The following is a 57,671-nucleotide window of genomic DNA, read 5'->3' as shown; positions in this document are numbered from 1 at the left end:
CCTTGTGTGGCAAATCTACTTGGTTTAGCAAAGTTGCTGCGATATCCATTTGTGATGCATAAGCCTCTATGTGCATTGCTGATTTGACGGCACCTCCGATAATAATCAGTGGTATCTTATACCTATTCACTGAGAAATCACTAAGATCATCAGGGTATCTTCTGGCATGGTCAGGTACAAGAATTACAATACTATTGTTCCACCATTCTGTTTGTTTGAATTGCTCAATGAAGCTACCCAAGCAGCTGTCAGCATAAGCTACTGAGTTGAGGTATGGATGAGATAATCGATGAAATGGGACATCGTAAGGCTCGTGGCTGCTCGATGTCTGCAAAATCTTCATGAAAGGTTCTTGCTGTTTTCCTCTTAAATCGGAAATCATACGGTTAAAGACAATATGGTCATGTGCTCCCCATTTGCTGAGTCGGTCTTTCAATGGAAAATCTTTATCAGAAATAATGTTACTAATACCCATTGAAATGAGGTATGAACGCATATTAGTGAAGTCAGCATCTCCACCATAATAATATTGTAGATTATATCCTGCTTCTTTTAATGATTTAGGAATAGAAGGAAGAGATTGGGTTTTGCGTGGATATTTCATGATGCTAGTCGTGGGCTGTGCCGGATATCCGCTTAAAATGGAAACGAGTCCACGATCTGTTCTGAAACTGTTTGCATAGAAATGAGTGAATAAGATGCCTTCAGAGCCAAATTTATCCATATTCACAGCAACATTGGGCAAACCTCCTAATGATTCCATGGTTTTAGACATAAAACTTTCGAGTACTACAAAAATGATATTGGGACGTTTTTTTGTGAAAAGTTCTGGGATACTATCTGTTATTGGTTTATCTGTCAACTGAGCGAATTCAGCATTAGCTTTCTTCTCGTCCATAAAGCGATACTGCTCTTTAAAGTTTGTTTCACGGCTGATAGATTCCATGAGGTTGAATAGAGGATTGATAGCAGCATGGTTTAGTAGCATTTTGTTGCTAAAATAGGCTGTGCTTATGTTCATTGTCGAAACGGTGAAGCCTCCGCGAATGGGGATAAAGAGTAGCCCGACCATGATAATCATTACTCCTGAAATAGCAAATCGATGTTTGGGCATTTGAGTATCTTTCTTTTTTTGTATTAAGGTTTTAGTCAGAAGAAAATATACCGCTAAGCAAAGTATGAGTAGGCTAATAGTGAGTAGTATGATAAGTCCAATGCTGGCACTGGCTAGAGCATCTTTAGGAGATGAAAAAAAGTAGAATAGAGGAGTCGAGTCGAGTCTGAATCCCCAGTAACTATATAACGCAAGATCACAGATGAAGACTATTGATAGGAGGAAAGCAACAATAGCATAATACATCTTAAGGATCACTGAAATAGGGTTGGTTGAAACCCAGAATGAAATGATTTGGATGATTGCCGGAATGACAGAGAGATAACCCGCCATTGATAGATCAAGAGGAAGCCCATGGTATATCACATTCAAATAATCACTAAGCTTTGAATCTTGAAATAAATTGTGATAATAGAGCATAAACAAAGGCTTCTGCAGAATAAAAATAGAGACAAAGAGCAAATAAGTTTTTGTAAATATCCAGAGTTGTTTTTTCATGTCTTCAGCGAATTGAGTTTCTTGCTAATTTTCTGCAAAGGTAGTATTCTTTGCCTAATATATCAGCTTTCCTATTGTGCTATTGAAAGCTTTTTGTAATTTTGTCATAGATTAAGTATCTTATGACAAAAGCGGAGATTCAACAAGTAAAGCTAAGGTTTGGTATTATAGGTAATACTGAGTCTTTAATGCGTGCGATAGATGTTGCCATTCAAGTGGCACCGACCGATTTGTCTGTGCTCATTACGGGCGAAAGTGGTGTGGGAAAAGAAAGTTTTCCGCAAATCATCCATCAATTTAGTCGAAGGAAACATGGACAATATATAGCTGTTAACTGTGGCGCTATACCTGAAGGCACAATCGATTCTGAATTGTTTGGGCATGAGAAAGGTGCATTTACCGGAGCTATTGGTGAACGGAAAGGATATTTCGGTGAAGCTGATGGAGGCACAATTTTTTTGGATGAAGTTGGAGAACTTCCTTTACCTACTCAAGCCCGATTGCTTCGAGTACTCGAAAGTGGGGAATTTTTAAAGGTAGGATCCTCTAAAGTTCAAAAGACGGATGTGCGGATTGTAGCTGCTACAAACGTAAATCTGACTAAGGCTATTTCAGAAGGACGCTTTCGCGAAGACCTTTATTATCGTCTGAATACGGTTCCTATTCAGATTCCGTCTTTACGTGAAAGGGGAGAAGATGTTATTCTACTGTTTCGTAAGTTTGCTTCAGATTTTGCTGAAAAATACCGGATGCCTTCTATTCAACTCACCGAAGACGCTCGCCATAGTCTTCTATCTTATCCTTGGCCGGGTAATGTTCGGCAGTTGAAGAATATCACAGAGCAGATATCAATTATAGAAACAAACCGCGAAATAACAGCAAGCATTTTGCAAACCTACCTGCCGTCTCAACAAGAACAGCGTTTACCAGCACTACTTGGAGTAAAGATTGGTAAAGGGTTTGATAGTGAGCGTGAGATTCTTTATCAAGTTCTGTTCGATATGCGTCAGGATGTGACTGAATTGAAAAGACTTGTTCATGAGATCATGTCTGAAAGAGGAGCAGGATCTAATGCTGTACCTGCGTCTAATACTGCATTTTACTCTCCTTCTGTAGTAACTCCGCCTCAGTCGGGCTCTACTATTAATATAGTGCACCCTTTGGGAAAGCAGCAGGATGATGATATACAAGACACGGAGGAATATATTGAAGAATCTTTGTCACTCGATGATTTGGAAAAAGAGTTGATACGAAAGGCACTTGACAAACATCATGGAAAGAGAAAGAATGCTGCTAAAGATTTGAATATTTCGGAGCGTACCCTTTATAGAAAAATAAAAGAATATGGATTGGATTAAAAAGATAACACGAATAACTTTACTTGTCTCTTTGCTGGTGTTGGTGAATTCGTGTAGTATTTCTTATAAGTTTAATGGGGCTTCCATTAACTATAATAAAGTAAAAACCATTTCTATTGCTGATTTTCCTATAAAAGCGGCTTATGTCTATGCGCCGTTGGCAACAAAGTTTAATGAAAAGTTGAAGGATGTTTACGTTCAGCAAACTCGTTTAAGATTGATACCTCGGAATGCTGATTTGGCAATAGAAGGTGAAATTACTGGCTATAATCAATATAACCAGGCTGTGAAGGCAGACGGTTACTCTTCAGAAGTTAAGCTTACCATAACGGTTAATGTGCGTTATGTGAATAACACTAATCATGAAGAGGATTTTGAGCAGCAGTTTACGGCTTTCCGCACATATGATTCAAAGCAGATGCTTACAGCTGTGCAAGACGAATTGATTGATCAGATGGTGAAAGATATTACAGACCAGGTGTTTAATGCAACTGTAGCTAACTGGTAACACAATGACATCAGCTAATTTACAAGAATGGATCCAGCATCCTGATGTACTGAATAAAGAGACTCTGTATGAACTGCGTACATTGTTGGCTCGTTATCCCTATTTTCAGTCTCTGCGACTTCTCTATCTTAAAAATCTATATTTACTCCATGACATCACTTTTGGTGCAGAGTTGCGAAAGGCTGCGCTTTATGTTGCTGATCGTCGGATTCTTTTCTATGTGATAGAAGGGGATAAATATGTTCTTCATAATTCTAAAAAGAAAAAGGATCTTCTTGATGAATTGGAGAATGAACCTGGCCTGGATCGTACGCTTACTCTTATTGATTCTTTTCTTTCTTCTATACCCGAAGAGACTCTCCAGCAACATACTGATTTTGATTATGCGACGGATTATACACTCTGTTTGCTCGAGGAAGAAGATGTATTGCAGCCTATTGAAGAACCAGAGATTGAAACGCCAAGATTGCGTAGGCATGAACTTATTGATGATTTTATAGAAATGAGTAATGTTAATACTTCATCTTTAAGGCTTGCCCCTTTAGATAAAGAGGAAAGCGAGATGGAATTACCAATGCTTGATGCTTCTCAAGATGAGGAAGATGACAGTTGTTTTACCGAGACATTAGCTAAAATATATATTAAACAGCATCGATATTCTAAAGCACTGGAAATAATTGAAAAGTTAAGCTTGAAATATCCAAAAAAAAATGCTTACTTTGCAGACCAGATTAGGTTCTTAGAAAAATTGATTATTAACGCTAAATCAAAATAACAAAATGTATTTATTATTAGTTATCTTAATGGTTATTGCTGCCATATTGATGTGCTTTATTGTACTGATACAGAATTCCAAGGGAGGAGGTTTGTCTTCAGGCTTCTCTTCATCCAATCAGATTATGGGTGTACGCAAAACCACTGATTTTCTGGAGAAAGCGACCTGGGGATTGGCTGCCTTTATAGTAATATTAAGTGTTGTATCCGCTTACGTCCTTCCTTCTACTACCAGCAGAGATGGAGATGTTATATTGGAGCAAGCTCAGAAAGAAGAAACTACGAACCCGTATAATTTGCCTGCTGGAACAGCTGCTCCTAAAGCAGAAGCAACAGCTCCGGCTACAACATTACCTTCAGATTCTGCATCTAATTAAAGAATCTAGTTTTTAGGCATGAGATAATGAAGCTTCGAAGATAAGAGTTTTGATTTTGTATCAAATTGCTTATCTTCGAAGCTTTTGTATTTATTATTTTGCTCTTTTGATTGTTATTCGAAGTTCTTTGTGTACTTTTGACGCTTTTAGAAGGAATTATCTAACTTGAATTAATGAATTTATAAAAATGACAGAACTTATTAAAACAAAACTAAGTGATTCAAAGGCGGCACGTTGGACAGCTTTGATTGTAGTTTCATTTACCATGATGTGTGGGTACTTTCTAACAGATTGTATGGCGCCACTTGAAGATATGCTTACGAAGGACTTGGGATGGACTTCTACTGAATACGGATTCTTCACAGGAGCATATGGCTATTTTAATGTGTTTCTGTTTATGCTTATCTTAGGTGGAATTATCCTGGATAAAAAGGGCATCCGCTTCACTGGTACTTTTTCTTGTTTGCTTATGGTAGCAGGTGCTGCTATTAAATGTTATGCTGTTTCCCCATTATTTTTAGCACAAGGGCACCTTTGGGGGTTTAGTTATCAAGTACTTTTAGCTTGTTTAGGATTTGCGACTTTCGGAGTTGGTGTTGAAACTGCAGGTATCACTGTTTCTAAGGTTATCGTGAAGTGGTTCAATGGACATGAGTTAGCTTTAGCAATGGGATTGCAAGTAGCTACAGCTCGTATTGGTACTGCTATGGCACTAAGCTTAAGTTTACCAATTGCTAGATATTTTCATAATAACGTTGCAATGCCGGTTCTTTTCGGATTGGTTTTACTTTGTATTGGAACTATTTCATTTCTGGTATACAATGTTATGGACCGTAAACTTGATGCTTCTATTGAGCCTACTCAGGGAGAGACAGAAGAAAGCTTCCGACTGGCAGACATCACAAATATCATAACCAATAAAGGCTTCTGGTTGATTGCAATTCTTTGCGTCCTATTCTACTCGGGCGTTTTTCCTTTCCTTAAGTTTGCTACTAAAATGATGATTTATAAATATGGAATTTCCGAAGGATTGGCTGGTACTATCCCTAGTCTACTTCCTTATGGTACTATCTTGTTGACACCCTTATTTGGTAGTATTTATGATCGTGTAGGGAAAGGTGCTTCTTTGATGGTTTTAGGATCTTTCATGTTAATAATAGTTCATCTATTATTTGCTATGCCGCTTCTTAATGTATGGTGGTTTGCTACGATTGTTATGATTGTACTTGGAGTTGCATTCTCATTAGTACCTTCAGCGATGTGGCCTTCGGTTCCTAAAATTATACCACAACATCAATTAGGTACAGCTTATGCTTTAATCTTCTATGTTCAGAACATCGGTCTATCTTTAGTGCCAATGCTTATTGGATGGGTGATTGACAAATATAGCAAGACTACTCTTCCGGATGGAACACTTACCTATAACTATACTATCCCGATGCTTGTTTTTACTTCTTTTGGCGTTTTGGCTTTGATCGTCTCTTTGATGTTAAAAGCTGAGGATAAGAAGAAAGGCTATGGGCTAGAAAAGGCTAATATTAAGAGCTAGTATCATCTGGCGAAATAAAAAGTCTTAATGTTTTGTTCCTGTATAAAATGGCAGGTAAAAAATAAAGGGAAGACGGTTATCTAATAAATAATCGTCTTCCTCTCATTTATGGCGCTACAGTATGATCGGCTTAATAAAGACTGAATTCTATTTTTCTTCTTCTCTATCAATTTTTACTAGTCCACCTGTAGTGGAGTTAAATAATACTTTAATGGTCGATTTCTTATCAAATAAGGCTGGAGCCAGATATTCGATTATACCGAACTGAGTTACCGAAATTTCCCCATCGAAAAGAAGCTTCTTATCTTTGCTAATCGTTATATGACCTTTGCCCGGAACATTGTAAGCCACGCCTTCAAGTTCTTTTTTCTTATCTTCCAAAGGAGGTATTGTCACAGTCTTCATGTCAGTAAGGTTAACGTAAACAGGTTCGCCGGCTAAATCATTGGCAGCTATTACTCCTAATCTTTTTGAGAATCGGAAAAGTACTTCATTCTTGAACTCTTTACTTGGTACTAAGCGCATTGTGAATGTTTTTTCTTCTCTTTCACTGCTTCCCGAAAACATTTCAGTCATGGCACGTTCCTGCTCATCAAGATTATTGAGCATTAGTTTCAACTGCTCCCCATCCTTCGGCGTGTTGTCAGCCTGTCCCCGCAATAGAGCATTTTTGCTTTCGCGGATATTGTATATCTCTTTTGCAACCAATTCGGCCATCTTAGCTGTCGAGTTCGCCATAAGTATCTCTTCGGTAAGGAAACTACGTGGATCAATTTTCTCGTTTTTCTTGGTTGGCACATCATTTGCAATGGGCGCCTTCTTTGCGATTATAGGCATATTGATCGATTGTACAATACCGTCATTCGTTAATTCCATCAAAGGAGCCACAGTCTTGTCCTTCATCTTAACGAAGTAAGTTCGTTCGCTATCCGGAATTCCGATGGATTGAGCTTTTACACTTACTGATTCCCAGTATTCTTCGGGATCAATAGATATATTTGTGAGATGAAGATAGCGGTCTGCATATTTTCCGAATTCTCCCGGAGTATATGTTACTTTAGTAGCTTTCACTTCTATTTCAACTTCGGTCTTGGGTAAGGCATAAGTTACCCCGAAGTCTTTTCCACGTGTGACTCCTACCGTTACTTTGGTTTGAGCATAGGTTGCAGAAGAGAAAAAAAGTAAGCTTAAAAATAGAATAGAATTTTTCATTTGTTCTTTTTCTTTTGCGGGTTTATGGCAAATATAATGAATGTATCTGATAATGTTATACTAATAGCCGAGGAAAATACTTAATGTTACTTGTGCTATTCACTAAGTATCTTCCATGCTTCAGGCAGAAATTCAATAATATCTCCTGCGGTAAGGCTAATCACACCATACCTTTTCTTTGCAAAATCGCCAGCAAGACCATGAGTGTAAGTGGCTATTTTGCTAGCATCTTCAGCGGGGTATCCTTGAGCCAGCAGTGCAAGGATAATACCTGTCAGCACATCTCCGCTTCCGGCGGTAGCCATCCCCGGATTTCCTGTGGGGTTGAAGTAACATCCTTTTTGCGGGGTTATTATGGTGGAGTATGCACCTTTCAATACAATGTGGACATTTATGGCCTGTGCTAGTTCGCAAGCTTTCATCAATCGCTCGTAAGAATCCTGGCATTTGCCAATCAGGCGTTCAAGTTCTTTGGGATGCGGTGTCAATACAGAACCTTTCGGTATAGAAGAAAGAGCATAACGATTTTCAGCTAGAATATTCAGCGCATCTGCATCGATCACCATAGGTGTTTGGCAACTCTCTATTTGCTGAAGCAGAGTTGCTTCTGTTTCTGCATGTCTACCAAGTCCGGGCCCGATGCCTACTGCTTGATACTCCTCAGTATCTGCTAATGTTCCGAAGTGTGTATCGTTGAAATCGATTTCTACTATGGCTTCCGGAACCGTTGTCTGTAATATATCTCTGTTTTGTGCCGGAACCTGTACTGTCAGCAGCCCAACTCCTGAACGTAAACAGGCGCGCGCTGCAAGAGTTGATGCTCCAGCCATGCCGTATGAACCGGCAATGAGCAATGCATGGCCAAAAATTCCTTTATGTGCAAACCTCTTTCTCGGTTTTATGAGAGTGCGGATATCTTCTAGTTCAAGTAATGAGTAGTCACTTTCGGTCTCTGCAATGGCTTCTTTACTGATTCCAATATCAAGCAAGCTCCATTCTCCCACCAGCTCTTCATTTTCAGAAAAGAGGAATGCCAGTTTCGGCAATTGCAGGCTAAAAGTGTAATCAGCTCTGATGATGTTTGCCCGGATGTTAAACGTATTTTCTTCGCCCATTAATCCGGAAGGCATATCAATCGCTACTACTGTGGCTGGTGAAGCATTGATGTATTTTACTACCGCTGCAAAACCACCATTAAGAGGTTTGTTTAACCCTGATCCGAAGAGTCCATCGATTACCAGATGTGCTTTCGTCAGCGAAGGTGGCGTGAACTGAGATGTTACTTCAGTGAAGCGAACCTCATCCATTACTTCTATCAATTCTTTGTTCGTTTGGCAGTCGGCTGATAACTTCTCTTGTGTGTTGAATAAGTATATTTCTACATTATAGCCTTTTTCTCCTAGCATACGTGCTACTGCCAGGGCATCTCCTCCATTATTTCCCGGGCCCGCAAATACGGTAATAGGTGTTTTCTCTGACCACTTATTTGAGATAGCTGTAGTCAATGCTCGAGCAGCACGTTCCATTAAATCGATGGAACTTATAGGTTCGTGCTCTATTGTGTAAGCATCTAGTTTTCTGATGCTACTGCCTTGGAAAATCTTCATTGTTCTTTGTTTTTATTCTTAGCTTGCAAAAATACTCATTAGAAGTAAAACCGTCAAGCACTTGTCATAAAACTCCCATAAAATAACTACTTTTGCCGTTATTCATAAATTAAAAACAGAGATTATCAAATCATGAGTACACTTAAAGGCCACCCTAAAGGGTTGTATCTGATCTTTGCCACAAGCACAGCCGAACGTTTCAGCTACTATGGTATGCGTGCCATATTTATTCTTTTCCTCACCCAAGCATTAATGTTTGATAAAGATCTGGCCACATCCGTATATGGAAGTTATACCGGCCTTGTTTATCTGACGCCACTTATTGGTGGATATATAGCTGATAAATATTGGGGCATCAGACTTTCTATACGTTGGGGAGCAGTGATGATGGCAATTGGGCAATTTTTGCTTTTTCTCAGTGCCTCGATGCTTGATAAAGAACAATTCTCTCATGGATTCATGTATAGCGGATTAGTGTTACTTATTTTAGGAAACGGTTGTTTCAAACCCACTGTCGCTTCACTTGTGGGACAACTTTATGAGCCGGGTGATAAACGAATTGATTCGGCATACACCATTTTCTATATGGGAGTAAATGTAGGCGCTTTCATCGCACCACTAGTCTGCGGATATTTTGGAGAGACGGGTAATCCAGAAGACTTTAAGTGGGGATTTCTGATTGCTGCTCTTGTCATCATACTAACAATCGTAATATTTGAAACACAGAAGAATAAGTATCTGATAGGGCCCAATGGAATGCAATTGGGAATCACTCCCGATGCAAAGAAAGAAACGCGGGAAGAGCTTGTAACCTCACCTGCGCCATTAACTAGTATTCATAAACTTCGCAATGCTTTTCTCTTGACTCTACTAACACTTGTGCTGGGTTCTTTATTCTATAAATGGATGGATGGAGACTGGGTCAGTGTTGGCATATTTACCGCTTGTATCGTATTCCCTGTTGCTATTTTGCTTGATGGATCATTAACCAAGATAGAGCGCGATCGCATCTTTGTGATTTATATCATCGCTTTTTTCGTGATCTTTTTCTGGGCAGCTTATGAGCAAGCTGGTGCTTCGCTGACTTTATTTGCAGCCGAACAAACAGATCGTGTTATTTTGGGTTGGGAGATGCCTGCTTCATGGATTCAATCTTTCAATCCTTTCTTCGTTGTTATATTGGCATATATTATGCCTACTTTCTGGGGATTCCTTAGTAAACGAAAAATGGAACCTTCTTCTCCTTCCAAACAAGCAATTGGATTACTCTTGCTCTCTTTAGGTTATTTGTTTATCTGCTTTGGCGTGAAGGATGTGCAGCCGGGAGTAAAAGTGAGCTTAATGTGGCTTACCGGACTCTATTTTATACATACGATGGGAGAGATTGCTCTTTCTCCTATCGGTCTTTCTATGGTAAATAAACTTACACCTGTACGCTTTGCCTCTTTGATGATGGGGCTTTGGTACCTTTCAACTGCTACAGCGAATAAGTTCGCCGGTTTGTTAGGCGGCTTTTATCCAGAGGCTGGAAAGACAAAAATCTTACTTGGTTTTCGTATTGAAACGATGTCTGATTTCTTTCTTATTTTTGTCATTATGTCAGGCATTGCTTCACTCATTCTCTTCTTGCTTTCGAAGAAATTGCAGAAGATGATGCATGGAGTGGAATAAAAATCGTACTTTTGCCCCATTATCATAAAATGTATTGGTGATGAATACCATTAAAATAAAAGATCGACTATTCTCCGTTTCCATCATGGAAAAGGATATTCTCAGAGAGGTGAAGCGTGTAGCAGACGAGATAAATAATGACCTAAAGGATCAAAATCCACTTTTTTTAAGTGTATTAAATGGGTCGTTTATGTTTACTGCCGACCTGATGAAACATATTACCATTCCATGTGAGATTTCCTTCGTTAAGTTAGCTTCTTACCAAGGTGTATCGTCTACCGGGGCTATTAAAGAAGTAATCGGCATCAACGAAGATATAGCAGGACGCACTATCGTTATCGTGGAAGATATTGTAGATACGGGACTTACGATGCAGCGTCTTATCGAAACATTGGGAACGCGCGGACCAAAAGAGATTCATATAGCTTCATTGCTTGTGAAACCTGATAAGCTAAAAGTGAAACTTGATATTAAATATGTAGCTATGAAGATACCCAACGATTTTATCGTTGGGTATGGACTCGATTATGATGGCTATGGACGCAACTACCCTGATATTTATACGGTAGTAGAATAATAGGATTAGAACTATTTTTGAATTATAATTTAAGTAAAAAAGATGCTGAATGTTATTATTTTTGGTGCTCCCGGATCAGGAAAGGGAACACAAAGCGAACGTATTGTTGCTAAATACGGAATCAACCACATCTCTACGGGAGATGTTCTTCGTGCAGAAATAAAGAATGGTACGGAGCTTGGCAAAACGGCTAAAGGTTATATCGATCAGGGACAACTCATTCCTGATACATTAATGATTGATATCTTGGCTAGTGTCTTCGATAGTTTCAAAGACAGTAAAGGGGTTATCTTTGATGGTTTTCCTCGTACAATCGCTCAGGCGGAGGCATTGAAAGAGATGCTTGCTACAAGAGGACAAGCTGTTTCTGTTATGCTCGATTTGGATGTAGCCGAAGATGAACTAATGGCTCGTCTTATTAAACGTGGACTAGAATCCGGACGTGCCGATGACAACGAAGAAACAATTAAAAAACGTTTATTTGTTTATCATTCACAAACTTCTCCATTGATTGACTGGTACAAGAAAGAAGGAGTATACCAACATATTACCGGATTGGGTACTATGGATGGAATCTTTGCTGATATTTGCAAAGCAATAGAAAAAGAATAATTTTTTAGTAGCCAAGTATTGAGTTGGATATTGGAAACTCCTAATTCTACTCATTACTTGGCTACTAATCTCTAATAACAAAAAGTATGGCTGAATCGAATTTTGTTGATTACGTAAAGATATATTGCCGCTCTGGAAAGGGAGGTAGAGGATCTACGCACATGAGGCGCGAGAAGTATGTTGCTAACGGTGGCCCTGATGGAGGCGACGGAGGAAGAGGAGGCCATATTATCCTGCGCGGTAATCGGAATTACTGGACACTGCTTCACCTGAAGTATGATCGTCATGCATTGGCCGGTCATGGCGGATCGGGTAGTAAGAACCGTAGTTTCGGTAAAGATGGCGAAGATAAAATAATTGAAGTTCCTTGCGGAACGGTTGTTTATAATGCGGAGACAGGTGATTATATCTGTGATGTAACAGAGCATGATCAAGAAGTAGTTTTGCTCAAAGGTGGCCGTGGTGGTCAGGGTAACTGGCATTTCCGCACAGCAACACGTCAAGCACCACGCTTTGCACAGCCGGGCGAACCAATGCAAGAGTTTACGATCATTATGGAACTCAAGTTGCTGGCTGATGTAGGATTGGTGGGATTCCCGAATGCAGGAAAGTCTACTTTACTCTCATCAATCTCTGCTGCCAAACCAAAGATAGCTGACTATCCGTTTACTACGTTGGAACCTAATTTAGGTATTGTGCCTTATCGTGATGGGAAATCGTTTGTAATGGCAGATATTCCAGGGATCATTGAAGGTGCGAGCGAAGGAAAAGGTTTGGGATTGCGCTTCTTGCGACATATAGAACGTAACTCTTTGTTGCTGTTTATGGTTCCCGCTGATAGCGATGATATTCGTAAAGAATATGAGATTTTGCTGAATGAGCTAAAAACCTTCAATCCTGAAATGCTTGATAAGCAACGAATGCTTGCTGTTACAAAATGTGATATGCTCGATGAGGAGTTGATGGCTGAAATAGAACCAACCTTGCCCGAAGGCGTTCCTCATGTCTTTATCTCTTCATTTACCGGATTGGGTATTTCTACTTTGAAAGATCTCCTATGGGAAGAATTGAATAAGGAGAGTAATAAGATCGAAGGAATTGTCCATCGTCCCAAAGATGTATCTCGTTTGAAAGAAGAACTTCGTGATATGGGCGAAGATGAAGATATAGCTTATAAAGGTGAAATAGAAGTGGAGGAAGAGGAAGACGATCTGGATTACGAATACGACGAAGAAGATTTGGAAGAGAAATGATTTCGTTGACTAAAGATAAAGCGATGTTGGAATATGAACTGTTGAGTCCGTATCCCAACATCGCTTGTTTTGTAACCACCCGTAGTGGTGGATGCAGTTCCGGTGCTTACGGAACATTTAATTGCTCGCCCTTCTCTGGTGATGAAGCGGAGAAGGTCCATCGCAATCAACAGAAACTGTGCCGCTCTCTCCCTCAACTTCCTCATGAACTGATTATTCCTTTCCAAACTCATGGAGTTGAAGTGCACATCATAGATAAAGAATTTATTGAAGCAACAGAGCAACGCCGTGGCGAATTGCTGCATGGAGTAGATGCCGTTGTAACTAAGGAAAAAGGTTACTGCGTCTGCGTGTCTACTGCCGATTGCATTCCCATACTTCTTTACGATCGTGAGAATGAGGTTGTTGCTGCTATTCATGCCGGCTGGAGAGGTACGGTGGGAGCTATTGTGGCAAGAACATTGGATGTAATGAAAGAGGCTTTTGCTTCCAATGGGCCAGATATTCTTGCTTGCGTGGGGCCGGGCATCTCGCTACCATCTTTTGAAGTAGGCGAGGAGGTTTATGATGCTTTCCGTAACCAAGGTTATGACATGCCGCGAATCTCGCAGTGGAATAACGAAACGGGAAAGTATCATCTCGACTTGTGGGAAGCAAATCGTATGCAATTGCTTGAGTTTGGGATACCTGCCGAACAGATACAAGTGGCAGCCATCTGTACGTATATCCATCACGACGAGTTCTTTTCGGCTCGCAGACTGGGTCTTAAATCAGGCCGTATTTTATCAGGAATCATGTTGAACAACAAATAAAGAAGTTATGTATCAGATTACTGTATCACCAGAAATAAAGCTTGCTTGTCCTCATTTTGAGGGAGTAGCAATCTACGCCAAAGTTAAAAATTGCTCTTATAGTGCCGAATTGTGGAATGAAATTAATATTTTTACCGAGCAACTTACTTCGGATACCCGATTAGAAGAGATTAAATCTCAACCTGCCATTGCGGCTACTCGCGAAGCGTACAAGCGATGCGGAAAGGACCCGGGGCGTTATCGCCCTTCTGCCGAAGCATTGCGAAGGCGATTGATGCGAGGTATTCCTCTTTATCAAATTGATACATTAGTCGATCTTATTAATCTTGTTTCTTTGCGAACGGGATACTCTATCGGAGGTTTTGATGCCGATAAAATAGATGGTTTACAATTGGAACTGGGCATCGGAAAGGCTGAGGAACCCTTTGAAGGAATTGGTCGCGGGGTACTTAATATTGAAGGTTTACCTGTTTATCGCGATTCTCTTGGAGGCATTGGCACACCTACTAGTGACAATGAACGCACGAAGATGGATTTGGATACAGTACATATTCTAGCTATTGTAAACGGATATAGCGGTTCCGAAGGCTTGAAAGAGGCGGCTGAGATGATACAGACTTTATTAATAAATTACGCAGAGTCCGACGGTGGGGAGGTCCTGTATTTTAAATAATCACACGATATGAAGCAATTTTTATTTTATGTCTGCATGTTTTGCTTTTCTCTGCAGGTTAGTGCACAGAAAGCATGTCCCTATTTCTCTCAAATGGAAATTAACCACATACGTGTGGCAACTCCGGGTTTGTTTGAGCATAATAATAAGTTGCTTCTTTATTTAGATTCAATTCCAAAGCAAGCTTTTGCTTTTCCACTGCCTGGTGCTAAGGTTATTTCTGCTTACGGTTCGCGTAGGGGGCATAGTGGGGTGGATATCAAAACCTGTGCAAAGGATACTATTTATTGCGCTTTCGATGGTGTGGTGCGCATGGCTAAACCTTATAGTGCCTATGGCAATGTAATTGTCGTGCGCCATTCGGGTGGATTGGAAACGATTTATAGCCATAACTCTAAAAACTTTGTGAAGAGTGGTGATATGGTGAAAGCCGGAGAGCCTATTGCCTTGACTGGTCGCACGGGAAGAGCCACAACGGAACATTTGCATTTTGAGACCCGCTTTAATGGGCAACATTTCAATCCCAATCTTATCTTTAATTTTCAAGAGGGCACACTTCGCCAAGGATGCGTTCAATGCCTCAAGAAAGGCTCTCGTATCTTAGTCAAAGCCCTTTAATTACCTCCTTACTTTGGATATTTGGCCGAAGGTTGTTTCATTAGTTTTATGTACTATAAAACTTTTGTTTTCATACTTAGATACGAATGGTTTCCTTACTATATACCTTTCGTTTCAATACGTGGAAACTAAAGGTTTATAGTGAGGAAACTTTTCCTTCAAAATAAGATCGAGAGACAGAGCAATGTTTTTAATTCACAAACTGAATGCAGACAGGCTTATCTAACTTTATATCTTTTTGGATATCTGTTAGTAATCCAGTCTCAGAGTTTCTCTCAAATACCTGAATCACATTGCTGTCGCGGCAAGCCACAAGTAAGTATTTTCCGTTTGGAGTAATATTGAAGTTTCGTGGATGAATACCTGTTGACTGATAGCCCACCTTCACTAATGTACCATCCGTTTTACTGATGCGGAAGATAGCAATGCCATCGGCTTTCAGACGATTGCTGGCGTAGAGATATTCTCCATCGGGACTGATATGAATATCAGCACTACCACGTGCCCCAACCGTATCGGCAGCTATTGACTGAATCTCTTTTAATTTTCCGTCGGCGTACTCAAAGGCTGTGACTTTACCTGATAACTCGTTGATGAGATAAGCAAACTTTGCGTTAGGTGCAAATGTAAGATGACGAGGCCCAGACCCAGGTTTCAGCTTGAAAGAAAGAGGAGCACCCATACTTAATAATTGCTTCTTGTTTACTGCGTTTGCTTCTTGGTTCACGTTGAATTTATGTATCTTGTCACTGCCTAAATCATCCGCAAAAAGATATTTTCCATCCGGCGTAAAGCGTACGCAATGTAAGTGTGGCGTTTTCTGACGTTCTGGGTCAAGTCCCGATCCTTCAAATGTGATGACTGAAGATGCTTGCAGTAGTGAACCATCTTCTTTAATCGGAAATGCCGAGATACTTCCTCCGCTATAATTGGCCGTAACTACATATTGGCCATTAGTGGTAACATAACATGGGTCGGCCCCCATTGTTTTTTGCGTGTTCAATAAGTTCAGCGTACCCTTCTCTTTGTTCAATGCAAAAGCACTGAGCGCAGCTGTCTCATCCCCTTGTTCACTTACAGCATAGACAAACTTACCATCTTCGGATGGAATGAGATAAGATGGGTTGGATACTTTCACCTCACTCAATGGAGTAGCCACCCCCGTTTGCATGTTGAAACGAAAGGTATAAATACCTTTACTGCTACCGGATGTGTAGGTACCTACAAGCATCGTTAGTTCGCCATTTGTAGCTTCATGTTCTTGTTGATTGGCCTTTTTGAGCTGACAACTGGTTGCTAACATACCGATTGTGCAGATGCTAATTATTTCTTTCACCATTTTTCTTTCTGATTGTTATTTATATGAATACAAAAATACGATAATCTTTCAATTATTGTTTTTTAGAACAAAAAAAACGAAGAATTGACCCGCATTATGCAACAGCTTGCAATATAATATATATATTTGCAACGCTAAAGTGGTTTACCGCTTCCTCTAAAATGGGGTTGACTGGATTTGACAGCGGGCAGAAATGGTGGGTAAGCATGCAGTGCGTCGGTAATTTGCACTCAAATATCAGTTATCAAAATTTTATCTGGCGAAAATAATTACGCTCTTGCTGCTTAATCGAACTAAAGTAGATTAGCTTAATCCAGGCACTAGGTGCTAGGACGAGACATCACTCGGATGCTGTGGCTTCGAAGCTTTCCGGTTCAGTGGTGCAGTAACATCGGAGATAGCCTGAGGCGGCCTCGCACCAATGGCGAAACAACAGAGGATAAGGTTTGGGTTGATGGCTTTGGTTCTGCCCCGACACGAAAATTTAGGCAAAGATAAGCATGTAGAAAGCTTATGATTTCCTCGTTTGGACGAGGGTTCGATTCCCTCCAGCTCCACTTAGCAAACTAATGAAATAAGTTCCGTATAAACCTATAATTTATACGGAACTTACTATTCAGGCAAAAGCAACAATGAATGCAACTTTCATCAATGTACATTAGACTATTGCTTAGTCATTGATTCAAGATCGGAGTGGTTGTTTCTGTGCTGGATAAGTAACGATAACTATGATTGAGACTTTTTCTGATAAACTACTATGAACGCTAAAGTATAAATAGAATGGCTTATTTTCTATTAAATAGTTTTGTTGAACGTTTGCTACCCATTGAGCGGAGCTCTTTTCTTTTTTTGAATAATCATCATACTGAATTTTGGGATTACTTTATGATGCTCTATTCAGGCAAATTTCTTTGGATCCCTCTTTGTGTTTGTGTTTTGATTCTTACTTTCTATAAAACGAAATGGCAACAAGCTCTTTTATTTATTGGCTGTTTTGCCCTTCTGTTTTGTCTTTGTGATCAAATATCGGCAGGTGTTATAAAACCACTTTTTTGTAGGCTGCGTCCAACTCATCATCCTGATTTTATGGCTCAAGTACTAACTGTTGATAACTACAGAGGCGGTCGTTATGGATTTGTTTCTGCTCATGCTGCAAACGGATTTGGTGCTGTTGTTTTCTTATCGCTCGTTTATCGATATTATTTATTCACTGCTGTCTTGTCTCTCTGGGCGCTGATAACTTGTTACTCTCGCATCTATCTTGGGGTACATTTTATTACCGATATAATTGGCGGTATGATTGTTGGCGCTATTTGCGGCTTTTTAACCTATCAGTTATTTAAATATTTGCGTGCCAAGTTCTTTGGTCTATCCCCAACTGAAAGTAGGAAGCCTGCTTACTCAAGGCTGCACGCAAATATCTTAATGATCGTCATAGGCGTTACTGTCTTTACCGACGTAGTCATCTCAGTGTGTAAGATGTATATTTGAGTGTATCTAGCGTTTCTTTGCTGTAAGCAGAAATACCGGATATTCGCGTAGCCCTTCGTCCATTTTTCTTTTTACCACAAAGCAAGGTTCATAAGAGATATTTGTGAATCCTATTTTTTCGAGGCTTGCCTTTAATTGGGTAGGATCAAATCCGTTGTGTCCATTGAATCCTTTGCCGTGAAACGAGCCATCTTCTGTATATAGGTCGGCAATAGCCAGATATCCATCCGGATTGAGTAACCGGTAAAATCGTTCGAAGACGAGATCTAGCTTAAGTACATGATGCATTGCCATCTGTGTAAAGATGCAATCGTATTTGGCGTCTTTATATTCTCCTTTTTCCAGGTCGATAAGGATAGGAGATAGCATAGGTGAATTACTTCGGGCAACTTTCTCTTGCATCACTTTCACCATTTCGGTTGAGCTATCCATCAGTGTTATGTTTGCGAAAGACTCAGATAAGAGGAAGCTCAGGATGCCGGTGCCTGCTCCATATTCCATTGCAGTCATCTTTGCGGTGATGGGTAGTATTTGACGCATTTTTTCGGCTATAGCTTCTGAACGTTCCCAATGAGTGGGATCATTATCCCATTGTTGGGCTCTTGTATCGAATAGATTCATTCTTTTATGTTTTCGTTGTTACTTAGTTATACTCTTTAAAAAAGTACCTAGATAACAATGAGTATGTGCCAATAGTTCTTCTTTCGAGTTTTTGTTTCTTTAATTACTTGCCTGTTTTTTTTGCTTGAAGGTACTTAGTGTGGTCGTTTTTATCTACTTTTGGACTTTCGAACAATATGGTGGAACGTAAAATCATACACATTGATATGGATGCTTTCTTTGCTTCGGTGGAGCAGAGAGACAATCCCGAATTGCGTGGAAAACCGGTTGCTGTGGGCTATTCTGAAGAGCGAGGAGTAGTGGCTGCTGCAAGTTATGAGGCCAGGCGTTACGGTGTTCGTTCAGCTATGTCCTCTTTAAAAGCGAAGAATCTTTGTCCCCATCTTATTTTTGTACCTGGACGGATGAGTGCTTACAAAGCTGTCTCTCGACAAATTCACGAAATCTTTCATCAATATACCGATCTTATTGAGCCATTGTCTCTTGATGAGGCTTTTCTGGATGTTACGGGAAATAAGAAGGGGATTAGTCTGGCTGTCGATATTGCTGTGGCAATTAAAAAAAGCATTCGAGAGGAATTGAACTTAGTTGCGTCGGCTGGTGTGTCTTACAATAAATTTCTGGCTAAGATAGCCTCCGACTATCGTAAACCGGATGGACTTTGCACCATTCATCCACAGCAAGCACTTGATTTCATCTCTCATCTGTCAATTGAATCTTTCTGGGGAGTAGGGCCCGTAACGGCTAAGAAAATGCATACTTTGGGCATTCACAATGGCGAACAACTTCGGTTGTGCACTGTAGAAATGCTGACTCGACAATTTGGTAAGGCAGGCTTGATGTATTATGACTTTTCGAGAGGAATTGATCTTCGTCCGGTTGAGGCTGTGAGGATTCGAAAGTCGGTCGGCTGCGAGCGAACATTAGAAAAAGATATTAGTCTGCGTTCGTCGGTCATTATTGAATTGTATCATGTGGCAGTAGAGCTTGTTGAACGTTTGAAACAGGCTGATTTTACGGGGAATACGCTGACTTTAAAAATTAAGTTTCACGACTTTAATCAGATAACGCGAAGTTCCACTCAGACTAATGAGCTTAAAACATTGAATGAGATACTACCTCTGGCTAAGCAATTACTCAAGGAGGTGGAATACAGTAACCATCCGATACGACTTATCGGCCTTTCTGTTTCTAACCCGAAAGAGTTGGTTGACGAGAAAGAGGAATGGGAACAACTGAGCTTTGAGTTTAGTGATTGGTCAGATTAGTTTGCATTATGCTATACGGTGAGTGACTTATTACCTTAATTGCTACTTGCTTCATTGTATTTGCAGGTAGATTATTGTATTTTTGTGCAGATTAAATAGCTCAATATGAATGCAAGAAGATTCCTCTTTATTATATCTCTACTTTTTTCCATGATAACATATAGTAATAAAGTAACTGAAGGGATAGGCGTGCCGTGGGAGTTGGCTACACTTCGTAAGCAAACTATTCACAATCTGGAGTATAAACTGAGTTTTACTATTCCTAAAGTGAAAGCGGAAATTGTCACCGGCAAGGTTTTGATACATTTTACTTTATCGGAGAAAACATCCCTCATTGTAGACTTTCGTGAAGAAGCAGACAAAGTTCGCTCTTTGTTGCTTAATGGGAAACCGGTTCCTTATCGGGTGAGTAATGAACATATCATCATCGATCAGAAACATGTCTCAAAAGGTACGAATGAATTGAACATCACATTCATTGCCGGAAACCAATCGCTGAATAGGAACGACGAATTTCTATACACCTTGCTTGTACCCGATCGGGCACGTACGCTTTTTCCTTGTTTCGACCAGCCCAATCTGAAGGCTCGTTTCACACTCGAGCTTGAATTACCTACTTCGTGGAGCGCTGTCTCCAACTCGGGCGTAACAAAAGAGACGAAAGCAGGAGAGAGAAAAAGCCTTCTGTTTGCCACGACCGAACCGTTGAGTACCTATCTGTTTGCCTTTGCTGCCGGCGAGTTTAAACAAGCGAAAGCCACAAGAAAAGGTAGAACCATTGCGGCCTATTATCGTGAAACGGACGAAAAGAAGGTAGCGCAACTTGATACGGTTTTTTCTCAGATATTCGATGCACTGGAGTGGCAAGAAGCTTTTACTGGCATTGTTTATCCGTTCTCTAAATATGATTTTGTGGTTTTGCCTGGTTTTCAGTTTGGTGGAATGGAGCACACTGGCGCTACGTTTTATAACGATAGGCGCATCCTCTTGAATGAGCATGCCACTCCTGATGAAGAGTTAGAACGCACACAATTGATTACCCATGAAACCTCCCACATGTGGTTTGGAGACTTGGTTACGATGAATTGGTTTGACGATGTTTGGACGAAAGAGGTCTTTGCCAATTATTTTGCATCAGTCATGTCAGAGCCTGTGTTTCCGAAAGTAAATCATCGGCTAAATAATCTGAAGACATTCACGGCTGCTTCTTTATCCGAAGATAGAACGTTGGGTACCACTTCCATTCAGCAACCTCTCGATAACTTGAGCAATGCCGGTTTGATCTATGGTAATATTATTTACGACAAGGCTCCGGTGATGATGCAAAAGTTAGTGGAGATAATGGGATGGGAGGCCTTTCGCAGTGGAATACGTCAATACCTCACTACTTATGCTTATGGAAATGCTACTTGGGATGATCTGATTAATATTTTGGATAGTAAGACCGATGCCGACTTAACCTCATTTAGTAATGTATGGGTGAAGCAAAAAGGAATGCCGGATATTTCTCTTATTCCTTCCGAAAACGGTTTTACAGTAAGACAAGCCGACCCATGGAAACGAGACTTGGTTTGGCCCCAACGTTTTGCAGTGAAGGTAGTAGGAGAGAAGGATACTCTTATTCATGTGGATCTAACGACAAGCAAATGTGAAATTCCTCTTGGCTTTGCAGCCGAGAAACTGTTGCCTAACTATGATGGACGAGGTTACGGACGTTTTCTTTTAGATAAATTGACAGCCGATTATTTATTGAATCATTGGGCGGAAGAGAAAGATGACTTGGCTCGCCAGTCGTACCTGATGACGCTTTACGAAAACAGACTCTGCTTCCGTATTAGTAACAGTGACTTTGTTCGCTCGTTGCTGGTTGGGTTGAAGCATGAATTGAACGATTTGGTTGCATCTTCTATCGTGAGCTATTTGTGGAATTCTGTTTTAGAGTTGCGTGGTGATGAACGTGGCGTCGCTGAGGCTACTCTGTTTGACCTGAGCAATGAACATCCGTTGACTTCTTGTCGCATTCAACTGAAACGGATGCTTCGGGATGTAGCTGAATCGCCCAAAGTGGTTGGCGAGCTCTATGTGATTTGGGATGTGGCTTCGGATCAACTATTGAGTGAACGGGATTATACTTCGCTTGCATACAATCTTTGCTTGAAAATGCCCGAAAAGTACGAGGTTATATCTGCCAAGCAACGCGCAAGAATTAGTAATTCGGATCGTTTGAGAGAGTTTGATTTTATTATACCTTCATTAACACCCGATTCGCTAAAGAGAGATTCTATCTTTCAGTCGCTTTCCAGAGCCGAGAATCGACGAATAGAGCCATGGACGCAAACTGTTTTGGCGTTCTTGAATCATCGCAGTCACGAACCAAGTTCGGTGAAATACATTCGTCCGGGACTTGAACTATTGAAGGAAGTGCAACGCACAGGTGATATATTCTTTCCCAGAGGTTGGGCTAATGCATTGCTAGGAAGTCATCGTAGCACTGAGGCCTACCAAGCGGTAAAGACCTTTTTTGCAGAACATCCTGATTATCCGCAATTATTGAAGAACAAAATTTTGCAAGCGGCCTATCCACTCTATCGAGTAAATGGAGAGTGGATAGAACCACAGGAATGAGATTATTGTATTCCTAATTTGTTTCTTAGTTCTTTTGTCAAAGCATCTTTGTGAACCATCACATAGATGGTTTTGGCGCGCACATAGCTTTGAGACATATTGAGATAGCCATTGAACTTATTACGTTCTGTTCCCCATGAATTCTTGGTCATGTAGTACTCTGTGCCGTTTTGATCTTTAACAATTCCGGTGAGGTGCATCAAGTGGTCGTCTGTAGTCTGAAAATCTTCATATCCTTGCTGACGGATATCTTGAGTTACATTCACCTCAGGACAAGGCTGCTCAAATTTGTATGCCTCCTGCAGGCGAGCTTCTTTACTCATCTTCTCGAAGCGTGCTCTATCTGTGGTGGTAGATTCGCCGATCTTTTCTGTTTCGAGATTAATGGCTACTCCATTTTTGAATGAGAATCCTTTTTCGCTAACATCTCCGTCCCAGCATACAGTGTATCCATTGTTCAGTGCATGGTCTATTACCTCCATCATTTCATCGAGTGGCAGATTGTACATCAATTGATGTTCCCAGTTATCGGGCACTTCAGGAGCAAATACCTGATAGTAAGGTTTGTGGCTGAAACTAGTTAGTTCTACATAGTCATCCATGTTTAATCCTAAGCTAGTTGCAAAAGTTTTAGGAGTATATTCCTTACCATTATAGGTAAACTTCTGTGGTATTTTCCCCAGATAAATATCAAATAGACTATTGAGCAATTTATAATATTCAGGGCTTCGTTTAGATAGTTTTATGGCAGTATCAGCTATAGCCGATATGTATTCTGCCAATTCATTGTGGTTGTGCCCTTTGGAATCATAATTAATCCCGCTGTAAACCTCTTCAGGAACAATACCGACTTCCTTATAAGCGTTCATAAATGTGTGCGAGAGACTTCCTTGTCCAATGTTTCCTTCTCCCTTCCGGAGATAATTATCCTCTAGCTGATTCATGTACTTTTGACGAACAATGAACATTTCTGATAAATCGTAAGTACCTTTGCCCATACGAATCAGCTCCGATTCCATAAAAGAAGCTGTGGCAAAACACCAGCAGGTGCCACTGGAAGCCTGATTTTTAACAGGGGTAGCTTCCTGAGATACAATTGTTGTGAATTGATATCCGGGTGTTTGAGCGATTACATTTGTCGCAAGTAACAGAGTTGCGACTGATAAAATAAAAGTTCTCATATTGTTTTGTTCTTTTAATTCCCACAGATTATTTCTCATGTGGCTTTTCATTTAATTTAGAGTTGGCTTAGAACCCCTTTTGAAAATCGTGCCAGAATTTGTCGCCCATTTCCTGCCAACGCAGCAATGTTGCTCCTGCAAAATCAGCCGTATATCCTGTGAGGAAAGCTTGTGCAGCCTTTTCTCCTTGTGCCTTTAATATTTCAGTATACTGTTTTTCGACAAAGGGTAATTCGCGTTGTCCTTTTTGATCGAAGTAGTTGAGATTGCTCTCCATTATTTTTTTTGTTGCGCCCCATTTTACTGTTGCTAACTTGTTAGCTCTTCTAAAAGCCCAAATAGCCGCATCTTCACGATAGCGGTGCTGCCCACAAATCTTGAAACATTCCGGCAACTCCTTTGTACCACAAAATATGGGGATGCGAGGGCTTTGTCCAGGATTATCCAATGAGAGCCATACTACACCTCCAACAGCATCAGGAAGCCAGCTACGTAACTGAATGACAGTGGAGTAGGAACATTGTGGCACAGCAATGCTTCTAGCGTTTTTTACAACGCCTCCTTTAATTGCGTTTAGCATATTCATCATATCTCTGCTCATCCATGGGTTGGCCGCGGGGCTGATGATAGTATCCTTTTCTTCGCTATCTTTTCTCTTTACTGCGATCTTTAAATTTTGAGTGACGTCCCAGTCTGTTCCCTCGTAAGTTTGGCGGAGTAACTTTACTACATCTAGGGCTGAAACAGGTTTTTCCGGCTTTACACTGAAAGGTAGTTCCTCCGAATCATAACTTAGATGGAGCGATGGAGCTAAGGCATTCAATACGAAGAATTCTCTAACACTGAACGCTTTTTTCTCTCCGAAATAGTTAGCGCCACTATACGCTTTCCAGAATTTGAAAGGGGCTTTCCCATCCCAAAAACCTAACTTTTGGGCTACTTCAAAAACATTCTTAGAAGCCATGTAGTTATTTGTATCTTTTAAATCTAATGTGCTAATACGTGATATGTTTGCCGAAATCCCGACGTGATTGTCGGGGATCCGTACGGCTGCCCATACACCTCCTACTTTATCTTTTCCTTCACCGAATATCTCAAAGTGCCATACTTCTTTCGGGTCGGCAAAGGTGAGGCATTCTCCCCAGTCGGCATACCCGTATTTTTCTACTAGTTCTCCGATAAGCGTAATGGCTTGACGAGCAGTAGTACAACGTTGTAATGCTACTTTTTCAAGTTCTTCAATCATAAACATCCCATTAGGGTTAACTAATTCCTTACGGCCGCTGATGGTTGTTTCTCCAATACCTAATTGCTTCTCGTTCAGACATGGATAAGCTGTATCCAAAAAAGAAAAGGTAGAGCGTGCTTGGGGGATGTATCCTTTTAATTTCAAGCCGGTGGCATCATCTACAAACTCTGTATGCAACCGATCTTGATAAATAGCCATTGTGGTATCTTTCTCGTAAATCGCTTCCGGCTCTACTGCTACCCATGTGCGGTAATAACTGTCACAAGTATGGCTTGTGATAACAGAACCATCAGCTGATGCTTTTTTACCGACCATGATGCTTGTACAACTTTCGGGATTAAGCACTGGCATTTGTTTGTAGAATTCTTGAGCAATACATGTTGAACTCAATGCGGAGAGAAAAGCAAGAGTTGTAGCAACTAATTTCATCCTTTATTTGGTTTTGAGTGTTTACACTACAAACATATACAAAAATATTGATTTATAGAGGTGTTCAGTGAAAAACAGGAGTATTTGCTTCAAAAATATATCAAAAAAGCGGAGATACCTATTGGTTCCCCGCTTTTTGCTATTCTATCTTAACTTTCTAATTTACATAGTAGACTGCTTATCAAGCAGTTCTTTGCTATTTACATAGTTACTTGTTTCTCAAGTAATTTCTGTAATTTGCCATTTAATGATTGGCACATAATTCCGTTTCCCATTGCATGGTATCTTTTGATACGGTACTGCAACATAATAATTTCATTTGCATTTCTTTTCATAATCTTCATCTTTTGTGCCCTTCACGTTTTGAAGAGCGGTTTGTTATCCTTTGTTTCTTTGAACACTGCAAAGATACGGCATATTCTTATATAATATGTTTTATAACATATAAATTATGCAAAATAGCTCGTTTATTTTGTTGAATGGACGATATTGGGGCGGTTATTACAAATGTGTTACATAGAAAGGGCGGGTGTATCGTTAATTGTGGGCTTACTTCGGCCAGCGGGGGCAGCGTTTCACATACTATATATAAAAAGCGAGCATTATCAATTCTGACAATGCTCGCTTAAAGTCGTTATATCTTTTTGTTCTGCTTACTTCGCAAAGCTTACAGCACGTGTTTCGCGTATTACTGTAATTTTTACTTGTCCCGGATAAGTCATCTCATCCTGAATTTTCTTAGCGATTTCATTCGATAAGCTTTCAGTTTCTTTATCATCTATTTTATCAGCCCCCACAATTACACGAAGTTCGCGACCGGCTTGTATAGCGTAAGTCTTGGTTACTCCAGGGTATGACATGGCTAATTGCTCTAAGTCATTTAAGCGTTTGATATATGCTTCTACAATTTCACGACGGGCACCTGGGCGGGCTCCTGAAATGGCGTCGCAGACTTGTACGATAGGAGCCAAAAGGCTTGTCATCTCTATCTCATCGTGGTGAGCACCAATAGCGTTGCAGATATCCGGCTTTTCTTTAAATTTCTCAGCTAGTTTCATACCAAGCAATGCGTGTGGCAATTCCGGTTCTTCATCAGGCACCTTACCTATATCGTGAAGGAGTCCGGCACGTTTTGCTTTTTTAGGATTCAAACCGAGTTCAGATGCCATTACAGAGCATAAGTTGGCTGTTTCACGAGCATGCTGCAATAAGTTTTGTCCGTAAGATGAGCGATACTTCATTTTACCAATAATACGGATTAACTCAGGATGCAATCCGTGAATTCCTAAATCGATAGTAGTACGTTTACCTGTTTCAATAATTTCTTCTTCTACTTGCTTCTTTACTTTAGAAACAATTTCCTCGATACGAGCCGGGTGAATACGCCCGTCTGTTACCAGTTGGTGTAGAGCAAGGCGTGCCACTTCACGGCGTACAGGATCAAAAGCCGAGAGTACAATTGCTTCGGGGGTATCATCTACAACAATTTCAACTCCTGTAGCTGCTTCAAGTGCGCGGATATTTCGTCCTTCACGACCAATGATACGTCCTTTGATTTCATCTGATTCAATGTGGAACACAGTTACAGAATTCTCAATAGCAGTTTCTGTTGCAACGCGTTGGATAGATTGTATAACGATGCGTTTAGCCTCTTTGTTGGCTGTCATTTTCGCATCATCCATTATATCGTTAATGAAAGATTGAGCATCAGTTTTGGCTTCTTCTTTCAGTGACTCGATCAATCTGTTCTTCGCATCGTCGGCAGATAAACCTGAAATAGCTTCCAGCTTTTCAATTTCTTGATGCTGTAATTTATCCAACTCCTCTTTCTTTTTATCAACAATGACCAACTGTGTTTCTAAATTTTCTTTCACAGCTTCTGCTTCTGCCTTTTTACGCTGAACTTCCTCTTGGCGTTGGGCAATTACCATTTCGCGTTGCTTGATCCTATTCTCCGCCTGCTGAATTTTTTGGTTACGAAGGGATACTTCTTTTTCCAAGTCAGCTTTCTTGTTCAGGAACTTCTCCTTCACCTCAAGCAATTTGTTCTTCTTAATAACTTCTGCTTCAGTCTCAGCCTCTCTTAGAATGCTGTCGTACTTTGTCTTCAAAGCATATTTGAAGAGCAGGTACGATAGGGATCCCCCTATGATGAAACATACAATGGATACGACTATTGTTACTGTCATTGCAATTAATTTAATATATAAATAAAAACGCACCACTTAAATTCACGAAGTAGATATTCTATCTCCGTGCATTTGAGTAGTGCGTGTATTGTTTTCTCTTCGGATAGTTGTTCTTTATTCCTTCCTGAAATATTCTTCAAGTACTTCTGTCAGTTCTTCTATCTTTTCTGTGTACGGTTCTGTGTCATTACGTTGCTTCTGTTTCAAGTTAGCTAATGAGAATTCATACGCCACCATGGCTATAATTTTCTCCAGATCCAGGTTCTTATAATGAGTCCGATACGCATTGAGTTTGATATTAACTTGCTTGGCTGCTTCTCTAATTATCTCTTCCTCATCACGATTTATCTGAAGAGGATAGTTTGAGTCTGCTATTTGCAGGTTTATCTTTATTTTATCGTTCATACATCTTTATCGTTTATTCATTTAATAAAGCGATGCATTTATCGACTTCACGCACTAATTTAGACAATCGCAGTTTCGTCTCTTTTACGTCGCTGCCGCTAAGGCTGATTGTCGTAGCTGTTTTTAGGTTAGTGTAGTTAGCTTCTAATGTTTTATAGTTTTCTTCCACCTTAGCTTTTTCTTCTTTCTTTTCTTCAAGAAGTCGCTTTAACTCTGCATTCTCACGTTTTAATTCATCGTGTAAATAGATCAAATGCCTGAGTCTTGCTTCAAAGGTAGATAATAACTTTTTTTCTTCTTCTGTCATCCCACACCAAAATTGTACACAAAAATACAATTAACTCGGAGATTACAAAAGCTTTTCGTCGGAAATTAATAGATTTCACTTAAAATACTACTCTAATACTCAAATAGACTCATCAGTTTGCTATTTTCAGAGCATTAAGCTATTTAATTAATAATATTATTTGGTTTATAAAATAAACTAGTTATATTTGTGGCGGATTCGAATCTGATAACCAATGTATCACTTAATTCAAAGAGTGAAATATTATGGAGATAATTGGTCTTAATTTATTTCTAGAGTGTCTCAATGAGCTTGTTTGTGTTTGCGTAAAGTAAGTAGAAGTAAAAACAAAGAAAAGTAATGTAATTATGGAGCTAGTAGAAGAAAAAAAGAAAATGAAAACTCGATTCTCATTACACTTAAAGATGAGTATTGTGAAGTACATTGTAATTAATGTATTCTTGGTTGTGGTTAATTGGCTTACCTGTCCGCACTATTGGTGGGTATTGTGGGTTATCGCAGGTTGGGGTGTTGGTTTGTCTCTAAACTTATTGTCTGAATATATGGAATATAAAATTAATAAAGAATAGTAAAAGTGGAAACATTGATTCTGAATATTGTAACTGCTTGGGTGGCAGTTGTTATAGTTCTCGCTTATTATAGTTATGAATATAGTAATTAATTGGCATGGAAGATAAAAAGCTTACCGAGAAGGAGAGTTTAGAACTGATTTCTCAAATGATTTGTAATACGCGTAATAGAATGGAAGATAATAATGGCATTCCATTCCTTATTTGGGGGTATTCAACGGTTGTTATAGCATTATCGGTGTGGTATATGGTTACTACTACCCATAATTATTACTGGCAGTGGCTTTGGTTCGGCATACCTACGGTATCATATGTTGCGTGGTTTATATTCAATACTAATAAAAGGAAAAAAGGGAATCCGCATGTGAAGACTTTTGTAGACCGTGTGATAGGACATGTATGGCTGGTATTTGGGATTACTGGTTTTCTGGTTTCTATGATGGCGATTTTCTATCGCATTCCAATCTTATTTATCATTTTGCTAACGATGGGCATGGCTACCGCTATCACCGGACTGATCATTCGTTTTAAACCGGTTATTATTTCAGGTTTTTTAGGTATGGCGCTTTCGCTGTTGTGCTTTGCCGTGGACGGTGCTGATTCGATCTTGGTATTTGCAGTTGCTTTTGTGTTGATGATGGTGATTCCCGGACACATCTTAAATAATGCAAGTAGAAAAAGATGAAAGGGAGGGTGATATGTTTAAGGAACTAAATCCGTTGCTCCATTCCGAACTTCGTTTAGGCATTATTTCTTTGCTAATTTCCGTTGAAGAGGCTGATTTTGTTTATATTCGCCAACAGACAGGGTCGACAGCGGGAAATCTAAGCATACAGATTGATAAGCTGAACACTGCTGGTTATGTGGAAGTAACGAAATCATTCAAGGGAAAGATGCCTTGCACTACGTGTCGGATTACGCCTGCAGGTATCGATGCTTTTGAAGAATATGTGGATGCTTTGAAAAGTTACATTGTTAAATAGAATAATTAGTTATGTTGAAAGTCTTAGTAACATTTGCCGTAAAGGATGAACTCGTGGAAATTAAGTGGCCTGACGTGGAATTCTACTATTTGCGGACAGGTATTGGAAAAGTGAAATCAGCTTTCCGTGTTTCAGATGCTATTAATCAGGTGCAACCCGATTTAGTGCTTAATTTGGGAACAGCAGGTACTATAACTCATCAGGTAGGAGATATTCTTGTCTGTCGAAGGTTTATAGATCGCGATTTGCAGAAAATAAAAGATCTGGAATTAGAAGATGAAATAAGTACGGCTGATCTGCTTCATGAAAAAGGTTATTGTAGCGATTGGGTGGGGGAAGCGACTTGCAACACTGGCGACAGTTTCCTAACTGAACTGACTGATGTGGATGGTGATGTGGTAGATATGGAGGCTTTTGCGCAAGCTTTTGTTTGCCTAGACAAGCAAATCCCTTTTATTTCAGTAAAGTATGTTACTGATGTGATTGGCCAAAACTCTGTGGCTCATTGGGAAGATAAGTTAGCTGACGCCCGCATGGGACTTTCTCACTTTTTCAATGTCTTGTACGATAAAATATGATAGGTGACACCTATTGCAATAAGTAATAAGACTATTTTTGCCCACATTAGAGGAACTATGAATGAGATGCTGTAGAGCATTGTTGCCCACATTAAGGTGATGGAGATAATTTTCGCTCGTAGCGGAATGGCTTTTTCTTCACGGAAATTGCGGATGTAGGGGCCTAAATGCTTTTGACTAAGTAACCAATTGTATAGCCTTGGTGATGCTCTAAAATAAAGTGCAGCTGTGAGTAACAGAAACGGTGTTGTGGGTAATAAAGGCAAGAATATCCCCATAACGCCTAGTATCAGTGAAATGGTTCCAATAATAATGTATATGGTTTTCATCTGGATTGTTATTGCTGGTGAGTACATATAAAAACAGAACTGTGATTACAAGCGTATTCACAGTTCTGTTCTTTGCACGGGAGGAGAGGCTCGAACTCCCGACACCCGGTTTTGGAGACCGGTGCTCTACCAACTGAGCTACTCCCGTGTTTGCGTGTGCAAAGGTAATAGATTATACGGAATCTGCAAGAGTAGCAACTAAAATGTTTTTATCTTAGAATAGGAGCGACTTCTTTAGTACTGATAATCAATAAGGTAGTGGGTCAACTATTTATCTGTTTTTAGTTTTTCCCATTCATCGACCTTAAATCCAACCAACACGAATGATTCGGTTACTATCAGAGGACGTTTTACTAGCTTCCCGTTGCTAGCTAATAATTCGATTTGTTCTTCTTCGCTCATTGTGGCAAGTTTGTCCTTGAGGCCCAGTTCTTTATATACGACTCCGCTTGTATTGAATAGCTTTTTAATAGGTAATCCACTTTTAGGAATCCATTGTTTCAATTCTTCAGTAGTGGGGTGTTCCTCGACTATCAACCGGTTAGCAAACTCTATGTTATTCTCGGTTAGCCATTTCTTAGCCTTTTGGCAAGTGCTGCAGGCTGGATATTGCAAAAATACAGGTTTCATATTCTATACTTATCTTAAATGTGAATTTATATCATTAGTAACTCTTGGAACATTATGCGATATGCAGATGCCTTTTTGTCAACCGAAAGTGGATAAGCCCGTGAAGAAGATGGCATACGGTAGATTCTTATGGCCTGTTCGTTATATAAGAACTCGCAGAAATCTCCAATCTTAGGCTCTTCTACTTGTAACTGAGCACACAATATGTCTGTTGCTTTCTGTCCGGTTGCTACAATCGCTTTGCATTGAGGTACTTGTTCCAACAGTTTTCCTATGTCTGTTGTTTGCACAACTTCCAGAAATTTATCCGAGGCATTATCTTGCAATCGGCGTATTGCTGTAGCGGTATCGAACAAAGCAATACCTTTTTCCTCTAAAAAACGGATGATGTGTTCGCGGCAGAATGATTTTTTATCTTCGTTCAGGAAGAAGTCCTTTTCTTCGAAAAAAAGGATCCCCATTATACGCCACATATCGTTATTCAGATTCGGGTAATAGAACTCCATCGACCATCGTTTCTTTTGTGGTGGAAAACTACCGAGCATTAATAAACGGGCATTTGGAGGCAAAAAGGGATTTAAAGGATGATTTTCTATAGGGAGTGATTCCATCTTTCTTTTATTAAATAGTTCTTTTTTGCCACTAAATATCGCACTTTTACTTGAAAAGAGAAAATGCTTCTAACTTTTAGTTTTATAATCATATCCAAAACGTTCTATGTCTTAAATTAATTAACTATTTTTGCACCTTAATTTAATCGAATATGTTTAGTTATGAAAAGAATTGCTACAATTTCCCTTTTTGTATTCTTGATTGCTGCCATTGTCGCTGAAGCTCAAAATATTCAGTTACACTATGATTTCGGTCGGGCTTTGTATAATAAAGATCTTAAAGCTCGCCCATTGTTAACCTCTACAGTTGAAAAATACCAACCAGATAAATGGGGTAGCACGTTTTTCTTTGTCGATATGGACTATAACTCTAATGGTGTAGAACAAGCTTATTTTGAAATTGCCCGTGAACTGAAATTCTGGAAAGGCCCTTTCTCGGCTCATATCGAATACAATGGCGGTTTGGCCAAAACCTATTCAATTAACAATGCTTACCTGGCCGGAGCAACTTATACCTATAACAATGCTTCGTTTAGCAAAGGCTTCTCCTTGATGGCTATGTATAAATATATTCAAAAGAATGACTCACCTAATAATTTCCAGTTTACGGCTACGTGGTACATGCATTTGAATGATGGCCTCTTCACTTTTTGTGGTTTTGCTGACTGGTGGAGAGAAGAAACATGGTTTAACTCTAAAATGACTTTTTTGAGTGAACCTCAGTTTTGGGTGAACTTAAATAAAATAAAAGGTGTAAGCGATGATTTCAATCTTAGTGTAGGTAGTGAAGTTGAGGTTAGCAATAATTTCTATGCAGGTAGAGCTTATGTTATTCCTACTATCGCTCTTAAATGGACATTAAATTAAGAGCATAGATGAAAACAGATTTAATTTACGGAATAGAAGATCGCCCACCTTTTAAAGATGCTTTTTTTGCTGCTTTGCAGCATTTGCTTGCTATTTTTGTTGCCATTATCACCCCTCCACTGATTATAGCCGGAGCTTTGAAGTTGGATGTTGAGAAAACCAGTTTCTTAGTGTCTATGTCATTGTTTGCTTCCGGCATTTCTACTTTTATTCAATGTCGACGCTTTGGCCCGCTGGGTGCTAAGTTACTTTGCATTCAAGGAACAAGCTTCTCCTTCATTGGCCCTATTATTACTACGGGCTTGACTGGTGGATTACCTCTTATTTTTGGCGTTTGTATGGCTGCCGCTCCTGTGGAGATGATAATTAGTCGCACTTTTAAATACCTGCGCACTATTATTACCCCTCTGGTCTCCGGCATTGTAGTACTTCTTATCGGATTGAGCCTGATAAAAGTGGGTATTGTTTCTTGTGGCGGAGGCTATGCTGCAATGGACAACGGTACGTTTGCTTCGTGGGAGAATCTTTCCATAGCCGGATTGGTACTGCTTAGCGTTCTTTTCTTTAATCGTTGCAAGAACAAATACCTACGCATGAGTTCCATTGTATTGGGCATTTGCCTTGGATATGGAATGGCACTTTTTCTGGGTAAGGTAGATATGAGCTCGCTGAGCACGGATACATTAATGGGATTTAATATCCCCCTGCCATTTAAATACGGATTGGACTTTAATATCTCTTCTTTTATCGCTATCGGACTTGTTTATCTGATAACAGCCATTGAAGCAACAGGAGATGTTACAGCCAATTCAATGATTTCCGGACTTCCGATTGAGGGTGAAGAGTATGTGAAACGTGTTTCGGGTGGTGTATTGGCTGATGGTTTTAACTCTTTCCTAGCCGGCATTTTTAACTCGTTTCCTAATTCTATTTTTGCGCAAAACAATGGTATCATTCAACTTACCGGCGTAGCTAGTCGTTATGTGGGCTATTACATTGCCGCCATGTTGGTTCTATTAGGTTTATTTCCTATAGTCGGAACTATTTTTTCATTGATGCCCGATTCTGTATTAGGCGGTGCTACATTACTCATGTTTGGAACAGTTGCCGCAGCGGGAGTGCGCATCGTTTCTTCGCAAAACATTGGCAGAAAAGAAACGCTTGTTTTGGCGGTGAGTTTATCGCTAGGGCTAGGAGTAGAGTTAATGCCTGATATTTTAGTTCATGCTCCACAAGCTATTAAAGGAATCTTCTCTTCGGGTATCACTACAGGTGGTCTGACAGCCATTATAGCCAATGCAGTGATACGCATCAAAGAAGAAAGAGAATAATTCTACATTTGTAAATTACTCATTTTATTGGTAACAGAATATTGGAACGGTGGATACTCGTATAGGCTGAAACGAGGTTCTGTCGTTCCTTCTGTATATTCCCATATAGTCGCGTAGTTTTCGGGCTCTTCACCCATGGAAGTTAATTGGCGGAGATAGGCTGCAATTGATTTATTCTCTACAATATATACATTACCCATGTGGTCTATGACCGGACTGTGTCGACGCGTACTGTCGTGCCCGAATTTAAGAATTCTGCATCCGTCTGCAGTAATACCTACTGTGCTGAAAGTCATACTTTTGCCTACAGCAGGTAAGTTAAGCACGCTTCGATCGGTAGCCAGAAATGGCAGATGATGTTTTTTTAGGAAGTAATTGATATGTGTCTTAATATCTTCACCCGGCTTTAGTAAAGTGCAAAGTTCCTCTTTTTGATCTTTAGTAAGCTCACCGACTACTTTCTCTTCTAATTGCTCTTGCATAGACCGACTATTCGGAGAAAAAACAGCATAGTTTTCATTAAATCCTTTTACAGAAAAAGTGTAATAACATACTATGCCAAGTTTATTGAGCGTCTGTCTTAATTGCGCCGTATGTCCGCGTCTGGATGCAGCGACAGTATATACTAACTGATTTGTGATGAGCCATCCTGCAGAAAGAATTTTTTCTATAGCTTCTCGCGCTTCTGCAGTTACTTCCAATGGACTTTGGAAGTGAGTTTGCAAGATGAATTGTTGTATTCCAACAGTTAATGCTTTCGTTTTGAATTCTCTTAGTATCTCAACCAGCTCATCGTTAATGCGCATGGGCAAATAAGCCGGTAGTCTTGAGCCTAAGCGCACGCGCTGTAGCTCGGCATACTTCTCTCCTTCAGGGCGTTTGCTGTTTGCTTTTTGTTTGCGGGCAGCCATGCGATACACCGCTTCTAGGATGTTGCGGAGTGTTTTGTTCTGACTCATCAGTGCGTCTCCACCCGTGATGAGAATGTCTCGTAATTGCGTATCCTCTTCAAAGTAGTTCATTAATCGGCGTAGCTTTTTATCCCAAGACTCTTTAGGTAAAAGGGATTCTAGCTCAAAATTGAGACGTTCACTCTGAAAATCATACATACGTTGACATGAGGCACACAATCCTCCGCAAGCACGGCCCATTGTATCGGGAATTAAAATCGCTACTTCCGGATAGCGGCGATGAATGTTGTGTCCTTCGGGTAAAAGCCAGCCGGCGGCATTGGGTTTTCCTGCTTCTACAATGTCTTCTTTTTCCCAGGCACGAATGTTGCCATAGGTGTCGACTAATTCTTGAGAGTATAATATATAGCTTCTGATACTTTCATCATTGTATCCGCCTTCTTCTTGTACATTGAGCAATGAAAGATAGTAGGGTGTAGCAAAGAACGGTATTCCTTTTTTTCGGGCTTCTCCTAACATACGCATCGTTTCTGCCGGAAGAGAATTATTCAATAACTTGTTTAGTTCTGCCGGACTCTTGATGGCCATGGCTAGTTGAAAGCGGTAATCATTCCACCAATTTGCAACAAGCTTCAGTTTTTCTTCTTTCGATAAGTTCTCCGAAAAATGATAGCGCGAGTGAGCGGACTTCCGTTGCTCTAATTTTTTAACTAAAAGTTCAATCATTCGCTCTTTATTTTGTGCGCGTATTTGCATCACTTCTTCATCTAACCCTGTATCCCATTTATCCATTAATCTTTTTATCTTATCAACTGATAGCCTAGGAGTATCAAATCTTTCTAATCGGCGAAGTTGGAAAAACAAATCGAGGAATAAATCGGTAGGCAATTCTTGATTTTCTCCACCGTTAGCTAAGAATTTCCAGAGAAGAGATAAGGTGTTTATGGGAAGTTCTTCTCCTGTAGAAAGTTCGGTTACGGTTTTCCCGTCATAATTAATAAGAAGTTGAATTTGCTCATTCTGTCTATGCTCAGTTTTAGAACGAAGAGATACGTATTCACTCATTTTCGCTCTAAAATCTGCTTCGTTGGAGCAGCTTTCAGCTATAGAAGTGAGTTCAGGAAATTCCTGTTTATACAATTGTCTTAACTGAGAGAGATTGAGAGAAAGCATCTTCTTTTGTTTCATTTATTTGCTTATTTTTATGGGTTAATAGTTCTTTTGTGGATAAATATAACAAAAAAAAGCGAAAGGATTTCCTTTCGCTTTAATATAATGTTTTTATTAACATTTTCTCCCTTTAGATTGACTTTATGATATAAAAGGGTTAAGAATGTGTGACTATTAGGATTTTGTATCCTCTTTTTTATTCTTTGGCTCTTTCTTAGCTAGCAGTACGATATTGTATACGTATTCTGTCATCCACTTTTCCGAGTATCCTAAACGTTCTTTATATTGGCGCACAGCGGTTGCTGTTTTGTGAACTTCGTCCGCTTTCCATACCTTCTTTGTGCATACATCATGTATTGTCTTTTCGGTCATGCTACGTAGCAATTTCTTGAAGATAGATGGCACACGAAACTTCCATTGCATGAGGTTACCCATTAGCATCATCAAATCATTAGAGAATCCTTGATACATAAAAAGATAAGATTGCACATCATTTTGTGTTTTGCAGTTCTTCTTTATAGATGCATTTATTTCTTTAAAGAAATCTTCGCTAAGGCCATAATCTTGCATCAACATTTTGCGTGCACGTGACTTTTCGGCCAATCCAAGTTTCCCTCCTTGAGTACTGATCTTGAACATACGTTTGAAACTGGCTACATCAGGTACAAAGTTTATGTTGGTAATACCTAGATTCACTGCTATTACCGCCTGAAAATAGACCCGTGTCAGAGACACAAAATCTTCTACATTGCCTACTACCTTATCATTGGCGCCGGCTTCTTTCTTTAACAATTTTGAAAATAAGCTCATTTTTCGAGAGTTATATGATTTATATTATTAAAATGCATAGCGTTTGCAAATGTACAAAACAAAAATCATTTATGTGATTATAACCTCCATGCAATCTGCATTGGTAAGCTATTTCAGCTTGACAAATGTAGGCAAAAAATTGATTTGTACGGCCACTAGGGGTATTTTAGCTGAATATTTCAAAAAATAAATTATTTCTATACGTTTATTTCGGGAAAGAATGTACTTTTGCCGCTCATTATTAACTAAAACGTAAAAGGATTATGAAAGAAGTAGTAGAAAAACTGAGTCTGTTGGTTGCTGAATTTACTAAAGACGCTAATGCACAAGTTGAAAACGGAAATAAAGCTGCTGGAACACGTGCTCGTAAAGCGTCATTGGAAATTGAAAAACTGACGAAAGAATTTAGAAAAGCATCTTTGGAAGATTCAAAGAAATAATAATCTTGCAGTAGACGTTTTTCTTCCTCAAACACTTGACTTTGGTAAGTAAATGTATTACTTTTGTTAGTGTAGTCATAAAGTAGTTTAAGATTAAACTACGGTAAATAGGAGAAGCTCTTGCTTCCCCTATTTTTTTCTAGCACAGGCTACTTAACTACTCAAAGGATACTGAAAGCGGGTAAAAGAACGGTTCAGTTGGGCAATCTCCCGGTTTCTCTTTACCCATTTGCCTACTTGTCTTCGGAATAACTCCTAATGAAAAATAGATTTCTTCTATGTGTTACCTCGATAACTCCTTTTTGTCTTTGGAACGCGCTTCCTCCGTTAATTATATGTAATTCGTCTCTTGACAAAAACGAGCTTACGAAAGTCTCTTTGTTGAGTTTTATGAAACCGATTCAGAAGCTTTGTGGAGGGGGTTTGGTGAATTAACTAGATCAGCGCGGTGAAGTAGTTAATTCACCACGCTTAATTAACTACTTCACCACGCTGATCTAGTATAGTCTGTTAGAAAGCACTCATTTGTACTAAAAAAGAAAAGTGAGCCACCTTTTTTAGTCAGTGACTCACTTTTAATTTTAGAAGGTATGATTAGTTTCTGAAAACTAACTTTTCACCAAACGAATCGACTACAATCGGTTTGCTTCGATCGACCTCTTGTGCCAATAGTTTTTTAGATAAATCATTGAGTAAGTAACGTTGTATCGCTCTTTTCACCGGACGTGCTCCGAACTCAGGATCATAACCGGCTTTGGCTATAAACGCTACTGCGTCATCAGTCAATTGCAATGTTACTCCATTCGAAGCAAGCATCTTTTGTACTCCGATGATTTGAAGCAGCACAATCTGTTTGATCTCTTTTTCCGTAAGCGGCAAGAACATAATTGTTTCGTCAATTCGATTTAAGAATTCGGGACGAATTGCTTTCTTGAGCATATCCATAACTTCTTTCTTCGTTTCTTCGATAACTACATCTTTGTTAGCATCATTGAGTCTCTCCATCTGGCTCTGAATATAAGCACTACCCATGTTAGAAGTCATGATGATAATGGTATTCTTGAAGTTTACCATGCGTCCTTTGTTATCCGTCAGACGCCCATCATCTAGTACTTGTAGCAAGATGTTGAACACATCCGGATGCGCTTTCTCTATTTCATCGAAAAGCACTACTGAATAAGGCTTCCGGCGAATAGCTTCTGTTAGTTGTCCACCTTCATCGTAGCCTACGTATCCCGGAGGCGCTCCGACCAAGCGAGAAACGCTGTGCTTTTCTTGATACTCACTCATATCAATACGAGTCATCATTGTTTCGTCGTCGAACAAGAACTCAGCGAGTGCTTTCGCCAACTCTGTTTTACCTACACCGGTTGTGCCTAGGAAGATGAACGAACCGATGGGGCGTTTGGGATCTTGCAGTCCGGCACGACTTCGACGTACGGCATCTGCTACGGCTTCGATGGCTTCATCTTGTCCGATAACCCGTTGATGCAGTTCATCCTCAAGTGTTAAGAGTTTATCCTTTTCGCTTTGTAACATCTTGTTTACAGGTATACCCGTCCAACGAGATACCACGTCGGCAATATCCTCAGCATCTACTTCTTCCTTAATCATCGCACTGTCCCCCTGCATCTCTTGCAGTTTTCGATGAGTATCCTCAATTTCCTTGTCCAGCGCTTGAAGTTTTCCATAGCGAATCTCGGCAACTTTACCATAATCACCTTCTCGTTCTGCTTTATCAGCCTCGAATTTCAGGTTCTCAATCGCTATTTTGTTTTGCTGAATCTTGTTGACCAGTGTCTTTTCGCTTTGCCATTTTGCTTTGAAAGAACTTTCTTGCTCCTTTAATTCAGCAATGTCCTTGTTTAACACCTTGAGTTTGGACTCATTTTTTTCCCGTTTGATGGCTTCTCGTTCAATCTCTAATTGTTTGATTTTACGCGAAATCTCATCTAACTCTTCCGGAACAGAATCTACTTCCATGCGCAACTTAGCAGCGGCTTCATCCATCAAGTCGATAGCCTTATCCGGTAAGAAACGGTCAGTGATATATCTGCTACTCAGTTCCACAGCAGCGATGATGGCATCATCGGTAATACGCACCTTGTGGTGATTTTCATAACGCTCTTTCAATCCACGCAAAATTGAAATGGTACTCAATGTATCCGGTTCGTTTACTAGTACAATCTGGAAACGACGCTCTAAAGCTTTATCTTTTTCAAAATACTTTTGATACTCATCCAGTGTTGTAGCACCAATGGAACGTAATTCACCACGGGCGAGGGCCGGTTTTAATATATTAGCGGCATCCATGGCACCCTCACCTTTACCCGCACCTACCAGCGTATGAATCTCGTCAATAAACAGAATAATGTTTCCGTCCGACTTAATCACTTCGTTGATAACCGACTTCAAACGTTCTTCAAATTCACCTTTATACTTAGCTCCTGCCACAAGTGCGCCCATGTCGAGGGAATAGACTTGCTTGTTCTTTAGATTCTCGGGCACGTCACCTCTCAATATACGATGTGCTAATCCTTCCACAATAGCCGTCTTTCCGGTTCCCGGTTCACCTATTAATATAGGATTGTTTTTTGTACGCCGACTTAGTATCTGGAGTACACGACGTATCTCCTCATCACGTCCAATCACGGGGTCTAGCTTTCCACTACGGGCGGCTTCATTCAGATTGATGGCATATTTCTCCAAACTCTGATAGGTATCTTCGCTCGATTGTGACGTAACCTTTTCTCCTTTACGAAGTTCGGCGATAGCAGAACGAAGTTCTTTTTCCGTCATGCCTGCATCTTTTAATATAGTAGATGCAACGCTCTTTACCGTTAGTAGGGCAAGTAACAAATGCTCCAAAGAAACAAATTCATCACCCATCTCTTTAGAGTACTGAGTTGCTTTTTGAAGTACCTCGTTCGCTTCCCGTCCCAGATAAGGTTCTCCTCCCGATACTTTGGGCAGAGAATCTATTTGCTTATCAAGCACAAGAGAGATCTGTTGGCTGTTAATGCCCAACTTTTGAAAAATGAAGTTTGAGATGTTTTCTCCCACTTTCATCACAGCATGAAGCACGTGCACCGTCTCAATGGATTGTTGTCCCCGACTTTGGGTCAAGTTCACCGCTTCTTGTACGGCTTCTTGAGATTTAATTGTAAAATTGTTAAAATTCATATAGTTTGTTCTCCTTTCTTCTTGCTAATAAAATAACAATAACTAAGGCGCAAAAGATTTGCCAATGAAGGTAAACTGACTAATTTTCAGGTAATGGGTCCTCTTCGATTGACAAAAAGTCAGATAACCAGACGATTTCATCATTTCTCGTAAGAGTTTCAAGGCTATTTATCCGTCTTCGGTTAGCTCTTTTTAGTGGAAAAGGGAGGTGAATGTGTGCAGGTGAAATGATTTTTGTATCTTTATCGCTCTAAAATAGAAAAAAGATTATGGAAGAGAAGATAAAACTAGCTGAGACAGTAATGCTGATTGATGCGGCATATATGAATTTCGTTATAGCAGACTTGAAGAAGAACTTTGAGCGCATGCTTGGGCGTTCGTTACAAGAGATTGATTTGTCGCACCTGATAACTTATTTGGCTTTGGATGCCTCTATGTCTGAGGGAGAAAACCAGATACAAGTGCTTTGGGTCTATGATGATCGATCGTCTAAACTACTACACTGTCATCCATCTGATTTGAAGGAAGAATTGAACGGGGTGGCTTTTTCTAATCCATTAGGTGAATTTTCTTTTGCCAGCGTTCCGTCTGCGGAGATGGTTTCACGAGAAGATCTTTATTTTGATTTATTTGATATTGTAGCCGACTCTACTGATGTAAAAAAGATGATTATCGTTTCTTTTAATGAAGAATACGGAGACAGACTACATTTGGCAATGAATAAAGTTACCGAGAAGGAAATTATTTTGTTCTGTATGGATGAACCCAAGAAAGAACCTCACTATCAATGGGAAGTTTTGGCTTATCCATTGATGCAGTCTTTAGGCATCAAAGGCGACGAGTTATCCTAATAAATAAGACTCTTTATGTCCGATTTTCGTCTTAAAGTATTTCTTAGTGTGGCAAAGAATCTTAGCTTCACTAAGGCTTCGCAGGAACTTTTCGTTAGCCAGCCGGCTATTACCAAGCACATTCAGGAGCTGGAAACGACTTACCAAACCCGTTTGTTCGAGAGACAGGGTAATAAGATATCCCTGACTGCTGCGGGACAACTTCTGTTGGAGCATAGCGAACGTATTTTAGACCATTATAAGCAGTTGGAATATGAGATGCATTTGCTGCATAATGCCTATACCGGAGAATTAAAGCTTGGTGCAAGCACTACGATTGCTCAGTATGTGCTTCCTCCTCTGCTGGCGAGTTTTATTGAGAAGTTTCCGCAAGTAAACTTGTCTTTGATGAGTGGTAATTCCCGAGAAATAGAAACGGCTTTGCAGGAGCACCGCATCGATTTGGGGTTAGTAGAAGGTATTGTTCGTTTGCCCAACTTGAAGTATACCGACTTTTTGGAAGATGAGCTAGTAGCTATTGTGCACCCAGGCAGTAAACTGACTCTTGGTGATGAAATCCTTCCCGAAGATTTGCAGCGTATTCCGTTGGTACTTCGTGAAAGAGGATCGGGAACATTAGATGTATTCGAAAAAGCGTTGTTGCAACACGATCTGAAACTCTCGTCACTTAACGTTTTGTTATACTTGGGCAGTACGGAAAGCATCAAACTTTTCTTGGCCAATTCTGATTGCATGGGAATTGTCTCCATTCGTTCTGTCAGGCGTGAGCTCTTTTCCGGTTTGTTTAGGGTGGTAGAGATAAAAGAAATGCCTTTGCTGCGAACATTTAGCTTTGCTCAACTGCAAGGGCAGGAGAGTGGACTCTCGCAAGTATTTATGCAATTCGCCATGCATCATAACAATCAGTTATAGTGCATAAGTAGAAACGATTAGCTTTAATGCGGCAACCTTCCTACCTTTGCAGCCATAAAGAAATTAAATAATAAATTATGGGTGCATTCTTTCAATCGCTAAAGGCGAACAATAAAACGATCTACGTGTCACTGCTTGTCGTTTTAGCTTTCTTTCTTCTCTTAGATTATATTCCTGCTTTGTCGGCCTATTCTTCATGGGTCACTCCTCCGGTAGCTTTGTTCCTTGGCTTGGCTTTCGCTTTGACATGCGGGCAGGCACATCCTAAGTTCAACAAGAAAGTTTCCAAATATTTATTGCAATATTCCGTTGTGGGGCTGGGCTTTGGTATGAATCTTCAAGCCTCGCTTGCTTCAGGTAAGGATGGGATGGCGTTTACCGTTATTTCTGTGGTGGGTACAATGCTACTCGGCTGGTTCATTGGCCGTAAGCTACTGAAAGTAGATAGAGACACTTCCTATCTGATAAGTTCCGGTACAGCTATTTGCGGGGGAAGTGCTATTGCCGCCATAGGACCGGTACTTCGGGCCAAAGATAGTGAAATGTCCGTAGCGCTCGGCACTATCTTTATCCTCAACGCGATTGCTCTTTTTATCTTTCCCGTCATTGGTCATTGGCTTGGCATGAGTCAGCATGATTTCGGAACGTGGGCAGCCATCGCCATTCACGATACCAGTTCTGTGGTGGGTGCAGGTGCCGCTTATGGAGAGGAAGCGCTGAAAGTTGCTACAACGATTAAGCTCACACGTGCTCTGTGGATTATACCTTTGGCTTTTGTTACTTCATTTATCTTTAAAAGTAAGGGACAAAAAATCAATATTCCATGGTTCATCTTCTTTTTCTTACTTGCCATGGTGGCAAACACCTATTTACTCAATGATGTTCCTCAGGTAGGAGATGCAATTAATCGTTTTGCACGGAAAGGACTTACTATAACCCTATTCTTTATTGGTGCTTCTTTGTCGAGAGACGTACTGAAGTCTGTGGGTATCAAACCTCTTATTCAGGCTGTTTTACTTTGGCTCGTTATCAGCCTTAGCACGTTGGCTTCCATTTATTGGTTCTAGTCGAGACTCCTAAAAGATAAAGCCCCGCATTTGTGTCGAATCCCTTTTCTCAAAAGGCTTGTGACACAAGTGCGGGGCTTTACAGATATATTGCTTATTCTTAATTTGTGATCCCGTATTGCTCAAGATTATCAAAAGATATATCTAAACTATCCAACATTTCTAGATCCTTGAGATTCTCTAAGTTCCCAAAGACTTTGAAATCTTTCAATTTATTGAGTCCTTTCAAATCAAACTGTTTATCTTTGAATGCTTTCTGAAAGTCTATATCCGATAGATGTATGTCTATGTTATTGCCAATGGAAGGGGAGAAGTTATAGCTATGTCCGTTGATAAGCGTGATGCGTTGAATATCATCGAATGACATTTCCCCCACTAAATGGGTGTATCCTTGCTTGGCTCCTTCGGTTATCATAATTAGTTCCGTGACTTTATCTCCTCTTTTTTTGATATAAAAAGCCGATGACGAAGCCACTCCTTTTTGCTTCATGAGCAATTCGTAATTCCCCTTTTTTACAAAGGCACTAATGTCCTCTTTCATCTCCTTCTTTATCTTTGAGTCGAAAGTAGAGATAACGTAGATCGCATCTAGCTTACTAGCGACTTTGCTGATGACAAAATCTTCATTTATCACTTTAGGATTCATCCCCAGCATAGCTTTTGAGATATAAACAGATGTCACGTTGGGCATTTCATCATATTTATTAAAGAGACTGTTCTGAGCTTTAGCATCCATGCTAAGAGCTGCGATGACTAGCATCACCATAAAAATTATCTTTCTCATCATCTTCTATTTATTGGATTTCTTTTTGTATTTCCTGATTAACTTTGTACACCTCTTTTTTATTTTCGTTCAATTGGTTTAAGCCCGTATTCATATTGGCTGATATCTCTGTCAATGCTGCTTTTGTTGCTACATAGGCGTCTCGTGGATTATTAAACGTATCTTTGGGTACATCATCCGTACGGTAACTTGTTATTTCATAACCAATGAATGTAAGAAAGAGTAAACTAGCTGCTATACCGCCAATCCGTATCCAGTTCATCTTTGATTTGTTCTTGATGAAGAACCTCTTTTCTTCTTCCGCTTTCGCATCAATCAATCTTGCGAGTCTCTCTTCCAGCCCATGGGGTTGTTTTGGTTTGGAAGATGTGCACAATCCCTTGAATAACAGTTTGTCTGCTAATAAATGTGCCGGCACATCTTGTGTCTCAAAATACTCCTTTAGTGTATCTTCTTGGCTATCAGTGGTCTTGCTTTCATAAAACAATACCAGTAATTTCTCAATTTCTTCCACTCTCATAATTGTTCAGTTTATTGAATTGTTCACGTATCTTCTTTCTGGCTCTGGATAGCAATACTCTTATATTGATGCTGCTTAATCCGGTTAGCCGCTCTATCTCTTCATAAGAGCATCCCCTAACATCTTTCAGCGTAATGATTTTCTGCTGTTGCTCCGGTAAACAACTAATGAGCTGTCTCACTTGTCTGACTTCGTCCTTTGCTTCTAAGTTGTCTGTCTCTGTCGTATCCGCCAACATAGTTAGCTCTACTGCTTGTTTGCTGAGCACATATTTACCCGAGCGCAAAATGTCAAAGCACATATTCTTCACGAGTGTGACGCTGAAAGCTTCCGGATTGTTGATGGCAACTAATCCATCTCTTTTATCCCATAGCTTCAGATAAGCTTCTTGTACCAAATCTTCGGCATCAGGTTCATTCTCTAATAGCTGATAGGCTATAAAGTAGAGCTTGCGATGAAAAGGTAAATATTCTCTCTTAAAAGTTTCAGCGTCCATAGACTTTCATGTCTTTGTTCATATCTTCTTTGTAGACGTGAGTGGGGTGAATCTTGTTACAAGTAAACTCTGAGAAATATAAAAAGACGAAACTTTATTTTCTCGGATAATGGTTTAGCACTATTGTATTCCGAAAAATAAAGTTTCGTCTTTGAAGAATAAAGCGTTTTGCTTTTAGCTGCTAATCGATAAATGCCTCAGAACAGAACGCTTAAATATATTGATATAGAATATTACTTCTTAAGCTTTTCCGCAATAAGACCTTCTATTTCTTCTGCCAATTCAGGATTATCTGCCATGCATTGTTTGGCAGCATCACGTCCTTGGCCTAGTTTGGTATCGTTATAACTGTACCAAGAACCACTTTTCTTAACAAGCCCCAAATCTGCGCCTAGGTCAACAATTTCCCCTGAGCGAGAGATACCTCCACCAAACATAATATCGAATTCTGCTTTACGGAAAGGAGGGGCCATCTTGTTCTTTACTACTTTTACACGTACTTGATTACCGATCACCTCATCACCGTCTTTCAATTGTGAAGCACGGCGGATATCTAAGCGTACTGATGCATAGAATTTTAATGCGTTACCGCCAGTCGTTGTTTCAGGACTCCCAAACATAACACCGATCTTTTCGCGTAACTGATTGATAAAGATACAAGTCGTGCGTGTTTTACTAACAGTACCTGTTAACTTTCTGAGGGCTTGAGACATGAGGCGGGCTTGTAGTCCCATTTTGTTTTCTCCCATATCACCTTCAATTTCAGCTTTTGGAGTAAGAGCAGCAACAGAGTCAATGACAATAATGTCAATAGCTGATGAACGAATCAATTGCTCCGCTATTTCAAGTGCTTGTTCACCATTGTCAGGTTGCGAGATCCAAAGATTATCTACATCAACGCCTAGTTTGGCTGCGTAGAAGCGATCGAAAGCATGTTCTGCGTCGATAAACGCAGCGATGCCTCCAGCCTTTTGTGCTTCCGCAATGGCATGAATGGCCAATGTCGTTTTACCAGATGATTCCGGTCCGTAGATTTCAATTATTCTTCCTCGGGGATAACCACCTACGCCTAGTGCGGCATTCAGAGCGATTGATCCAGAAGGAATTACTTCAACTTGTTCCACTACATTATCGCCCATTTTCATGATAGAACCTTTACCGAAGTTCTTTTCTATCTTGTCCATAGCTGCCTGTAAGGCCTTTAATTTTTCGCTTGATGCCATTTTATTGTTTTCTGTTTCAAAATTTAGTTCGTCTTTCTTGGCCATAATATTTTTTAAAATAGTCGTGGGATTGTCCCATTACTGGTTTATAATCTGCTCTGCATGCTCTTTGGTTTTAACCTCTTTAGAGCTTATAATCCGTTCTACGATTCCTTCCTCATTAATAATAAAGGTCGTACGTAGAGTTCCCATATATGAGCGGCCATACATTTTCTTCTCAGCCCATACGCCAAACTGTTCTACTAGTTCTTTGTTCGTATCTGCAATGAGCGTAAAAGGCAGGTTGTTTTTATCAATAAACTTCTGGTGAGACTTTTCATCATCCACGCTTACGCCGAGAACTTCATATCCAGCTTTTCGTAGCTCTGAATAGTTATCTCTGAGGTTGCATGCTTGAGTGGTGCATCCTGAAGTATTGTCTTTGGGATAAAAATAAATCACTAACTTTTTTCCTTTGTAATTAGCCAGACGTATTTCTTCTCCTTTTTCGTTGATGCCCAAAACTTCCGGGGCTTTATCTCCTACATTCATTTGTTCTTCTTTTTAAAGTTCCAAATCTTTGTTGAACACTTCGTGCCAAGGCAAACCTTGCTTGTTCAATTGTTCCATGAAAGGGTCAGGATTAAACTCCTCTACGTTGTTTACTCCCGGGTTTTTCCACAAACCTTTAAAGAACATCAAAGCACCGATCATAGCTGGAACGCCTGTGGTGTAGCTCACTCCCTGCATACCTGTTTCTTTATAGGCCGCTTCGTGACTACAATTGTTGTATACATAGTAAGTACATTCTTTACCATCTTTGATACCACGGATGCGACAACCGATTGATGTTTCTCCAGTGTAGTTCTCACCCAAATCTTGCGGGTTGGGCAGTACTGCTTTTAAGAATTGGATAGGAACAATCTTCTGTCCGTTATAATCTATTTCATCAATGCGAGCCATGCCAATGTTTTGGATAACACGTAAGTGAGTAAGATATTCTTGTCCAAAAGTCATCCAGAATCTTGCTCGCTTAATAGTCGGGAAGTGCTTTACTAAAGATTCTAATTCTTCATGATAAAGCAAGTAAGACTCTTTGGGGCCGACATTTGGATAAGTGATCGGTTGGTGCAACTCCAATGAACCTGTTTCTATCCATTTACCGTTTTCAAAGTAGCGGCCTTTCTGAGTAATCTCGCGGATATTGATTTCCGGATTAAAGTTCGTGGCAAATGCTTTGTGGTGATCACCAGCATTGCAATCTACAATATCCAGATAATGTATTTCGTCAAAATAATGTTTGGCAGCATAAGCCGTGTATATTCCACTCACTCCCGGATCGAATCCACAACCGAGTATGGCTGTTAATCCTGCCTCTTTGAAGCGTTCGTGATAAGCCCATTGCCAACTGTATTCAAAGTGAGCTTCGTCTTTTGGTTCGTAGTTAGCCGTATCAAGGTAGTTTACTCCGGCTTTGAGGCAAGCTTCCATAATGGTAAGGTCTTGATAAGGGAGAGCTACATTGATAACCAATTCAGGTTTGAAGTCATTGAATAATGCAACAAGTTCATCTACATTGTCCGCATCAACTTGTGCTGTTTTTATTGTTGGATTACCAATGGCTTTTACAATAGCATCGCACTTTGATTTTGTGCGGCTGGCAAGCATTATATCTGTAAATGTATCGGCATTCTGTGCCACTTTGTGTGCAACAACGGTTCCTACACCGCCTGCACCAATAATTAGAACTCTACCCATTTCTTATTTCTGAACTTTTAAATCATTTGTTTATTAATTGAATATATGCCAAACGACTTTGAACGTGGCACTTCAATGTTTACTGAGCAAAGATAAAAAATAAATCGGAACCGATATTATATATCATCTATCTTTATTCATTCTCCATTATCTTATTAATATGCCACTTTCAAATTCGAGTACGTAGCCATTATATAACCATGTTTCAAACTTAGAGTCTTTTTTGACTATTATTTGACTTGGTTCTCCCAATGCTAACCTACATTCGTCTGTATTCATTCCGGGCTTTACTTCTCCATAAGCTATTAATGTCCAGTGCTCTTCGGTGATCTGTGGATATTTGCTTCTGATATTGTCGAATGCGAATAAGTCCTCAATGTAATTTTCGTTTTTGATAATATAGTCGTACTTTAAGTCTACATCTGTTAGATAAATATTCCCATTTGCATCTTCCAGCATGAGAGTAACGAATGTTTTTCCACTCTTTAATTTTATGTCTTTAACGGTCAATTGAGTATAGCGAGCCAAGCGTATTCTTGTGGTAATAGGCTGATCTTGTGAACCTGTTCTAACCTCCGCTTCAATGTTCTTCTTCGGATAAACCGGTAGGTTTATGTATTTGGATTTAATATCATCCAAAGCTTTTTCGTTTTGATCAACAAAGCTAAATGCATTAGGGAAATATTTAACTTTCTTGTCAGCTTGAAAATCGGACTTATCCATACCTGAATTGGTTCTTGAAAAGGCCACTTCAGTATAGTAAGAATGTCCTTTTTCGTCTTCGAAGATAAGTTTTACCGGATATTGTTTATTTCCGACACCTACAGCTTTAATTGTTACTTTTGTGTTGAAGGGGATGTTTACATCACTATATCCTTTATAGGTATTTGTATCGTCTACACGGACAGAAGTTGTTTTGGTATATAATGTTTTTCCGGTCAGCAATTCTTTGGCTTTATCCACGTCTTTAAGAAATACGAGTCCATTGATACTGGCCCGAGGGTTACTGCTGCATATTTCATCCAGTCTTTTATTTTTAAATTCATAGTAGTATTTATTCCCTTCGCAGCTAAATACAAAGCGGGTAGAATAGCTCTTTCCGGCATATGTTTCTTCCTCACTCTCTTCAGTACCTACAAATTCAAGTATTTTTTGTTTCAATATGTTACTTGCTACATCTTTCTTGTCTTCGTAAGTTTTGAGTATGGGTAAGAATCTGTCTTTATCCTCAGGCAGAAACATAAATTTTAATTCGGGAACCCATTTACATAGCGTGTAAAGCTCAAAGTTGGTATTAACAAATTGTTCTTCCTCCGTTGTTTGGATGGCCTTGTTAGTAGAGGTCGATACAATATATTCGTTTTGTGCCTTAGCGGTTTGGTTACCGACTAATAAGAGCAGAATTAATAGTGATTTTAGATTCATAATTGCTTGTTTTGATAGGTGAAAATATAACGGTTAAGTAATTATCCTTTGTTTTTTATAATTATCCAAACGATGATAGGTGCTCCGAATAATGCTGTTATGGCATTGATAGGGAGGGTACCTTGTGCGCTGGGTAGTTGAGAGATAATATCACAAATGAGCATTGTTGAGGCTCCGCAAAGTATAGAAGTGGGCAGAATCACTCTGTGATTGGAAGTGCCCATTATGCCGCGTGCAATGTGCGGCATGGTTATGCCTATAAAGGCAATAGGGCCTGTGAAAGCTGTGGAGGTTCCGGCCAATAAGGCTGTGGCGAAGATTACAAGTAAACGTAGTCGCATAACGGAAATCCCTAATCCAATGGCATAATTCTTTCCCAATAGAAGAACGTTGAGCTGCTTTTGCAAGATAAAAGCGAAAGAGATACCTATTAAGATGACAGGAGCCATAATCCACATTTGTTCCCAACTAACCGACGATAAGCTTCCGAACGTCCAGGTGATGAAGAGCTTTAACATGTCTGGGTTGCTCGCACTTTGAAGGATGCTCACAATTGCTCCGGCAAAATTGCCGAACATCATTCCTATGATAAGTAAAGATACTGTTTGAGGTATTCTTATTGAGACAATGATGACGAGTAGTAACACTCCGATTGATCCGGCAACTGCAGCCGTGACTTGTCCCCATCCGGCGAGAAAACCAAAAGGAAGTGCCGAAGCACTAAGTGTGAGCAACGCAACTCCCAAACTAGCACCAGAAGTAACACCTAGCACATCGGGTCCTGCGAGCGGATTGTGAAATAGTGTTTGCATCATTACGCCAGCCACAGATAAGGCAGCCCCTGCAAGTATGGCTGTCAGAGCCTTGGGTATTCTGTGGTTCAGAATGATTTCGCGATAAATCATATCGTTGCTATTGCCCGTTAGAGTGTTCCATATATCGCTTAAAGATAAGCTTACACTTCCCAAGGCAATGTCTGCCATGATTGCGATAATGAAAAGTATTGTGAGAAAGACTATTCTTCTATCCATTGCTTTTGAGCAGCTTTTATTTCTTCAGTTTATCCATATATACCGATTCGTAATTAGGCAGTAATTCAGGATGAAGTATCTTTATCATATCACTCAAGAGGAGATCGGGACGAGCTACGCCACTTTCCCAATAATCATTTCCTCCTTTAGCATTCTTTCGTTTATTGATATTGTATACTCTTCCTTCTTTGTACGCTTTAAAGAATTTATATTTAGCATCTATCTCTCCCAATTCTTCCAGCGAAGAAGCCTCAGATCCTATCCAAATGTCAGCTTTGCCAAAGTTTATCAAAGCTTCTTCTATATTGCTGCTTCTACTTCCACTACTCGTTGTGTCATTGGCGTAAAAATACTGTCCACCCGCATCTTTAAATAGTTGAGCGTTATAGCTCAGTCCTGTAGGCATCGACCAACTTCCCCGATAATCTTGCCCTGATAGAATTGAAGGTTTCTCTTTCACTGTTGAGGCGAGCTTCTTTACTTCCTCGTATCGTTTTTCTATGTTGCTATAAATACTGTCGGCTAATGCTTCTTTATCGAAGAAAGCCGCAACAAACTTAATCCATTCTGCTCTTCCCAATAGTGTCTTTTCTTGCCATTCGATGTTATATATCACAGTTATGCCTGTTTGTTGCATTCGCTTGCTGTTCTCATCTTCTGCGTTGTAAGCGGAAGTCATAATGGCTTGAGGGTGGAGTAGTAGAAGATTCTCAATATCCAGGTTGAATGGCTCTCCTAGATCTTTCACTTTGCCTTCCTTTACACCTTTTAATATAGTAGGGTTGTAGATGTATGCCGTGCTACATACTCCTGTCACTTTATTCAACTCTCCCAATAGTTCTATAAAGCCAAGGTGGGTAGCCGAATTAGTCATCAGACTGTTTAGCGGGATTTTAATTTTATGTCCATCTGTAGGTACTTTGGCTTTCTCATCTTTCACCAAGTAGTATTTATCGTATATTTCGCCTTGCTTCCATGGATTGTAAACAGTAATGGTGGTGTAGTTGGCAGCATGAGCGATACTAAATCTGCTAGCATGCGAAAGAAGCACTGGAGTGCCATCAATATTTGAAGTTTTTTGGGGAGACTTTCCTTTGCAACCAGATAATAATAAGAGAAGAGGAAGATATATGCACAAGATTCTTTTTACCATAATCAATAAAGTGTTTATAAACGCATACAAATATACAGGATAATTTTCAAAAAATGTACTTTATGTTTAATGATGCTGCCAATCATTTGTGTAGTGCAAAGGCAATCCCATAGTGGTATGCTTAAAGCTTTTGGTGAACGTGTACGTTCTAGATACGAAACGTGCACGAATCATATCTAAAACGTGCACGTTTATCAAAGGTTCTGTGCATAGACTAAAATAGCTCCTCAGGGATGCTGTAAAAGGCCACTCTATGTTAGTTGAGGGGACATGACTTTCTGTCAGTTGTGCTGACAATGACAGAACTAAATAGAGCATTTGCTACTGTCACTTTCGGGAGTTTGTTTGTTACTATTGCTTTGGCACAAGGTTTGTCTTTTAATAGTTGTTCGGTTAAACTCCGGGTAAGACATAGAATAATAACAATTAAAATAAGATAATAGTCATGGGAAAAATTATTGGTATAGACTTAGGAACAACAAACTCTTGTGTTTCTGTATTCGAAGGAAATGAACCGGTTGTAATATCTAATAGTGAAGGTAAACGCACAACTCCTTCTATTGTAGCATTTATAGACGGAGGCGAACGTAAAGTGGGTGATCCTGCTAAGCGTCAGGCTATTACTAACTCTCAAAGAACAGTATATTCAATCAAACGTTTCATGGGAGAAAACTGGGACCAGGTGCAGAAAGAGATTGCACGTGTACCTTATAAAGTAGTAAAAGGCGAGAACAGTACACCGCGCGTTGAGATCGACGGACGTCTTTATACTCCGCAGGAAATCTCGGCCATGATTCTACAGAAGATGAAGAAGACTGCTGAAGATTATTTAGGTCAGGAAGTAACAGAGGCTGTTATTACAGTACCTGCTTACTTTAGCGACTCTCAGCGTCAGGCAACCAAAGAAGCCGGCCAGATCGCCGGATTGGATGTGAAACGTATTGTTAACGAACCAACTGCTGCTGCTTTGGCTTATGGTCTTGATAAGGCTCACAAAGATATGAAGATTGCTGTGTTCGACCTTGGTGGTGGTACATTCGATATCTCTATTCTTGAATTTGGTGGGGGTGTTTTCGAAGTTCTTTCTACGAATGGTGATACTCACCTTGGTGGTGATGATTTTGACCAAGTCGTTATTAACTGGTTAGTTCAGGAATTTAAGAATGATGAAGGTGCTGATCTTACTCAAGATCCGATGGCTTTGCAACGTTTGAAAGAAGCTGCTGAAAAAGCGAAGATTGAATTATCTTCATCTACCAGCACTGAGATCAACTTACCTTATATTATGCCGGTAGCAGGTGTGCCAAAGCATTTGGTTAAAACGTTGAGCCGTGCTAAATTTGAATCATTGGCTCATGAGTTGATTCAAGCTTGTCTTGAACCATGTAAGAAAGCCATGAAAGATGCTAGCTTGAGCAACTCTGATATTGACGAAGTAATCCTTGTTGGTGGTTCTTCACGTATACCTGCTGTGCAAAAATTAGTGGAAGATTTCTTTGGCAAAGCTCCTTCTAAAGGTGTGAATCCAGACGAAGTAGTGGCTGTAGGAGCTGCTGTACAGGGTGCTGTGTTGACAGATGAAATTAAAGGTGTGGTATTGCTTGATGTTACTCCATTATCAATGGGTATTGAAACCATGGGTGGTGTGATGACTAAATTGATTGATTCTAACACAACCATTCCTTGCAAGAAGAGTGAAACATTCTCTACTGCTGCTGATAACCAGACAGAAGTAACCATCCACGTGCTGCAAGGCGAACGTCCGATGGCATCTCAGAATAAGTCTATTGGTCAGTTTAACTTGACAGGAATTGCACCGGCTCGTCGTGGTATACCACAAATTGAAGTTGCGTTTGACATTGATGCGAATGGTATCTTGAAAGTATCTGCTAAAGATAAAGCGACCGGCAAAGAACAAGTAATTCGTATCGAAGCTTCAAGTGGCTTGAGCAAAGAAGAAATAGATAGAATGAAAGCTGAAGCTGAATCTAATGCTGAAGCAGATAAGAAAGAACGTGAAAAGATTGATAAGCTGAATCAGGCTGATAGCACAATCTTCCAGACAGAAAAGCAATTGGAAGAACTGGGAGATAAGTTGCCTGCTGACAAGAAAGCACCGATTGAAGCTGCTTTGGCTAAGTTGAAAGAAGCTCACAAAGCACAAGATGTTGCTGCTATTGATACTGCATTGGCAGAGGTTAATACTGCTTTCCAAACTGCAAGTGCCGAGATGTATGCTCAGAGTGGCGCACAAGGCGGAGCACAAGCTGGTCCGGACATGAACGGTAGTCAGGCCAACGAAGGCGATAGCAAGCAAGGTGAAAATATTCAAGATGCTGATTTTGAAGAAGTGAAATAACATCTTTGTATTGTATCAAAAAGAGGCTGATCTTTAATTAGATTAGCCTCTTTTTGCATAAATACGTATTATGTTTGGCTATGTGACTCAATTATCTTACTTTCGCGATACAAATGTAATACTACTATTTATGGAATGGTTTGAAGAGATAACCGCGCAGATTAGTTCGGCTTTGTGGGGATGGCCGATGATTATTTTACTTTTAGGTACTCATTTGTTTCTTACTATCAGATTACGTGTTCCTCAATTAAAAATATTTACGGCTATCCGTTTGTCTGTTGCCAAAGATAAAAATGCTGCTGGAGATGTGAGCCAGTTCGGTGCTTTAGCTACCTCTTTGGCAGCTACGATTGGTACGGGCAACATTGTAGGAGTAGCTACTGCTGTTGCTTTTGGGGGTCCGGGAGCAGTTCTCTGGTGTTGGATAACGGGAGTATTGGGAATCTCTACTAAATATGCAGAAGGCCTTTTAGCTATTAAATATCGTGTTCGTACGGCTAATGGAGAAATGCTCGGCGGGCCAATGTACGCTTTGGAGCGTGGATTAAATATGAAGTGGCTCGCTGTTCTTTTTTGCATCTTTACTGCTATTGCAGCTTTTGGCATTGGCAATACTGTTCAGGCTAATTCCATCTCAATGCTATTAAATGAAAGTTGGGGCATCTCGCCTCATCTCACGGGAGGTATCATTTGTCTTCTTTTAGCTTTAGTTATGTTGTTCGGGTTAAAAGGAATTTCAAACGTTTGTTCGGCATTGGTTCCTTTTATGGCGGCATTTTATGTGCTGGGTTGCATCATCATTCTTTGGATGAATGCTGCTTATCTGAAAGATACAGTTGCGTTAATCTTCGACTCGGCTTTTACTCCACAGGCTGCTGGTGGAGGATTCTTGGGAACCACGGTGATGATGGCGGCACGATATGGCATTGCTCGTGGACTTTTCTCTAATGAATCAGGATTAGGATCTGCTCCTATTGTAGCTGCGGCAGCCCGAACAAGAAACCCGGTGCGGCAAGCGTTGGTCTCATCTACGGGTACTTTCTGGGACACTGTTATTATCTGTGCTCTTACCGGACTTGTGCTGGTGAGTAGTATTATTGCTCATCCCGAGATAGATCATACGCAAGGTGGAGCACTTACTAAAATGGCATTTGGAAAGATTCCTTATTTTGGACCAATTATTCTTTCTGTTGGCATTGTTACTTTTGCTTTTTCCACCATTTTGGGTTGGTCATATTACGGAGAGAAAGCGATGGAATATTTAGGAGGAAAACGTTTAATCATCTATTATCGCATCGTATACATTGCTGCTGCTTACCTTGGGTCAGTGATGAACCTAACGTTGGTATGGAACATAGCCGATAGTATGAATGCTCTTATGGCTATTCCAAATTTAATTTCACTTCTCCTGCTTTCCGGAGTAGCGGTAAAAGAAACCCGCCGTTTCCTATGGTCCGGAAAGTTGGATGAAGATGCTACAGAAGAAGTGTGAATAAGTAGGTGTGGGTTATTCTACGCTTTTCAGCCAAGAAATTTCTTTTGTCCACAAGGTTTCGTCCGGAGTTTCCAAGATGATAGGCATATTGTCGAAGCGTGGGTCTTTCATCACTTTTTCGAAGAACTTATTTCCGATAAAGCCATAACCGATGCTGTCGTGCCTGTCTACGCGAGTACCAAGAGCTTTTTTAGAGTCATTTAAGTGGATGCCACGGAGGTACTTGAATCCAACGATCTCTTCAAAATCGTGAAATACTTGATCATAATCCGTTAAGAAATCGTAGCCTGCCGTAAAGGTGTGGCAAGTATCGAGGCAAACACCTACGCGTGATTTGTCTTCTACTCTGTCAATGATATGCTTCAAGTGCCAAAACTCATTTCCCAGATTACTTCCCTGTCCGGCAGTGTTCTCTATCACAGCAGTAACACCCTGAGTCTTTTCCAATACAATATTGATGCTTTCGGCAATGCGATTTAGTGATTCTTCGACAGCTATCTTATTTAGGTGGCTGCCCGGATGGAAATTCAGTAACTTCAATCCCAATTGCTCACAACGTTGCATCTCGTCTAGAAAAGCAGCACGGCTTTTGGTCAGTCCTTCCTCTTCTGGATGTCCCAGATTAATGAGGTAGCTATCGTGAGGTAGAATATATTCGGGCTGAAAGCCATATTTCGCACAATTTTCTTTAAAAAGGTTGATGTTCTCCTCTGTCAGCGGTTTACTAACCCATTGGCGTTGATTCTTAGTGAAAAGGGCGAAAGCAGTGGCCCCAATTTCATGTGCGTTGATCGGAGCAGACTCTACTCCTCCAGATGCGCTGACGTGTGCTCCGATATATTTCATACTATCTTCTTTTTTGTTTGCTGTAAATTTACTCAGAATATTGTTATCAACGCCTATGTTGCCGAAATTGTTTTAACCTTTCATTGCTTAAATGGATATAGGAAGAAAATAATGAGGGTTTTTCATAGGGTTTTTATTGTTTGGACGATCATATTAGTGAACCGGTTGATTATTCATCTTTAAAACAGTACAATTATGAAAACGAGATTATTAAAAACAACAGGGCTACTGCTTATGCTATTAGTCTTTGGAAGTGCATTCCCGGTATGGGCCGGTGATAGTTCAAGCTTTACCATTATAAATGGTGTGATTAAAGATAAGCAGACTAAAAAGAAATTGGAACAGGTCAGTGTTTCTATTCCCGGTACAGGTATAGGTACAGTGACTAATGCTGACGGCGTCTTCTCTCTTAAAATAGCCGATGATATTGATGCTACGACATTGGCAATCTCTCATATCGGGTATTTCAATCAGAGACTTGAAATAAAAGATCATGAAATGCAGGATGTGACGATCTTTTTGACTCCTAATTCTACAGTACTGCAAGAGGTTATTATTGAAGGTGCACAACCGTTAAAACTAGTAAGGGATGCCATTGCTCGAGTTGAACAGAATAATAGCTCAAGCGCAAATCTGCTTACTGGCTTTTACCGTGAAACGATAAAGAAGAAACGCAGCTATATCAATATTTCTGAGGCTATCATAAATATCTATAAGACCCCTTATACTCAAAGTGTTGACAAAGATAGAATACAAGTTTACAAAGGGCGCAGACTGCTTAGCCCCAAACTGAATGATACACTTGTAGTAAAACTGGCTGGAGGTCCTAACCTATCCATCTATCTGGATGTGGTGAAGAACCGTGACTTGATGCTCGATCTTTCTTCTCTTCCTTATTATCGATTTAGTATGGATCGATCGGTGATGATCAATGAACGTCCGCACTTTGTAGTCAACTTTGAACCGCAGGTAACTTTACCGTACGCGCTGTTCTATGGTAAACTGTATATAGATCAAAAGACTCTTACGTTCTCCCGGGCAGA

General features: G+C 40.0%; 55 protein-coding genes, 1 tRNA gene and 1 other RNA gene (2 of these 57 cut by a window edge). 29 read left to right on the top strand and 28 right to left on the bottom strand.

All coding sequences use genetic code 11. From position 1 onward, the window contains the following. Positions 1-1,612, bottom strand: partial view of an LTA synthase family protein gene (locus BQ5338_RS11585; RefSeq protein WP_205409947.1) — the 5' portion only. The gene continues 218 nt to the left of window position 1, outside the view; 1,612 of the gene's 1,830 nt are visible here — the first part of the coding sequence; it begins with the start codon at positions 1,610-1,612; its stop codon lies beyond the left edge, outside the window. A gap of 122 nt (positions 1,613-1,734) precedes the next feature. Between BQ5338_RS11585 and BQ5338_RS11580 the strand changes: the two genes are divergently transcribed. The 5 genes from BQ5338_RS11580 (at position 1,735) to BQ5338_RS11560 (ending at position 6,178) form a co-directional block, all read left to right on the top strand. Beyond that, on the top strand, positions 1,735-2,970 hold the full coding sequence (locus BQ5338_RS11580) for a sigma-54 interaction domain-containing protein (RefSeq protein ID WP_071147019.1): 1,236 nt from the start codon (positions 1,735-1,737) through the stop codon (positions 2,968-2,970). Next, entirely contained in the window at positions 2,957-3,478 is a 522-nt protein-coding gene (locus BQ5338_RS11575; RefSeq protein ID WP_071147018.1) for an LptE family protein, read from the top strand. The genes BQ5338_RS11580 and BQ5338_RS11575 overlap by 14 nt, the downstream gene beginning before the upstream one ends. A gap of 4 nt (positions 3,479-3,482) precedes the next feature. Continuing rightward, the gene (locus BQ5338_RS11570) at positions 3,483-4,253 is read left to right on the top strand and encodes a hypothetical protein (protein WP_071147017.1); all 771 of its coding nucleotides are present in this window, start codon (positions 3,483-3,485) and stop codon (positions 4,251-4,253) included. Between the two features lie 4 nt (positions 4,254-4,257). Beyond that, the gene (gene secG, locus BQ5338_RS11565; RefSeq protein ID WP_071147016.1) at positions 4,258-4,629 is read left to right on the top strand and encodes a preprotein translocase subunit SecG; all 372 of its coding nucleotides are present in this window, start codon (positions 4,258-4,260) and stop codon (positions 4,627-4,629) included. Positions 4,630-4,816: 187 nt separating this feature from the next. Continuing rightward, the gene (locus BQ5338_RS11560) at positions 4,817-6,178 is read left to right on the top strand and encodes an MFS transporter (RefSeq protein ID WP_071147015.1); all 1,362 of its coding nucleotides are present in this window, start codon (positions 4,817-4,819) and stop codon (positions 6,176-6,178) included. Between the two features lie 147 nt (positions 6,179-6,325). Here the strand turns inward: BQ5338_RS11560 and BQ5338_RS11555 are convergent, their stop codons facing one another. Beyond that, the gene (locus tag BQ5338_RS11555) at positions 6,326-7,390 is read right to left on the bottom strand and encodes a DUF4831 family protein (protein ID WP_071147014.1); all 1,065 of its coding nucleotides are present in this window, start codon (positions 7,388-7,390) and stop codon (positions 6,326-6,328) included. 95 nt (positions 7,391-7,485) lie between these two features. Beyond that, on the bottom strand, positions 7,486-8,997 hold the full coding sequence (locus BQ5338_RS11550) for a bifunctional ADP-dependent NAD(P)H-hydrate dehydratase/NAD(P)H-hydrate epimerase (protein WP_071147013.1): 1,512 nt from the start codon (positions 8,995-8,997) through the stop codon (positions 7,486-7,488). 132 nt (positions 8,998-9,129) lie between these two features. On the opposite strand from BQ5338_RS11550, the gene BQ5338_RS11545 reads away from it, so the two are divergent. The 7 genes from BQ5338_RS11545 to BQ5338_RS11515 all read left to right on the top strand — a co-directional run bounded on the left by BQ5338_RS11545 (position 9,130) and on the right by BQ5338_RS11515 (position 15,213). Continuing rightward, the gene (locus BQ5338_RS11545; protein WP_071147012.1) at positions 9,130-10,668 is read left to right on the top strand and encodes a peptide MFS transporter; all 1,539 of its coding nucleotides are present in this window, start codon (positions 9,130-9,132) and stop codon (positions 10,666-10,668) included. 40 nt (positions 10,669-10,708) lie between these two features. After that, positions 10,709-11,245 (top strand): hypoxanthine phosphoribosyltransferase, encoded by a 537-nt coding sequence (hpt, locus tag BQ5338_RS11540; RefSeq protein WP_071147011.1) that lies wholly within the window; start codon positions 10,709-10,711, stop codon positions 11,243-11,245. 42 nt (positions 11,246-11,287) lie between these two features. After that, positions 11,288-11,857, top strand: a complete 570-nt coding sequence (locus tag BQ5338_RS11535) for an adenylate kinase (RefSeq protein ID WP_071147010.1) — start codon at positions 11,288-11,290, stop codon at positions 11,855-11,857. An 86-nt stretch (positions 11,858-11,943) separates the two neighbouring features. Continuing rightward, positions 11,944-13,110, top strand: coding sequence for a GTPase ObgE (gene obgE, locus BQ5338_RS11530; RefSeq protein WP_071147009.1), 1,167 nt, complete (start codon positions 11,944-11,946; stop codon positions 13,108-13,110). Continuing rightward, a complete protein-coding gene (gene pgeF, locus BQ5338_RS11525) occupies positions 13,107-13,922 on the top strand; it encodes a peptidoglycan editing factor PgeF (RefSeq protein ID WP_071147008.1) in 816 nt (271 codons plus the stop codon). The genes obgE and pgeF overlap by 4 nt, the downstream gene beginning before the upstream one ends. Positions 13,923-13,929: 7 nt before the next feature. Beyond that, the gene (locus BQ5338_RS11520; RefSeq protein ID WP_071147007.1) at positions 13,930-14,595 is read left to right on the top strand and encodes a B3/B4 domain-containing protein; all 666 of its coding nucleotides are present in this window, start codon (positions 13,930-13,932) and stop codon (positions 14,593-14,595) included. A gap of 9 nt (positions 14,596-14,604) precedes the next feature. Next, positions 14,605-15,213, top strand: coding sequence for a M23 family metallopeptidase (locus BQ5338_RS11515; protein ID WP_078063479.1), 609 nt, complete (start codon positions 14,605-14,607; stop codon positions 15,211-15,213). 190 nt (positions 15,214-15,403) lie between these two features. Here the strand turns inward: BQ5338_RS11515 and BQ5338_RS11510 are convergent, their stop codons facing one another. After that, complete coding sequence (locus tag BQ5338_RS11510) at positions 15,404-16,552, bottom strand: lactonase family protein (RefSeq protein WP_071147005.1); 1,149 nt, start codon at positions 16,550-16,552, stop codon at positions 15,404-15,406. Between the two features lie 163 nt (positions 16,553-16,715). Between BQ5338_RS11510 and ssrA the strand changes: the two genes are divergently transcribed. Both ssrA and BQ5338_RS11500 read left to right on the top strand, forming a co-directional pair. After that, positions 16,716-17,112: a transfer-messenger RNA gene (ssrA, locus tag BQ5338_RS11505) on the top strand. Between the two features lie 220 nt (positions 17,113-17,332). Further along, positions 17,333-18,043: a phosphatase PAP2 family protein gene (locus tag BQ5338_RS11500; protein ID WP_071147004.1), complete on the top strand. Its 711-nt coding sequence runs from the start codon at positions 17,333-17,335 to the stop codon at positions 18,041-18,043. Between the two features lie 6 nt (positions 18,044-18,049). Here BQ5338_RS11500 and BQ5338_RS11495 read toward each other — a convergent pair whose 3' ends face one another. Continuing rightward, entirely contained in the window at positions 18,050-18,664 is a 615-nt protein-coding gene (locus BQ5338_RS11495) for a class I SAM-dependent methyltransferase (protein WP_071147003.1), read from the bottom strand. 176 nt (positions 18,665-18,840) lie between these two features. Here BQ5338_RS11495 and dinB point away from each other — a divergent pair, with 176 nt between their 5' ends. Next, the gene (gene dinB / locus BQ5338_RS11490) at positions 18,841-19,932 is read left to right on the top strand and encodes a DNA polymerase IV (protein WP_071147002.1); all 1,092 of its coding nucleotides are present in this window, start codon (positions 18,841-18,843) and stop codon (positions 19,930-19,932) included. 105 nt (positions 19,933-20,037) lie between these two features. Next, positions 20,038-22,557 carry a M1 family metallopeptidase gene (locus BQ5338_RS11485; protein ID WP_071147001.1) on the top strand — a complete coding sequence of 840 codons (2,520 nt, stop codon included), beginning with the start codon at positions 20,038-20,040 and terminating at the stop codon, positions 22,555-22,557. A 2-nt stretch (positions 22,558-22,559) separates the two neighbouring features. Here BQ5338_RS11485 and BQ5338_RS11480 read toward each other — a convergent pair whose 3' ends face one another. The 6 genes from BQ5338_RS11480 to BQ5338_RS11460 all read right to left on the bottom strand — a co-directional run bounded on the left by BQ5338_RS11480 (position 22,560) and on the right by BQ5338_RS11460 (position 28,317). Then, a complete protein-coding gene (locus BQ5338_RS11480) occupies positions 22,560-23,738 on the bottom strand; it encodes a C1 family peptidase (protein WP_071147833.1) in 1,179 nt (392 codons plus the stop codon). Positions 23,739-23,805: 67 nt separating this feature from the next. Further along, on the bottom strand, positions 23,806-25,416 hold the full coding sequence (locus BQ5338_RS11475; RefSeq protein ID WP_071147000.1) for a dipeptidase: 1,611 nt from the start codon (positions 25,414-25,416) through the stop codon (positions 23,806-23,808). Positions 25,417-25,616: 200 nt separating this feature from the next. After that, positions 25,617-25,751: a hypothetical protein gene (locus tag BQ5338_RS17130; protein ID WP_262483087.1), complete on the bottom strand. Its 135-nt coding sequence runs from the start codon at positions 25,749-25,751 to the stop codon at positions 25,617-25,619. Between the two features lie 318 nt (positions 25,752-26,069). Next, complete coding sequence (gene rny / locus BQ5338_RS11470; protein WP_071146999.1) at positions 26,070-27,605, bottom strand: ribonuclease Y; 1,536 nt, start codon at positions 27,603-27,605, stop codon at positions 26,070-26,072. A gap of 114 nt (positions 27,606-27,719) precedes the next feature. Next, a complete protein-coding gene (locus BQ5338_RS11465) occupies positions 27,720-28,010 on the bottom strand; it encodes a cell division protein ZapA (protein WP_071146998.1) in 291 nt (96 codons plus the stop codon). Positions 28,011-28,023: 13 nt separating this feature from the next. Then, positions 28,024-28,317: a hypothetical protein gene (locus BQ5338_RS11460; protein WP_071146997.1), complete on the bottom strand. Its 294-nt coding sequence runs from the start codon at positions 28,315-28,317 to the stop codon at positions 28,024-28,026. A 347-nt stretch (positions 28,318-28,664) separates the two neighbouring features. Between BQ5338_RS11460 and BQ5338_RS11455 the strand changes: the two genes are divergently transcribed. From BQ5338_RS11455 to BQ5338_RS11440, 4 genes are all read left to right on the top strand, one after another. After that, complete coding sequence (locus BQ5338_RS11455) at positions 28,665-28,886, top strand: 2TM domain-containing protein (protein WP_071146996.1); 222 nt, start codon at positions 28,665-28,667, stop codon at positions 28,884-28,886. 97 nt (positions 28,887-28,983) lie between these two features. Then, positions 28,984-29,571 carry a hypothetical protein gene (locus tag BQ5338_RS11450; RefSeq protein WP_071146995.1) on the top strand — a complete coding sequence of 196 codons (588 nt, stop codon included), beginning with the start codon at positions 28,984-28,986 and terminating at the stop codon, positions 29,569-29,571. A 13-nt stretch (positions 29,572-29,584) separates the two neighbouring features. Beyond that, positions 29,585-29,869 (top strand): winged helix-turn-helix domain-containing protein, encoded by a 285-nt coding sequence (locus BQ5338_RS11445; protein WP_071147832.1) that lies wholly within the window; start codon positions 29,585-29,587, stop codon positions 29,867-29,869. 11 nt (positions 29,870-29,880) lie between these two features. Then, positions 29,881-30,447: a 5'-methylthioadenosine/S-adenosylhomocysteine nucleosidase family protein gene (locus BQ5338_RS11440; protein WP_071146994.1), complete on the top strand. Its 567-nt coding sequence runs from the start codon at positions 29,881-29,883 to the stop codon at positions 30,445-30,447. Here BQ5338_RS11440 and BQ5338_RS11435 read toward each other — a convergent pair. The 4 genes from BQ5338_RS11435 to BQ5338_RS11420 all read right to left on the bottom strand — a co-directional run bounded on the left by BQ5338_RS11435 (position 30,414) and on the right by BQ5338_RS11420 (position 32,017). Next, positions 30,414-30,776, bottom strand: a complete 363-nt coding sequence (locus BQ5338_RS11435; protein WP_071146993.1) for a YbaN family protein — start codon at positions 30,774-30,776, stop codon at positions 30,414-30,416. The genes BQ5338_RS11440 and BQ5338_RS11435 overlap by 34 nt on opposite strands. A 75-nt stretch (positions 30,777-30,851) precedes the next feature. Further along, positions 30,852-30,924 (bottom strand) — tRNA-Trp (locus tag BQ5338_RS11430). A 119-nt stretch (positions 30,925-31,043) separates the two neighbouring features. Next, complete coding sequence (locus tag BQ5338_RS11425) at positions 31,044-31,406, bottom strand: arsenate reductase family protein (RefSeq protein WP_071146992.1); 363 nt, start codon at positions 31,404-31,406, stop codon at positions 31,044-31,046. Between the two features lie 26 nt (positions 31,407-31,432). Continuing rightward, a complete protein-coding gene (locus BQ5338_RS11420) occupies positions 31,433-32,017 on the bottom strand; it encodes a uracil-DNA glycosylase family protein (RefSeq protein ID WP_071146991.1) in 585 nt (194 codons plus the stop codon). 162 nt (positions 32,018-32,179) lie between these two features. Between BQ5338_RS11420 and BQ5338_RS11415 the strand changes: the two genes are divergently transcribed. Beyond that, the gene (locus BQ5338_RS11415) at positions 32,180-32,884 is read left to right on the top strand and encodes a nucleoside-specific channel-forming Tsx family protein (protein ID WP_071146990.1); all 705 of its coding nucleotides are present in this window, start codon (positions 32,180-32,182) and stop codon (positions 32,882-32,884) included. 8 nt (positions 32,885-32,892) lie between these two features. After that, on the top strand, positions 32,893-34,215 hold the full coding sequence (locus tag BQ5338_RS11410) for a nucleobase:cation symporter-2 family protein (protein ID WP_071146989.1): 1,323 nt from the start codon (positions 32,893-32,895) through the stop codon (positions 34,213-34,215). Positions 34,216-34,217: 2 nt separating this feature from the next. Here BQ5338_RS11410 and BQ5338_RS11405 read toward each other — a convergent pair whose 3' ends face one another. Continuing rightward, positions 34,218-36,314 (bottom strand): KamA family radical SAM protein, encoded by a 2,097-nt coding sequence (locus tag BQ5338_RS11405; protein WP_071146988.1) that lies wholly within the window; start codon positions 36,312-36,314, stop codon positions 34,218-34,220. A 156-nt stretch (positions 36,315-36,470) separates the two neighbouring features. After that, positions 36,471-37,106, bottom strand: coding sequence for a hypothetical protein (locus tag BQ5338_RS11400; protein ID WP_071146987.1), 636 nt, complete (start codon positions 37,104-37,106; stop codon positions 36,471-36,473). A gap of 263 nt (positions 37,107-37,369) precedes the next feature. On the opposite strand from BQ5338_RS11400, the gene BQ5338_RS11395 reads away from it, so the two are divergent. Next, on the top strand, positions 37,370-37,546 hold the full coding sequence (locus tag BQ5338_RS11395) for a histone H1 (RefSeq protein WP_071146986.1): 177 nt from the start codon (positions 37,370-37,372) through the stop codon (positions 37,544-37,546). A 594-nt stretch (positions 37,547-38,140) separates the two neighbouring features. Here BQ5338_RS11395 and clpB read toward each other — a convergent pair. Further along, positions 38,141-40,729: an ATP-dependent chaperone ClpB gene (clpB, locus tag BQ5338_RS11390; protein ID WP_071146985.1), complete on the bottom strand. Its 2,589-nt coding sequence runs from the start codon at positions 40,727-40,729 to the stop codon at positions 38,141-38,143. Between the two features lie 269 nt (positions 40,730-40,998). Here clpB and BQ5338_RS11385 point away from each other — a divergent pair, with 269 nt between their 5' ends. From BQ5338_RS11385 to BQ5338_RS11375, 3 genes are all read left to right on the top strand, one after another. After that, on the top strand, positions 40,999-41,580 hold the full coding sequence (locus BQ5338_RS11385; RefSeq protein WP_071146984.1) for a DUF6621 family protein: 582 nt from the start codon (positions 40,999-41,001) through the stop codon (positions 41,578-41,580). A gap of 15 nt (positions 41,581-41,595) precedes the next feature. Beyond that, a complete protein-coding gene (locus tag BQ5338_RS11380; RefSeq protein ID WP_071146983.1) occupies positions 41,596-42,492 on the top strand; it encodes a LysR family transcriptional regulator in 897 nt (298 codons plus the stop codon). A gap of 77 nt (positions 42,493-42,569) precedes the next feature. Continuing rightward, positions 42,570-43,559 (top strand): YeiH family protein, encoded by a 990-nt coding sequence (locus BQ5338_RS11375; protein WP_071146982.1) that lies wholly within the window; start codon positions 42,570-42,572, stop codon positions 43,557-43,559. Positions 43,560-43,659: 100 nt separating this feature from the next. On the opposite strand, the gene BQ5338_RS11370 is transcribed toward BQ5338_RS11375, so the two are convergent. The 9 genes from BQ5338_RS11370 to BQ5338_RS11330 form a co-directional block, all read right to left on the bottom strand. Continuing rightward, positions 43,660-44,346 (bottom strand): DUF4252 domain-containing protein, encoded by a 687-nt coding sequence (locus tag BQ5338_RS11370; protein WP_078063478.1) that lies wholly within the window; start codon positions 44,344-44,346, stop codon positions 43,660-43,662. Between the two features lie 7 nt (positions 44,347-44,353). After that, on the bottom strand, positions 44,354-44,863 hold the full coding sequence (locus tag BQ5338_RS11365) for a hypothetical protein (RefSeq protein ID WP_071146980.1): 510 nt from the start codon (positions 44,861-44,863) through the stop codon (positions 44,354-44,356). After that, the gene (locus BQ5338_RS11360) at positions 44,844-45,359 is read right to left on the bottom strand and encodes an RNA polymerase sigma factor (protein WP_071146979.1); all 516 of its coding nucleotides are present in this window, start codon (positions 45,357-45,359) and stop codon (positions 44,844-44,846) included. Before BQ5338_RS11360 ends, BQ5338_RS11365 begins: the two co-directional genes overlap by 20 nt. A gap of 233 nt (positions 45,360-45,592) precedes the next feature. After that, entirely contained in the window at positions 45,593-46,627 is a 1,035-nt protein-coding gene (gene recA, locus BQ5338_RS11355) for a recombinase RecA (protein ID WP_071146978.1), read from the bottom strand. Positions 46,628-46,660: 33 nt separating this feature from the next. Next, complete coding sequence (bcp, locus tag BQ5338_RS11350) at positions 46,661-47,113, bottom strand: thioredoxin-dependent thiol peroxidase (protein WP_071146977.1); 453 nt, start codon at positions 47,111-47,113, stop codon at positions 46,661-46,663. A gap of 12 nt (positions 47,114-47,125) precedes the next feature. After that, complete coding sequence (locus tag BQ5338_RS11345; protein WP_071146976.1) at positions 47,126-48,319, bottom strand: saccharopine dehydrogenase family protein; 1,194 nt, start codon at positions 48,317-48,319, stop codon at positions 47,126-47,128. Positions 48,320-48,466: 147 nt separating this feature from the next. After that, the gene (locus tag BQ5338_RS11340) at positions 48,467-49,744 is read right to left on the bottom strand and encodes a hypothetical protein (protein WP_071146975.1); all 1,278 of its coding nucleotides are present in this window, start codon (positions 49,742-49,744) and stop codon (positions 48,467-48,469) included. A 41-nt stretch (positions 49,745-49,785) separates the two neighbouring features. Further along, the gene (locus BQ5338_RS11335) at positions 49,786-50,775 is read right to left on the bottom strand and encodes a FecCD family ABC transporter permease (RefSeq protein ID WP_071146974.1); all 990 of its coding nucleotides are present in this window, start codon (positions 50,773-50,775) and stop codon (positions 49,786-49,788) included. 16 nt (positions 50,776-50,791) lie between these two features. Next, entirely contained in the window at positions 50,792-51,928 is a 1,137-nt protein-coding gene (locus BQ5338_RS11330) for an ABC transporter substrate-binding protein (RefSeq protein ID WP_071146973.1), read from the bottom strand. Between the two features lie 445 nt (positions 51,929-52,373). On the opposite strand from BQ5338_RS11330, the gene dnaK reads away from it, so the two are divergent. Together dnaK and BQ5338_RS11320 are read left to right on the top strand one after the other, a co-directional pair. Next, the gene (gene dnaK, locus BQ5338_RS11325) at positions 52,374-54,287 is read left to right on the top strand and encodes a molecular chaperone DnaK (RefSeq protein WP_071146972.1); all 1,914 of its coding nucleotides are present in this window, start codon (positions 52,374-52,376) and stop codon (positions 54,285-54,287) included. Between the two features lie 130 nt (positions 54,288-54,417). Next, positions 54,418-55,779: an alanine/glycine:cation symporter family protein gene (locus BQ5338_RS11320; RefSeq protein ID WP_071147831.1), complete on the top strand. Its 1,362-nt coding sequence runs from the start codon at positions 54,418-54,420 to the stop codon at positions 55,777-55,779. Between the two features lie 15 nt (positions 55,780-55,794). Here the strand turns inward: BQ5338_RS11320 and nfo are convergent, their stop codons facing one another. Further along, the gene (gene nfo / locus BQ5338_RS11315) at positions 55,795-56,628 is read right to left on the bottom strand and encodes a deoxyribonuclease IV (RefSeq protein ID WP_071146971.1); all 834 of its coding nucleotides are present in this window, start codon (positions 56,626-56,628) and stop codon (positions 55,795-55,797) included. A 195-nt stretch (positions 56,629-56,823) separates the two neighbouring features. Between nfo and BQ5338_RS11310 the strand changes: the two genes are divergently transcribed. Then, positions 56,824-57,671 carry the 5' portion of a carboxypeptidase-like regulatory domain-containing protein gene (locus BQ5338_RS11310; RefSeq protein ID WP_071146970.1) on the top strand. Its footprint extends 406 nt past the window's final position, so only the first 848 of its 1,254 coding nucleotides appear in the window; it begins with the start codon at positions 56,824-56,826; its stop codon lies beyond the right edge, outside the window.

Origin of the sequence: Bacteroides ihuae (assembly GCF_900104585.1) — a bacterium.
Lineage (GTDB): Bacteria > Bacteroidota > Bacteroidia > Bacteroidales > Bacteroidaceae > Bacteroides > Bacteroides ihuae.
Note: the sequence above shows the minus strand (reverse complement) of the source record. Positions and strands in the feature narration are given on the sequence as shown.

What these genes read in the sequence shown, in the direction of transcription:
- BQ5338_RS11465 (WP_071146998.1), bottom strand. Translation starts at nt 28,010, where the DNA reads ATGAACGATAAAATAAAGATAAACCTGCAAATAGCAGACTCAAACTAT.
- BQ5338_RS11575 (WP_071147018.1), top strand. Translation starts at nt 2,957, where the DNA reads ATGGATTGGATTAAAAAGATAACACGAATAACTTTACTTGTCTCTTTG.
- BQ5338_RS11370 (WP_078063478.1), bottom strand. Translation starts at nt 44,346, where the DNA reads ATGATGAGAAAGATAATTTTTATGGTGATGCTAGTCATCGCAGCTCTT.
- BQ5338_RS11400 (WP_071146987.1), bottom strand. Translation starts at nt 37,106, where the DNA reads ATGAGCTTATTTTCAAAATTGTTAAAGAAAGAAGCCGGCGCCAATGAT.
- BQ5338_RS11395 (WP_071146986.1), top strand. Translation starts at nt 37,370, where the DNA reads ATGAAAGAAGTAGTAGAAAAACTGAGTCTGTTGGTTGCTGAATTTACT.
- BQ5338_RS11515 (WP_078063479.1), top strand. Translation starts at nt 14,605, where the DNA reads ATGAAGCAATTTTTATTTTATGTCTGCATGTTTTGCTTTTCTCTGCAG.
- pgeF (WP_071147008.1), top strand. Translation starts at nt 13,107, where the DNA reads ATGATTTCGTTGACTAAAGATAAAGCGATGTTGGAATATGAACTGTTG.
- BQ5338_RS11375 (WP_071146982.1), top strand. Translation starts at nt 42,570, where the DNA reads ATGGGTGCATTCTTTCAATCGCTAAAGGCGAACAATAAAACGATCTAC.
- BQ5338_RS11495 (WP_071147003.1), bottom strand. Translation starts at nt 18,664, where the DNA reads ATGAATCTATTCGATACAAGAGCCCAACAATGGGATAATGATCCCACT.
- BQ5338_RS11330 (WP_071146973.1), bottom strand. Translation starts at nt 51,928, where the DNA reads ATGGTAAAAAGAATCTTGTGCATATATCTTCCTCTTCTCTTATTATTA.
- BQ5338_RS11450 (WP_071146995.1), top strand. Translation starts at nt 28,984, where the DNA reads ATGGAAGATAAAAAGCTTACCGAGAAGGAGAGTTTAGAACTGATTTCT.
- BQ5338_RS11365 (WP_071146980.1), bottom strand. Translation starts at nt 44,863, where the DNA reads ATGAGAGTGGAAGAAATTGAGAAATTACTGGTATTGTTTTATGAAAGC.
- BQ5338_RS11475 (WP_071147000.1), bottom strand. Translation starts at nt 25,416, where the DNA reads ATGAAATTAGTTGCTACAACTCTTGCTTTTCTCTCCGCATTGAGTTCA.
- BQ5338_RS11580 (WP_071147019.1), top strand. Translation starts at nt 1,735, where the DNA reads ATGACAAAAGCGGAGATTCAACAAGTAAAGCTAAGGTTTGGTATTATA.
- BQ5338_RS11335 (WP_071146974.1), bottom strand. Translation starts at nt 50,775, where the DNA reads ATGGATAGAAGAATAGTCTTTCTCACAATACTTTTCATTATCGCAATC.
- BQ5338_RS11545 (WP_071147012.1), top strand. Translation starts at nt 9,130, where the DNA reads ATGAGTACACTTAAAGGCCACCCTAAAGGGTTGTATCTGATCTTTGCC.
- bcp (WP_071146977.1), bottom strand. Translation starts at nt 47,113, where the DNA reads ATGAATGTAGGAGATAAAGCCCCGGAAGTTTTGGGCATCAACGAAAAA.
- BQ5338_RS11535 (WP_071147010.1), top strand. Translation starts at nt 11,288, where the DNA reads ATGCTGAATGTTATTATTTTTGGTGCTCCCGGATCAGGAAAGGGAACA.
- BQ5338_RS11550 (WP_071147013.1), bottom strand. Translation starts at nt 8,997, where the DNA reads ATGAAGATTTTCCAAGGCAGTAGCATCAGAAAACTAGATGCTTACACA.
- recA (WP_071146978.1), bottom strand. Translation starts at nt 46,627, where the DNA reads ATGGCCAAGAAAGACGAACTAAATTTTGAAACAGAAAACAATAAAATG.
- BQ5338_RS11380 (WP_071146983.1), top strand. Translation starts at nt 41,596, where the DNA reads ATGTCCGATTTTCGTCTTAAAGTATTTCTTAGTGTGGCAAAGAATCTT.
- secG (WP_071147016.1), top strand. Translation starts at nt 4,258, where the DNA reads ATGTATTTATTATTAGTTATCTTAATGGTTATTGCTGCCATATTGATG.
- obgE (WP_071147009.1), top strand. Translation starts at nt 11,944, where the DNA reads ATGGCTGAATCGAATTTTGTTGATTACGTAAAGATATATTGCCGCTCT.
- BQ5338_RS11455 (WP_071146996.1), top strand. Translation starts at nt 28,665, where the DNA reads ATGGAGCTAGTAGAAGAAAAAAAGAAAATGAAAACTCGATTCTCATTA.
- BQ5338_RS11440 (WP_071146994.1), top strand. Translation starts at nt 29,881, where the DNA reads ATGTTGAAAGTCTTAGTAACATTTGCCGTAAAGGATGAACTCGTGGAA.
- BQ5338_RS11435 (WP_071146993.1), bottom strand. Translation starts at nt 30,776, where the DNA reads ATGAAAACCATATACATTATTATTGGAACCATTTCACTGATACTAGGC.
- BQ5338_RS11340 (WP_071146975.1), bottom strand. Translation starts at nt 49,744, where the DNA reads ATGAATCTAAAATCACTATTAATTCTGCTCTTATTAGTCGGTAACCAA.
- dnaK (WP_071146972.1), top strand. Translation starts at nt 52,374, where the DNA reads ATGGGAAAAATTATTGGTATAGACTTAGGAACAACAAACTCTTGTGTT.
- BQ5338_RS11500 (WP_071147004.1), top strand. Translation starts at nt 17,333, where the DNA reads ATGGCTTATTTTCTATTAAATAGTTTTGTTGAACGTTTGCTACCCATT.
- BQ5338_RS11510 (WP_071147005.1), bottom strand. Translation starts at nt 16,552, where the DNA reads ATGGTGAAAGAAATAATTAGCATCTGCACAATCGGTATGTTAGCAACC.
- BQ5338_RS11345 (WP_071146976.1), bottom strand. Translation starts at nt 48,319, where the DNA reads ATGGGTAGAGTTCTAATTATTGGTGCAGGCGGTGTAGGAACCGTTGTT.
- BQ5338_RS17130 (WP_262483087.1), bottom strand. Translation starts at nt 25,751, where the DNA reads ATGAAAAGAAATGCAAATGAAATTATTATGTTGCAGTACCGTATCAAA.
- BQ5338_RS11415 (WP_071146990.1), top strand. Translation starts at nt 32,180, where the DNA reads ATGAAAAGAATTGCTACAATTTCCCTTTTTGTATTCTTGATTGCTGCC.
- BQ5338_RS11460 (WP_071146997.1), bottom strand. Translation starts at nt 28,317, where the DNA reads ATGACAGAAGAAGAAAAAAAGTTATTATCTACCTTTGAAGCAAGACTC.
- BQ5338_RS11410 (WP_071146989.1), top strand. Translation starts at nt 32,893, where the DNA reads ATGAAAACAGATTTAATTTACGGAATAGAAGATCGCCCACCTTTTAAA.
- BQ5338_RS11485 (WP_071147001.1), top strand. Translation starts at nt 20,038, where the DNA reads ATGAATGCAAGAAGATTCCTCTTTATTATATCTCTACTTTTTTCCATG.
- rny (WP_071146999.1), bottom strand. Translation starts at nt 27,605, where the DNA reads ATGACAGTAACAATAGTCGTATCCATTGTATGTTTCATCATAGGGGGA.
- BQ5338_RS11520 (WP_071147007.1), top strand. Translation starts at nt 13,930, where the DNA reads ATGTATCAGATTACTGTATCACCAGAAATAAAGCTTGCTTGTCCTCAT.
- BQ5338_RS11570 (WP_071147017.1), top strand. Translation starts at nt 3,483, where the DNA reads ATGACATCAGCTAATTTACAAGAATGGATCCAGCATCCTGATGTACTG.
- BQ5338_RS11480 (WP_071147833.1), bottom strand. Translation starts at nt 23,738, where the DNA reads ATGAGAACTTTTATTTTATCAGTCGCAACTCTGTTACTTGCGACAAAT.
- BQ5338_RS11445 (WP_071147832.1), top strand. Translation starts at nt 29,585, where the DNA reads ATGTTTAAGGAACTAAATCCGTTGCTCCATTCCGAACTTCGTTTAGGC.
- nfo (WP_071146971.1), bottom strand. Translation starts at nt 56,628, where the DNA reads ATGAAATATATCGGAGCACACGTCAGCGCATCTGGAGGAGTAGAGTCT.
- BQ5338_RS11405 (WP_071146988.1), bottom strand. Translation starts at nt 36,314, where the DNA reads ATGAAACAAAAGAAGATGCTTTCTCTCAATCTCTCTCAGTTAAGACAA.
- clpB (WP_071146985.1), bottom strand. Translation starts at nt 40,729, where the DNA reads ATGAATTTTAACAATTTTACAATTAAATCTCAAGAAGCCGTACAAGAA.
- BQ5338_RS11560 (WP_071147015.1), top strand. Translation starts at nt 4,817, where the DNA reads ATGACAGAACTTATTAAAACAAAACTAAGTGATTCAAAGGCGGCACGT.
- BQ5338_RS11320 (WP_071147831.1), top strand. Translation starts at nt 54,418, where the DNA reads ATGGAATGGTTTGAAGAGATAACCGCGCAGATTAGTTCGGCTTTGTGG.
- BQ5338_RS11360 (WP_071146979.1), bottom strand. Translation starts at nt 45,359, where the DNA reads ATGGACGCTGAAACTTTTAAGAGAGAATATTTACCTTTTCATCGCAAG.
- BQ5338_RS11420 (WP_071146991.1), bottom strand. Translation starts at nt 32,017, where the DNA reads ATGGAATCACTCCCTATAGAAAATCATCCTTTAAATCCCTTTTTGCCT.
- BQ5338_RS11425 (WP_071146992.1), bottom strand. Translation starts at nt 31,406, where the DNA reads ATGAAACCTGTATTTTTGCAATATCCAGCCTGCAGCACTTGCCAAAAG.
- BQ5338_RS11555 (WP_071147014.1), bottom strand. Translation starts at nt 7,390, where the DNA reads ATGAAAAATTCTATTCTATTTTTAAGCTTACTTTTTTTCTCTTCTGCA.
- dinB (WP_071147002.1), top strand. Translation starts at nt 18,841, where the DNA reads ATGGTGGAACGTAAAATCATACACATTGATATGGATGCTTTCTTTGCT.
- BQ5338_RS11385 (WP_071146984.1), top strand. Translation starts at nt 40,999, where the DNA reads ATGGAAGAGAAGATAAAACTAGCTGAGACAGTAATGCTGATTGATGCG.
- hpt (WP_071147011.1), top strand. Translation starts at nt 10,709, where the DNA reads ATGAATACCATTAAAATAAAAGATCGACTATTCTCCGTTTCCATCATG.